Source organism: Amycolatopsis bullii (genome assembly GCF_014654205.1).
GTDB classification, from domain to species: Bacteria; Actinomycetota; Actinomycetes; order Mycobacteriales; family Pseudonocardiaceae; genus Amycolatopsis; species Amycolatopsis plumensis.
Window position 1 is genome coordinate 1 of the sequence record NZ_BNAW01000041.1, and the last position, 55,912, is coordinate 55,912.

58 protein-coding genes (1 of these 58 cut by a window edge) are annotated in these 55,912 nt (G+C 71.0%); 30 read left to right on the forward strand and 28 right to left on the reverse strand.

Annotated elements, in window-relative coordinates; genetic code table 11:
* Positions 1–441 precede the first annotated feature (441 nt).
* Both IE317_RS32730 and phoU read left to right on the forward strand, forming a co-directional pair.
* Positions 442–1,830, forward strand: a complete 1,389-nt coding sequence (locus IE317_RS32730; protein WP_191315234.1) for an LCP family protein — start codon at positions 442–444, stop codon at positions 1,828–1,830.
* Positions 1,831–1,913: 83 nt separating this feature from the next.
* Positions 1,914–2,579, forward strand: coding sequence for a phosphate signaling complex protein PhoU (gene phoU / locus IE317_RS32735; protein WP_191315235.1), 666 nt, complete (start codon positions 1,914–1,916; stop codon positions 2,577–2,579).
* 63 nt (positions 2,580–2,642) lie between these two features.
* Here the strand turns inward: phoU and pstB are convergent, their stop codons facing one another.
* The 6 genes from pstB to IE317_RS32765 form a co-directional block, all read right to left on the reverse strand.
* Positions 2,643–3,419, reverse strand: coding sequence for a phosphate ABC transporter ATP-binding protein PstB (gene pstB / locus IE317_RS32740; protein ID WP_086862623.1), 777 nt, complete (start codon positions 3,417–3,419; stop codon positions 2,643–2,645).
* Between the two features lie 10 nt (positions 3,420–3,429).
* Complete coding sequence (gene pstA / locus IE317_RS32745) at positions 3,430–4,350, reverse strand: phosphate ABC transporter permease PstA (RefSeq protein WP_191315236.1); 921 nt, start codon at positions 4,348–4,350, stop codon at positions 3,430–3,432.
* Positions 4,351–4,352: 2 nt separating this feature from the next.
* Complete coding sequence (pstC, locus tag IE317_RS32750; protein ID WP_191315313.1) at positions 4,353–5,276, reverse strand: phosphate ABC transporter permease subunit PstC; 924 nt, start codon at positions 5,274–5,276, stop codon at positions 4,353–4,355.
* Positions 5,277–5,473: 197 nt separating this feature from the next.
* The gene (gene pstS / locus IE317_RS32755; protein WP_191315237.1) at positions 5,474–6,604 is read right to left on the reverse strand and encodes a phosphate ABC transporter substrate-binding protein PstS; all 1,131 of its coding nucleotides are present in this window, start codon (positions 6,602–6,604) and stop codon (positions 5,474–5,476) included.
* Positions 6,605–6,830: 226 nt separating this feature from the next.
* Positions 6,831–7,730, reverse strand: coding sequence for a mycothiol synthase (gene mshD, locus IE317_RS32760; protein WP_191315238.1), 900 nt, complete (start codon positions 7,728–7,730; stop codon positions 6,831–6,833).
* A gap of 68 nt (positions 7,731–7,798) precedes the next feature.
* The gene (locus IE317_RS32765) at positions 7,799–8,548 is read right to left on the reverse strand and encodes a winged helix-turn-helix transcriptional regulator (protein ID WP_191315239.1); all 750 of its coding nucleotides are present in this window, start codon (positions 8,546–8,548) and stop codon (positions 7,799–7,801) included.
* 152 nt (positions 8,549–8,700) lie between these two features.
* Between IE317_RS32765 and IE317_RS32770 the strand changes: the two genes are divergently transcribed.
* The 9 genes from IE317_RS32770 (at position 8,701) to IE317_RS32810 (ending at position 14,728) form a co-directional block, all read left to right on the forward strand.
* Positions 8,701–9,600, forward strand: a complete 900-nt coding sequence (locus IE317_RS32770) for an LmeA family phospholipid-binding protein (RefSeq protein WP_191315240.1) — start codon at positions 8,701–8,703, stop codon at positions 9,598–9,600.
* A 10-nt stretch (positions 9,601–9,610) separates the two neighbouring features.
* Entirely contained in the window at positions 9,611–10,039 is a 429-nt protein-coding gene (locus IE317_RS32775; protein ID WP_191315241.1) for a TlpA family protein disulfide reductase, read from the forward strand.
* A gap of 265 nt (positions 10,040–10,304) precedes the next feature.
* Complete coding sequence (locus IE317_RS32780; protein ID WP_191315242.1) at positions 10,305–10,736, forward strand: DUF4395 domain-containing protein; 432 nt, start codon at positions 10,305–10,307, stop codon at positions 10,734–10,736.
* Between the two features lie 33 nt (positions 10,737–10,769).
* Entirely contained in the window at positions 10,770–11,606 is an 837-nt protein-coding gene (locus IE317_RS32785) for a sulfurtransferase (RefSeq protein ID WP_191315243.1), read from the forward strand.
* The gene (locus IE317_RS32790) at positions 11,606–11,917 is read left to right on the forward strand and encodes a DUF1416 domain-containing protein (protein WP_191315244.1); all 312 of its coding nucleotides are present in this window, start codon (positions 11,606–11,608) and stop codon (positions 11,915–11,917) included. Before IE317_RS32785 ends, IE317_RS32790 begins: the two co-directional genes overlap by 1 nt.
* 229 nt (positions 11,918–12,146) lie before the next feature.
* On the forward strand, positions 12,147–12,761 hold the full coding sequence (locus IE317_RS32795) for an FABP family protein (protein ID WP_191315245.1): 615 nt from the start codon (positions 12,147–12,149) through the stop codon (positions 12,759–12,761).
* A gap of 4 nt (positions 12,762–12,765) precedes the next feature.
* A complete protein-coding gene (locus IE317_RS32800) occupies positions 12,766–13,362 on the forward strand; it encodes a 5-oxoprolinase subunit B family protein (protein ID WP_191315246.1) in 597 nt (198 codons plus the stop codon).
* Positions 13,359–14,204 carry a biotin-dependent carboxyltransferase family protein gene (locus IE317_RS32805; protein WP_191315247.1) on the forward strand — a complete coding sequence of 282 codons (846 nt, stop codon included), beginning with the start codon at positions 13,359–13,361 and terminating at the stop codon, positions 14,202–14,204. Before IE317_RS32800 ends, IE317_RS32805 begins: the two co-directional genes overlap by 4 nt.
* A gap of 98 nt (positions 14,205–14,302) precedes the next feature.
* Positions 14,303–14,728 carry a hypothetical protein gene (locus IE317_RS32810; RefSeq protein WP_191315314.1) on the forward strand — a complete coding sequence of 142 codons (426 nt, stop codon included), beginning with the start codon at positions 14,303–14,305 and terminating at the stop codon, positions 14,726–14,728.
* Here the strand turns inward: IE317_RS32810 and IE317_RS32815 are convergent.
* Positions 14,707–15,555, reverse strand: a complete 849-nt coding sequence (locus IE317_RS32815) for an aminodeoxychorismate lyase (protein WP_191315248.1) — start codon at positions 15,553–15,555, stop codon at positions 14,707–14,709. The two genes, IE317_RS32810 and IE317_RS32815, sit on opposite strands and share 22 nt — an antisense overlap.
* A gap of 31 nt (positions 15,556–15,586) precedes the next feature.
* Between IE317_RS32815 and ygfZ the strand changes: the two genes are divergently transcribed.
* From ygfZ to IE317_RS32830, 3 genes are read left to right on the forward strand one after another with little or no spacing between them, the layout of a single operon-like run.
* Entirely contained in the window at positions 15,587–16,726 is a 1,140-nt protein-coding gene (gene ygfZ / locus IE317_RS32820; RefSeq protein WP_191315249.1) for a CAF17-like 4Fe-4S cluster assembly/insertion protein YgfZ, read from the forward strand.
* A 49-nt stretch (positions 16,727–16,775) separates the two neighbouring features.
* On the forward strand, positions 16,776–17,339 hold the full coding sequence (locus IE317_RS32825) for an RsiG family protein (RefSeq protein ID WP_191315250.1): 564 nt from the start codon (positions 16,776–16,778) through the stop codon (positions 17,337–17,339).
* Complete coding sequence (locus tag IE317_RS32830) at positions 17,336–18,268, forward strand: asparaginase (RefSeq protein WP_191315251.1); 933 nt, start codon at positions 17,336–17,338, stop codon at positions 18,266–18,268. The genes IE317_RS32825 and IE317_RS32830 overlap by 4 nt, the downstream gene beginning before the upstream one ends.
* Positions 18,269–18,443: 175 nt before the next feature.
* On the opposite strand, the gene IE317_RS32835 is transcribed toward IE317_RS32830, so the two are convergent.
* Positions 18,444–19,340, reverse strand: a complete 897-nt coding sequence (locus IE317_RS32835) for a hypothetical protein (RefSeq protein ID WP_191315252.1) — start codon at positions 19,338–19,340, stop codon at positions 18,444–18,446.
* Positions 19,341–19,547: 207 nt separating this feature from the next.
* Here IE317_RS32835 and IE317_RS32840 point away from each other — a divergent pair, with 207 nt between their 5' ends.
* The gene (locus IE317_RS32840; RefSeq protein ID WP_043775821.1) at positions 19,548–19,742 is read left to right on the forward strand and encodes a DUF3073 domain-containing protein; all 195 of its coding nucleotides are present in this window, start codon (positions 19,548–19,550) and stop codon (positions 19,740–19,742) included.
* Between the two features lie 105 nt (positions 19,743–19,847).
* Positions 19,848–20,702 (forward strand): 3-hydroxybutyryl-CoA dehydrogenase, encoded by an 855-nt coding sequence (locus tag IE317_RS32845; RefSeq protein ID WP_268246926.1) that lies wholly within the window; start codon positions 19,848–19,850, stop codon positions 20,700–20,702.
* Here IE317_RS32845 and IE317_RS32850 read toward each other — a convergent pair.
* The 4 genes from IE317_RS32850 to IE317_RS32865 all read right to left on the reverse strand — a co-directional run bounded on the left by IE317_RS32850 (position 20,693) and on the right by IE317_RS32865 (position 25,301).
* Complete coding sequence (locus IE317_RS32850) at positions 20,693–21,520, reverse strand: ECF transporter S component (protein ID WP_191315253.1); 828 nt, start codon at positions 21,518–21,520, stop codon at positions 20,693–20,695. The genes IE317_RS32845 and IE317_RS32850 overlap by 10 nt on opposite strands.
* 514 nt (positions 21,521–22,034) lie before the next feature.
* The gene (locus IE317_RS32855) at positions 22,035–23,633 is read right to left on the reverse strand and encodes an ABC transporter ATP-binding protein (protein ID WP_191315254.1); all 1,599 of its coding nucleotides are present in this window, start codon (positions 23,631–23,633) and stop codon (positions 22,035–22,037) included.
* Positions 23,630–24,691, reverse strand: a complete 1,062-nt coding sequence (locus IE317_RS32860) for a CbiQ family ECF transporter T component (protein ID WP_191315255.1) — start codon at positions 24,689–24,691, stop codon at positions 23,630–23,632. Before IE317_RS32860 ends, IE317_RS32855 begins: the two co-directional genes overlap by 4 nt.
* Positions 24,681–25,301 (reverse strand): hypothetical protein, encoded by a 621-nt coding sequence (locus IE317_RS32865; RefSeq protein ID WP_191315256.1) that lies wholly within the window; start codon positions 25,299–25,301, stop codon positions 24,681–24,683. The genes IE317_RS32860 and IE317_RS32865 overlap by 11 nt, the downstream gene beginning before the upstream one ends.
* Positions 25,302–25,441: 140 nt before the next feature.
* Here IE317_RS32865 and IE317_RS32870 point away from each other — a divergent pair, with 140 nt between their 5' ends.
* Together IE317_RS32870 and IE317_RS32875 are read left to right on the forward strand one after the other, a co-directional pair.
* Positions 25,442–26,350: a Gfo/Idh/MocA family protein gene (locus tag IE317_RS32870; RefSeq protein ID WP_191315257.1), complete on the forward strand. Its 909-nt coding sequence runs from the start codon at positions 25,442–25,444 to the stop codon at positions 26,348–26,350.
* Between the two features lie 293 nt (positions 26,351–26,643).
* The gene (locus tag IE317_RS32875; RefSeq protein WP_191315258.1) at positions 26,644–27,387 is read left to right on the forward strand and encodes a GNAT family N-acetyltransferase; all 744 of its coding nucleotides are present in this window, start codon (positions 26,644–26,646) and stop codon (positions 27,385–27,387) included.
* On the opposite strand, the gene arfB is transcribed toward IE317_RS32875, so the two are convergent.
* The 6 genes from arfB to IE317_RS32905 all read right to left on the reverse strand — a co-directional run bounded on the left by arfB (position 27,384) and on the right by IE317_RS32905 (position 32,227).
* A complete protein-coding gene (arfB, locus tag IE317_RS32880; protein WP_191315259.1) occupies positions 27,384–27,815 on the reverse strand; it encodes an alternative ribosome rescue aminoacyl-tRNA hydrolase ArfB in 432 nt (143 codons plus the stop codon). The two genes, IE317_RS32875 and arfB, sit on opposite strands and share 4 nt — an antisense overlap.
* A 2-nt stretch (positions 27,816–27,817) precedes the next feature.
* Complete coding sequence (gene purM / locus IE317_RS32885) at positions 27,818–28,888, reverse strand: phosphoribosylformylglycinamidine cyclo-ligase (RefSeq protein ID WP_191315260.1); 1,071 nt, start codon at positions 28,886–28,888, stop codon at positions 27,818–27,820.
* A 29-nt stretch (positions 28,889–28,917) separates the two neighbouring features.
* On the reverse strand, positions 28,918–30,444 hold the full coding sequence (gene purF / locus IE317_RS32890; RefSeq protein ID WP_191315261.1) for an amidophosphoribosyltransferase: 1,527 nt from the start codon (positions 30,442–30,444) through the stop codon (positions 28,918–28,920).
* Positions 30,445–30,562: 118 nt separating this feature from the next.
* A complete protein-coding gene (locus IE317_RS32895) occupies positions 30,563–30,868 on the reverse strand; it encodes a hypothetical protein (protein WP_191315262.1) in 306 nt (101 codons plus the stop codon).
* Positions 30,855–31,094 (reverse strand): DUF397 domain-containing protein, encoded by a 240-nt coding sequence (locus IE317_RS32900; protein WP_191315263.1) that lies wholly within the window; start codon positions 31,092–31,094, stop codon positions 30,855–30,857. Before IE317_RS32900 ends, IE317_RS32895 begins: the two co-directional genes overlap by 14 nt.
* Before the next feature lie 254 nt (positions 31,095–31,348).
* A complete protein-coding gene (locus IE317_RS32905; protein WP_191315264.1) occupies positions 31,349–32,227 on the reverse strand; it encodes a helix-turn-helix domain-containing protein in 879 nt (292 codons plus the stop codon).
* A gap of 200 nt (positions 32,228–32,427) precedes the next feature.
* On the opposite strand from IE317_RS32905, the gene IE317_RS32910 reads away from it, so the two are divergent.
* Positions 32,428–33,225, forward strand: coding sequence for an SAM-dependent methyltransferase (locus tag IE317_RS32910; RefSeq protein WP_191315265.1), 798 nt, complete (start codon positions 32,428–32,430; stop codon positions 33,223–33,225).
* Positions 33,226–33,253: 28 nt separating this feature from the next.
* Here IE317_RS32910 and IE317_RS32915 read toward each other — a convergent pair whose 3' ends face one another.
* Positions 33,254–33,655, reverse strand: a complete 402-nt coding sequence (locus IE317_RS32915) for a sterol carrier family protein (RefSeq protein ID WP_191315266.1) — start codon at positions 33,653–33,655, stop codon at positions 33,254–33,256.
* A 56-nt stretch (positions 33,656–33,711) separates the two neighbouring features.
* On the opposite strand from IE317_RS32915, the gene IE317_RS32920 reads away from it, so the two are divergent.
* The 5 genes from IE317_RS32920 (at position 33,712) to IE317_RS32940 (ending at position 38,558) form a co-directional block, all read left to right on the forward strand.
* Positions 33,712–34,416: a type VII secretion system-associated protein gene (locus tag IE317_RS32920; protein ID WP_191315316.1), complete on the forward strand. Its 705-nt coding sequence runs from the start codon at positions 33,712–33,714 to the stop codon at positions 34,414–34,416.
* A gap of 104 nt (positions 34,417–34,520) precedes the next feature.
* Positions 34,521–35,321: a lysozyme gene (locus IE317_RS32925; protein WP_191315267.1), complete on the forward strand. Its 801-nt coding sequence runs from the start codon at positions 34,521–34,523 to the stop codon at positions 35,319–35,321.
* A 191-nt stretch (positions 35,322–35,512) separates the two neighbouring features.
* A complete protein-coding gene (locus IE317_RS32930) occupies positions 35,513–36,382 on the forward strand; it encodes a lysozyme (RefSeq protein ID WP_191315268.1) in 870 nt (289 codons plus the stop codon).
* A gap of 176 nt (positions 36,383–36,558) precedes the next feature.
* Positions 36,559–37,485, forward strand: coding sequence for a hypothetical protein (locus IE317_RS32935; RefSeq protein ID WP_191315269.1), 927 nt, complete (start codon positions 36,559–36,561; stop codon positions 37,483–37,485).
* 5 nt (positions 37,486–37,490) lie between these two features.
* A complete protein-coding gene (locus IE317_RS32940) occupies positions 37,491–38,558 on the forward strand; it encodes a pentapeptide repeat-containing protein (RefSeq protein ID WP_191315270.1) in 1,068 nt (355 codons plus the stop codon).
* Positions 38,559–38,598: 40 nt separating this feature from the next.
* Here IE317_RS32940 and purL read toward each other — a convergent pair whose 3' ends face one another.
* On the reverse strand, positions 38,599–40,905 hold the full coding sequence (purL, locus tag IE317_RS32945; RefSeq protein WP_373309181.1) for a phosphoribosylformylglycinamidine synthase subunit PurL: 2,307 nt from the start codon (positions 40,903–40,905) through the stop codon (positions 38,599–38,601).
* Positions 40,906–41,473: 568 nt separating this feature from the next.
* On the opposite strand from purL, the gene IE317_RS32950 reads away from it, so the two are divergent.
* The 3 genes from IE317_RS32950 to IE317_RS32960 all read left to right on the forward strand — a co-directional run bounded on the left by IE317_RS32950 (position 41,474) and on the right by IE317_RS32960 (position 45,504).
* Positions 41,474–43,108 carry an ABC transporter ATP-binding protein gene (locus IE317_RS32950; protein WP_191315271.1) on the forward strand — a complete coding sequence of 545 codons (1,635 nt, stop codon included), beginning with the start codon at positions 41,474–41,476 and terminating at the stop codon, positions 43,106–43,108.
* The gene (locus IE317_RS32955) at positions 43,105–44,850 is read left to right on the forward strand and encodes an ABC transporter ATP-binding protein (protein ID WP_191315272.1); all 1,746 of its coding nucleotides are present in this window, start codon (positions 43,105–43,107) and stop codon (positions 44,848–44,850) included. The genes IE317_RS32950 and IE317_RS32955 overlap by 4 nt, the downstream gene beginning before the upstream one ends.
* Positions 44,851–45,078: 228 nt before the next feature.
* Positions 45,079–45,504 (forward strand): pyridoxamine 5'-phosphate oxidase family protein, encoded by a 426-nt coding sequence (locus tag IE317_RS32960; RefSeq protein ID WP_191315273.1) that lies wholly within the window; start codon positions 45,079–45,081, stop codon positions 45,502–45,504.
* A gap of 92 nt (positions 45,505–45,596) precedes the next feature.
* Here IE317_RS32960 and purQ read toward each other — a convergent pair whose 3' ends face one another.
* Positions 45,597–46,274 (reverse strand): phosphoribosylformylglycinamidine synthase subunit PurQ, encoded by a 678-nt coding sequence (gene purQ / locus IE317_RS32965; RefSeq protein WP_191315274.1) that lies wholly within the window; start codon positions 46,272–46,274, stop codon positions 45,597–45,599.
* Positions 46,271–46,510, reverse strand: coding sequence for a phosphoribosylformylglycinamidine synthase subunit PurS (gene purS, locus IE317_RS32970; RefSeq protein ID WP_125308766.1), 240 nt, complete (start codon positions 46,508–46,510; stop codon positions 46,271–46,273). Before purS ends, purQ begins: the two co-directional genes overlap by 4 nt.
* 155 nt (positions 46,511–46,665) lie before the next feature.
* On the opposite strand from purS, the gene IE317_RS32975 reads away from it, so the two are divergent.
* The gene (locus IE317_RS32975; protein ID WP_191315275.1) at positions 46,666–48,240 is read left to right on the forward strand and encodes a GMC family oxidoreductase; all 1,575 of its coding nucleotides are present in this window, start codon (positions 46,666–46,668) and stop codon (positions 48,238–48,240) included.
* Between the two features lie 103 nt (positions 48,241–48,343).
* On the opposite strand, the gene IE317_RS32980 is transcribed toward IE317_RS32975, so the two are convergent.
* Positions 48,344–49,840, reverse strand: coding sequence for an aldehyde dehydrogenase family protein (locus tag IE317_RS32980; RefSeq protein WP_191315276.1), 1,497 nt, complete (start codon positions 49,838–49,840; stop codon positions 48,344–48,346).
* A 33-nt stretch (positions 49,841–49,873) separates the two neighbouring features.
* Positions 49,874–51,013, reverse strand: coding sequence for an MFS transporter (locus tag IE317_RS32985; RefSeq protein ID WP_191315277.1), 1,140 nt, complete (start codon positions 51,011–51,013; stop codon positions 49,874–49,876).
* Positions 51,014–51,074: 61 nt separating this feature from the next.
* Here IE317_RS32985 and IE317_RS32990 point away from each other — a divergent pair, with 61 nt between their 5' ends.
* Complete coding sequence (locus IE317_RS32990) at positions 51,075–52,004, forward strand: ArsR/SmtB family transcription factor (RefSeq protein WP_191315278.1); 930 nt, start codon at positions 51,075–51,077, stop codon at positions 52,002–52,004.
* A 230-nt stretch (positions 52,005–52,234) separates the two neighbouring features.
* Here IE317_RS32990 and IE317_RS32995 read toward each other — a convergent pair whose 3' ends face one another.
* The gene (locus IE317_RS32995) at positions 52,235–53,113 is read right to left on the reverse strand and encodes a hypothetical protein (RefSeq protein ID WP_191315279.1); all 879 of its coding nucleotides are present in this window, start codon (positions 53,111–53,113) and stop codon (positions 52,235–52,237) included.
* Positions 53,114–53,366: 253 nt separating this feature from the next.
* On the opposite strand from IE317_RS32995, the gene IE317_RS33000 reads away from it, so the two are divergent.
* Positions 53,367–54,002, forward strand: coding sequence for an MBL fold metallo-hydrolase (locus IE317_RS33000; RefSeq protein WP_191315280.1), 636 nt, complete (start codon positions 53,367–53,369; stop codon positions 54,000–54,002).
* Here the strand turns inward: IE317_RS33000 and IE317_RS33005 are convergent.
* The 3 genes from IE317_RS33005 to IE317_RS33015 form a co-directional block, all read right to left on the reverse strand.
* Positions 53,999–54,694, reverse strand: a complete 696-nt coding sequence (locus IE317_RS33005) for a DUF2334 domain-containing protein (RefSeq protein ID WP_229903041.1) — start codon at positions 54,692–54,694, stop codon at positions 53,999–54,001. The genes IE317_RS33000 and IE317_RS33005 overlap by 4 nt on opposite strands.
* Positions 54,695–54,768: 74 nt before the next feature.
* The gene (locus IE317_RS33010; protein ID WP_191315281.1) at positions 54,769–55,233 is read right to left on the reverse strand and encodes an NADPH-dependent FMN reductase; all 465 of its coding nucleotides are present in this window, start codon (positions 55,231–55,233) and stop codon (positions 54,769–54,771) included.
* Positions 55,154–55,912, reverse strand: the 3' portion of a protein-coding gene (locus IE317_RS33015) for a phosphoribosylaminoimidazolesuccinocarboxamide synthase (RefSeq protein WP_191315282.1). It continues 246 nt past the right edge of the window; 759 of the gene's 1,005 nt are visible here — the last part of the coding sequence; its start codon lies off the right edge, out of view; it ends in the stop codon at positions 55,154–55,156. The genes IE317_RS33010 and IE317_RS33015 overlap by 80 nt, the downstream gene beginning before the upstream one ends.

Here is a 55,912-nt window from a genome sequence, read left to right on the forward strand (position 1 = left end):
CCCGCGGCCCCGGCCGAGCGCGCCACACCGGACGGTCCGGGACCTCGCCGCACTTCCGAAGCAGCCGCAGCCCAGCGCCCCGGAGGCGACGGGCCCGCTGGCCGCCGCCCCGCGAGCCCGGCCGAGACGGCCGTGCACGCCACACCCGACAGCCCAGCACCCCGCCGCGCCGGCGATAGGCCCGCAGGCCGCCGCCCCGCGGCACCGGCCGAGACGGCCGTGCGGGCCACACCGGACAGCCCAGCACCCCGCCGCACCGCCGAAGCAGCCGCAGCGCGTCGCGCCGCGGGTTCAACCGAGGCAGCCGGGCCTCAGCGCTCCGCAGGCGAGGCTCCCGCTGGCCGCCGAGCCCCGGCTCCGGCCGAACCGGCAACCCAGCGGGCCGCCGCTGGTTCAGATGGTTCAGCCGTCCCTCCGCGGGCTGCTCTTGACCCGCTGACCATGACCGACGAGATGGAAGCGATCGACGAGGCGACCCAGTACCGCCGCAAGATCGATCACACCCTCGCCCGGTTCTCCGCCGCCCACGATGAGATGGAAGCCGAAGAAGCCAAGCGGCGGGAACGCCGTGAACGGCTCTCGCCCGCCTCCCTCATCGAGAGCACCCGGACCGCCCTGCAGCGCGTTGTCACCACCGGTCCATCTGCCGAAGAAGAGGCCGCGCAGCAGGCGGAAGAGAGCCGGCTGCAGGCGAAGAAGCAGCGGACGGCGCTGGCCGGGCGGATCGCCGCCGCCGTGGTGGCCGGGCTCATCTTCCTCGGGATCGGGGGTGCTTGGGGCGCGCAGACCTACTTCGACGCCAAGTTCACCCAGGTCTCCGCGCTCGACGAGAACTCCGCCGACATCCAGGACGCCGAGGCGCAGGCCAACGACGAGAACTTCCTGATGGTCGGGTCCGACACCCGCGACGGCGCCACCGCCGAGGAAGGCGTCGGCACCGCCGACAGCACGCCGGGCGCCCGGAGCGACACCGTGATGGTCGCGCACATCCCGGCCGACCGGAAGCGCGTCGTCGTCACGTCGTTCCCGCGCGACCTCGAGGTCAACCGCCCGGACTGCCAGAAGTGGGACCCGGCGCAGAACAAGACGACCGACGAGATCTACAAGGGCGCGAAGTTCGCCAAGCTCAACACCGCCTACGCGGTCGGCGGCCCCGCGTGCGTCACCAAGGTGATCCAGCAGATCACCGGGCTGCGGATCAACCACTTCGTCGGCATCGACTTCAACGGCTTCAAGGAGATGGTCGACGCGGTGCACGGCGTCACCATCAACAACGAGATCCCGATCGACGACAGCATCCTCGGCAAGGTGCTGCTGCAGACCGGCGAGGTGACGATCTCCGGCGACCAGGCCCTGAACTTCGTCCGCGCCCGGCACGTCAAGGGCGACCCGACGTCCGACTACGGCCGGATCAAGCGGCAGCAGGAGTTCATCGGCGCGCTGCTGAAGAAGGTCATGTCCTCGGACGTCGTGCTCGACCCCGGCAAGCTCAGCGACTTCATCAACGCCTTCGCGAAGGCCACCTTCGGCGACAACCTCGGCGTCAAGCAGATGATGACGCTGGCGCAGTCGATGAAGGGCCTGGACCCGTCGAAGATCACGTTCCTCACCGTCCCCACGGTGGGCATGGCCAACAACCGCGGCAACGAGGTCCTCGTCGTCAGCAAGACGAAGGCCCTGTTCGACGCGCTGCGCAACAACACCCCGCTGCCCGACGCGAACGCGCCGGTCCCGGTGAGCGAGCAGGCCCCGCCGACCAGCACGTCGAAGGCGAAGCCCGGCAGCAGTTCCAAGTCGACGACCACCCGGAAGAGCACCTCCACGGGCTGATCCGCGAGGATCGTTAGTCCGGGTTCACGTGCGGTTCACCCGGCGATGCGGTATTTGGCCACGGTTGGCCGTAGGGTTGGGCCATGCGTGAGGCTTACCATGTCGAACTCGAACAGCTCGCCGACCACCTGGCCGCGATGTCGGTCCAGGTCGCCGAAGCGATGGAGCGCGCCACGCGGGCACTGCTGGAGGCCGATCTGAGCCTCGCCGAGCAGGTCATCAGCGACGACGCCAAGGTCGACGACGCCCGCGCCCAGTGCGAGGAGCAGGCGTACGCCCTGCTGGCCCTGCAGGCCCCGGTGGCGACCGACCTGCGCACGGTGCTCGCCGCGATCCACGCCGCGGAAAGCCTGGAGCGGATGGGCGACCTGGCGCTGCACGTGGCGAAGGCCGCGCGGCGCCGTCACCCCGAGCCGGTGCTGCCGGACGCGGTGCGGCCGTACTTCGCCGAGATGGGCGAGGTCGCGGTCAAGCTGGCCCGCCAGACCGAGCAGGTCATCAAGACGAAGGACGTCGAAGCGGCGAAGACGCTGGAGTCCGACGACGACCAGGTGGACGACATCCACCGCCACCTGTTCACGGTGATCATGGACCGCGAGTGGCCGCACGGCGTGGCCGCGGCGGTCGACGTGACGCTGCTGGGCCGCTTCTACGAGCGCTACGCCGACCACGCCGTCTCGGTCGCGAAGCGGATGATCTTCGTGGTCACCGGCAAGATGCCGGGCTACGGCTCCGGCGAAGACCTCTGAGCCACACCGACGAAGAAAGCCCCCGGCCGCGCGGCCGGGGGCTTTCTTCGTTCCACTGTGGACTCAGCCGAACCGGCCGGAAATGTAGTCCTCCGTGGCTTTTTCGTCCGGGTTGGAGAAGATCTTCTCCGTGTCGTTCAGCTCCACCAGCCGTCCCGGCTGGCCGACGCCGGCGAGGTTGAAGAACGCCGTCTGGTCGGAAACCCGGGCCGCCTGCTGCATGTTGTGCGTGACGATGACGATCGTGTAGTCCTTCTTCAGCTCACCGATCAGGTCCTCGATCGCCAGCGTGGAAATCGGGTCCAGGGCCGAGCACGGCTCGTCCATCAGCAGCACGTCCGGCTGGACCGCGATCGCGCGGGCGATGCACAGCCGCTGCTGCTGACCGCCCGAGAGCCCGCCGCCCGGCTTGTTGAGGCGGTCCTTGACCTCGTTCCACAGGTTCGCGCCGCGCAGGGCGCGCTCGGCGATGTCGTCGAGCGTCTTCTTTCCCTTGGTACCGCCCAGCTTCAGGCCCGCGACGACGTTGTCCTTGATGGACATCGTCGGGAACGGGTTGGGGCGCTGGAACACCATGCCGATCGTGCGGCGCACCTGGACCGGGTCGACCGCCGACGCGTAGATGTCCTCGCCGTCGAGCAGCACCTGGCCGTCCACGCGGGCGCCGGGGATCACTTCGTGCATGCGGTTGAGCGTGCGCAGCACCGTCGACTTGCCACAGCCCGACGGGCCGATGAAGGCGGTGACGTTGCGCGGCGGCACCGACAGGGTGACGCCGTCCACGGCGTGGAACTTGCCGTAGTAGATGTCCACGTCCTTGACGTCGATTCGCTTGGCCATCAGGAACAGCTCACTTCTTCTTCGGGGCGACGAGGCGCGCGAACACGGTGGCGAGGAGGTTGATCAGCGCGATGATGAGCACCAGGGTCAGTGCCGCACCCCAGATCCGGTCGAAGCCGACCGAGCCCGGGTCCATCGGGTTGCTGACGCGCTCGTTGTTCATCAACAGCGGCAGCGCGGCCTGCTCGCCGTGGAAGATGTCCCAGTTCGTGTAGGCCGAATAGCCGACGAGGACCAGCAGCGGCGCGGTTTCGCCCATCACGCGGGCCAGCGCCATCATGACGCCGCCGACGATGCCGGACAGCGCGGTCGGGAGCACGATCTTCATGATCGTCTTCCACTTCGGCACACCCAGCGCGTACGACGCCTCCCGCAGGTCGTCCGGGACGATCCGCAGCATCTCCTCGGACGAGCGGACGACCACCGGGATCATCAGCAGCACCAGGGCGAGCGAGACGGCGAACCCGCTGCGGGGCAGGCCGAGCGTGGTGATCCACAGCGCGTAGATGAACAGTGCGGCCACAATGGACGGAACGCCGGAGAGGATGTCCACCATGAACGTGGTCGCCTTGGCCAGCCTGCCGTTGCGGCCGTACTCGACGAGGTAGATCGCCACCAGCATGCCGATCGGCACGGCGATGACCGCGCACACCAGCCCCTGCAGCAGGGTGCCGACGATGGCGTGCAGCACGCCGCCGCCGACCTCGTCCGACAGGACGTCTCCGAAGTCCTCGGACCACCAGTTGCTGTACGGGATGCGCTTGATGCCGTACGCGATCACCGTGTACAGCACCCACACCAGCGGGACGACGGCGATCAGGAACGACAGCCAGACCAGCGTGGTCGCCAGTCCGTTCTTGACCTTGCGGGCCAGGCTGACCTGCTGGAACGCCGGAGTCGATGCGGGAGCTTCGAGCGTTGAGGTGGACATGCTCAGTCCCCCTTCTTGTCGCCGATGATGGACCGCGCGAAGAAGTTGACGACGAAGGTGAGCACGAACAGCACCAGGCCGGCCGCGATGTACGCGCCGGCCGAGACCTCGTTGTTGAACTCGCTGTAGTTCGCCGCGATCTTCGACGCGAAGGTGGCGCCGCCGTCGAAGAGGCTCCAGTCGAAGTTCTTGCCCTGCGGGATGAGCAGGATGACGGCCAGCGCGATCGTCTCGCCCAGTGCGCGGCCGAGGCCGAGCATGGACGCGCCGACGTAGCCGGCCTTGCCGAACGGCAGCACCGTGGTGCGGATGACCTCCCAGCGCGTGGCGCCGAGGGCGAGCGCGCCTTCGATGTGCGGGGTCGGCGTCCGCTCGAACACCTCGCGGGAGAGCGACGTGATGATCGGCAGGATCATCACGGCCAGCACGATGCCGGCGGTGAAGATGGTGCCGCGCACGCTCGGCGCGACGTTGCCGGGCGCCAGGATCGGGAACCACGAGAACGTCTCGTTGATCCACTGCGCGAACGGCTCGATCGCCGGGGCGAACACCAGGATGCCCCAGAGGCCGAAGATGATCGACGGCACCGCGGCGAGCAGGTCGATGACGTAGGCGAACGGGCGCGCCAGGCGCGGCGGCGCGTACTGGGTCAGGAACAGCGCGATGCCCAGCGAGATCGGCATCGCGATGATCAGGGCCACCACCGACGTCGCCACGGTGACCTCGAGCAGGTCGAGGATGCCGAACGACATGTTCGCCGGGTCGCTGGTCGACCAGCCGTGGTTGGTCAGGAAGTTGACCTTGTCGGCCTTCAGCGCCGGGATCGCCTGGATCAGCAGGAAGAGCCCGATCAGGCCGATCAGGGCGACGACGAAGATCCCGGCCCCGGTGGTCAGGTTCTGGAAGATGCGGTCACCGGGCCGCACCTTCTTCGGTTTGTCGCTCGCGGGCGGCTGCGGCGCCGCCGGGGAGCCTGGCTGTTCCGAAATCGGGACCTCCGGGGGCGTCGTGACGGACGACGAACGCCCACCGGGGTCGCCGGTGGGCGTTCGCGTCGAGGATGACTCGCTCATCAGGGCTTCTGACCAGCCTCTATCACTCGGATGTCAGTCGCAACGCCGGGTCAGGAGATGGCCTTGACGGCGGCCAGCACCTTGGTCTGCAGCGACTGCGGGATCGGCACGTAGCCCTTGGCGGACAGCGGCTTCTGCCCGTCGGTGGCGGCCACCGTCAGGAACGCCTTGACGGCCTTCGCGACGTCCGGGTTCGCGTACTTCGAGCAGACGATCTCGTAGGTGGTCAGCAGCAGCGGGTAGGCACCCGGGGTGTTGCTGGCGTAGATGCCGTTGAGGTCGAGCGCGAGGTCGTTCGAGCCCTCCTTGAGGAACTTGGCCGCGTCCAGGGACTTCGCCACGTTCTCCGAGGTGAGCTCGACGCCGCCGGAGCCGCTGTCGATCAGGGCCGGGGTCAGGCCGTCCTTGGCGAACGCGCCCTCGACGTAGGTGATGCCGCCGTCGGAGGCCTTCACCGCGGTCGCGACGCCGTTGGAGCCCTGCGCACCGTTGCCGACGCCACCGTTGAACTTCTTGCCGGCACCCTTGGTCCAGTCCGCCTTCGCGGCCGCGCCCAGGTACTTCTGGAAGTTGTCTGTGGTGCCGGACTCGTCGGCACGCGACACGACCTGGATGGGCTTGTCCGGCAGGTTCAGGCTCTCGTTGCCCTTGACCGCCTTGATGGCCGGGTCGTTCCACTTGGTGATGGCGCCGCTGAAGATCTTGGCGGTCACCGACGGGGTCAGCACCAGCTTGTCCACCCCGGACAGCTTGTAGGCGACCGCGATCGGGCCGACGACCAGCGGGATGTTCCAGGCGTCGCTGGCGCAGCGGGCCTTGGCGGCCTCGGCGTCGGCGTCCTTGATCGGCGAGTCGGAGCCGCCGAAGTCGATCTGGTTGGCGGTGAACTGCTTGACGCCAGCGCCCGAACCGCTCGGGTTGTAGTTGACCTGCTGGCCCGCGCACTTCTTGCCGTACTGCTGCGTGAAGATGTCGATGGCGTTCTTCTGGGCCGACGAACCTTCCGCGGAGAGCGGGCTCTTGCCGCCGCACTCCACGTCGGCGGTGCCGGTCGCAGCGGGCGCCGAAGCCGAGTTCGAGCTGCTGCTGTTGGTCGCCGCGGGGTCGGAACCACAGGCGGCGAGCACGAGGGCGGCGCTCGCGACGATGCCCACCGCGCTCAGGGGCCGCATGATCTTCACTGCTGTTTCCTCCATCAGGAGCTTGACCGGGTCGTCGCGGCTGTGCTGCCGCGCCGGATCCGGACATTAGGCAGCCCTGGTGGACGGTCGCCCCTCTCCAGATGAACGCAAAGTGAACAAGGTCGCCGATGTGAGCAGTGCTACTACCCTGAGAGGCCGCCGTGTCCGGGCTGTGACCTGCGCGTTTGCCGTCAGTGACAAGACGCTCGCGCCGCGTCGACCGTGGTCACCGACCGTACTGGACGTCGGTTTCGTGACGGCTGAACCCGAGCTTGGTGTAGACCGCCAGCGCCGGTGCGTTGTCGCCCTCGACGTACAGGATGATCTGCCGCAGCCCGCGGCCGGCGAGGTACCGCAGCCCGGCGAGGGTGAGCGCCCGTCCGAGCCCGCCGCCCTGCGCGGCCGGGTCGACACCGACGACGTAGACCTCGCCGACGCGCTCGCCACCGAACCGGCCGGGTGTCGGCTCGTGCACCTTCGTCCAGTGGAACCCGATGACCTCACCGTCCTCTTCCGCGAGGAAGAAGCCATCGGCGTCGAACCACGGCCGCCGCTCGTCGGCGCGGACGTCGTCGGCGGTCAGGGCGCCCTGCTCGGGGTGCCAGTCGAAGGCCCGCGCGTTCACCCGGACGACGGCGTCCTCGTCCTGGCCCGGCACGAAGGTCCGCAGCGAGACGCCGTCGCGCAGGACCGGCTCCGGCCAGTCCGAGCCTTCGACGTCGACGTGCAGGATCAGCAGCTCGCGCTTGCGCTCCAGGCCCGTCTTCACCGCCAGCTTCCGCGCGGCCGGGTGGTCGCCGTGCGCCCAGACGCGGAATCCGACGGCGGCGCGCTCGTCGAGCGCCTGAAGCAGCTTCGCGCCGTAGCCGCGGTTGCGGTGGGCGGGGTGCACGAACAGCTCGGCGACCTGGTGCCCGAACGAGTTACCGGTGGTGTTGAGGTGTGCGTACCCGACGACCTCGCCCTCGACGCAGGCGACGAGGTGCTCCCCGCCGTCGAACTCGCCGGGCAGCGCGCCGTCGGGTTCGACCTCGGGCCGCCCATCCGCCTCGCGCACGGCCAGCAGCAGCCCGCGCACGTCCGCCAGTTGCTTCTCGTCCAGTTCCTGCCGCCACTCTCCGGTCACCCCTGCGACCGTACCCGTGGCAGAGGCAACGCGACGGTTGTCGCCGCGTCCAGGTGAAGGTGGGGACGTCAGTGGGTGAGTTCGGCAGGCTCGGCGGGCGCTTCCGCCTGCGCGGGCACGCCCGGCCGCGGGCCGCCGCTCTTGGCAGGCCGCTCGAACTTGTAGCCGACGTTGCGCACGGTGCCGATCATCTGCTCGTGCTCGGGGCCGAGCTTGGCGCGCAGCCGCCGGACGTGCACGTCGACCGTGCGGGTGCCCCCGAAGAAGTCGTAGCCCCAGACCTCCTGCAGCAGCTGGGCGCGGGTGAACACCCGGCCCGCGTGCTGCGCGAGGTACTTGAGCAGCTCGAACTCCTTGTAGGTGAGCTCGAGGGTGCGCTTGCGCAGGCGCGCGGTGTAGGTCGCCTCGTCGATCACCAGCTCGCCGACCCGCAGCTCGGCGTCGACCTGCGCGGAACCGCCGTCGCGGGTGGTCACCAGCCGCAGCCGGGCGTCGACCTCGGCCGGGCCGGCGGTCGGGAGCAGGATGTCGTCGGTGCGCCACTCGGCGCTCACGGCGACGAGCCCGCCTTCGCCGACGACCGCGATGATCGGGGTGGCCGCCTCGTCCTCGCCGGTGCCCTTGAGCAGGCGGCAGAGGCTCTTCGCCGAGGCCAGGTCGCTGCGGGCGTCGAGGAGGATCACGTCACGGTGACCCGCGTCGAGCAGGGCCGTCACCTCAGGAGCGCGGACGCGTACGGTGTGCGGCAGCAGGTCCAGCGCGGGAAGCACCGAGGTGGCGTCGGCCTCCGCAGTCAGTACCAGAAGGTCCAGGCTCATCAGCCGCACCGCCTTCTCGAGTCGTCGCCGCACAGCGGCGTTGGTCGGTGCTAAGTGAGAATAGCGGCTGAACGGCCGGGCACCTAACCCTTGCTGGATCGATCACACCTGGAGGAATCCGGGTGCCCCCGACGAACAGGAGTACGGACGCGATGGTGAGCAGGCCCGTGACCCGGGACGACCGACCCGCACCGAGGCCCGACGCACGACGCCGCGGCCGCCGTGCCCGGCGCTGGGTGATCGCTGTCGCAGTGTTGATTCTTCTGCTGGTCGGCGCCGATTTCGGAGCCGCCGCGTTCGCCGAGCACATGATTTCGCAGAAGGCCCGGACGCAGCTGCAGCTGAACGACGACCCGTCGGTGACGATCCACGGCTTCCCGTTCCTCACCCAGGCGCTCGGCGGTGACTACCGTCACATCAGCGTGTCCGCCGCCGGCCTCCCGGTCGCCGGCAAGCTGCAGGACGTCGCGGTGAACGCTGAACTCGAGGACGTCACCGCCCCGCTGTCGGACATCACGAACGGCAACACGAAGGCGATCACCATCGGCAAGCTGACCGGTTCGGTCACCATCAAGGCCGCCGACCTGGCGCGGCTGTCCCCGCTGGACAAGATCAAGGACCTGCGGATCGAGCCGTCGACCACCGAATACGTCCAGAACGGCGACAGCGGGCAGAGCGAGCCGGCGCCGACCACGACGAAGACCACCGAGGGCCAGCCCGACCAGGACGAGTCGAGCACCGGTGTCCGCATTTCGGGACACCTTCCGTTCGCGGGCAAGGATCTGGAAATCTTCTGCTTCGCGATGATCGAGGCCGACGCCGCGAAGGGCACGATCAACTTCCTCCCCAAGCGGCTGCAGTTCGGGAATGACCAGGAGACCACGGTCGTTCCCCAGGCGGTGCAGAAGGCGCTGCTGCCGAACTTCAACGCGTCGATCGGCACGAAGGACCTGCCCCTGTCGGTCACCCCGACCGGCGTGCGGGTGCAGAGCGGATCGATCACCATCAAGGGCAAGGCGGCGAACGTGTCCTTCGCGGACCTGAGCAAGTAGGGACGGTGCGGTGACGGGGCTGTGGGTGCTCGTGGCGACGCTGGTGGCCGCCGCGGCCGTCGGTGCGCTGCTCAAGGCCCGGAACGGCCGGGTGCGGGCCGCCAAGCCCGCCGCCCGTGAGCTGCCCGCCCCCGTCACCGACGTGCTGGACCCGGCGTCCGCCGTGACGCTGGTCCAGATCTCCACCACCTTCTGCGCGCCCTGCCGGCACGCGAAGGCGGTGCTCGCGCCGCTGGCCGAGCGCACCGACGGCCTGCACCACGTCGAGCTCGACGTGACGAACCAGCCGGAGGTCGCGCAGTCGCTGTCCGTGCTGCGGACGCCGACCACGATCGCGCTGACCCCGGACGGCCGGGAGCTGCTGCGCGTCGGCGGCGTCCCGAAGGGCCCGGAACTGCTGGACGCCCTGCGGCCGCATCTCACGACTCGGACGTCTTGACCCGGAATTCTCCCGGATTCCGAGAATCGTCCCAAGGTATGAACGTGGTTCCCACCTTCAGAGAGCGCTGGGTACCCTCGCACCCGTGACCGGGCTGACCAGCTTCTTCTTGACGCAGCGGCGCGCAGTGGACCTCTGCCGCGTCCGCAGCAGCCTGTGTCGCGTTCAGTCCGACCGGCACTGAACTCCCGATCCGGTCCCCGCCAGCCCTGATGCCGCTGACGCGTGCCGTTCGCACGCACCCCTTGCTCCAGCTGGAGGCACCATGTCCGCCGGACCGGCCGTCGACCCGCGAGGCCCGCGGTTCGCCGCCATCCTGACCACGATCGTGCTCGCGGTCGTCCTGGTCACCGAGTGGTGGCCACTGCTGGCGATCCAGACCGTCGTCTTCGCCATCGGCGCGTTCATCGGGCTCAAACCGGCGCCGTACTCGCTGGTGTACCGCTATTTGATCGCCCCGCGCCTCGGTCCCACGACCGAGCGGGAGGACGCGGCGCCGCTGCGGTTCGCCCAGGCCGTCGGGTTCGTGTTCGCCCTGGTCGGCACGGTCGGCTTCGCCGCCGGGATCACCCCGCTCGGCATCGTCGCGACGGCGTTCGCGCTGTTCGCGGCCTTCCTCAACGCGGCCTTCAACTTCTGCCTGGGCTGCGAAATGTACTTGCTCATCAAACGCTTCAGCCCCGCCCGCGCGTCCTGATTGAAGTTCCAACCAGAAAGAGAGTCCAAGTCCATGAGCCGTGAAGACGTCCTGGTCACCACCCAGTGGGCCGAGGAGAACCTGGACACCCCCGGCGTCGTGTTCGCCGAGGTCGACGAGGACACCACCGCCTACGACGCCGGCCACATCCGGGGCGCGGTGAAGTTCGACTGGCGGAACGACCTGCAGGACGGGGTGCGCCGCGACTTCGTCTCCAAGGAGGGCTTCGAGAAGCTCCTCTCGGAGAAGGGCATCTCCAACGACGACCTCGTGATCCTCTACGGCGGCAACAACAACTGGTTCGCCGCGTACGCGTACTGGTACTTCAAGCTGTACGGCCACGAGAAGGTCAAGCTGCTCGACGGCGGCCGCAAGAAGTGGGAGCTCGACGGCCGTGAGCTGAACTCCGACGAGGTCAAGCGCGACCGCACCGAGTACAAGGCCCAGGACCAGGACCTGTCGCTGCGCGCGTTCCGCGACGAGGTCGTCCAGTCGATCGGCTCGAAGAACTTCATCGACGTCCGCTCGCCCGACGAGTTCTCCGGCAAGCTGCTCGCCCCGGCGCACCTGCCGCAGGAGCAGTCCCAGGTTCCCGGCCACATCCCCGGCGCGCTGAACGTGCCGTGGGCGAAGGTCGCCAACGAGGACGGCACCTTCAAGACCGAGGAAGAGATCAAGGAGCTGTACAAGGACGAGGGCATCGACGAGGGCAAGGGCACCATCGCCTACTGCCGCATCGGTGAGCGCTCCTCGATCGCGTGGTTCGCGCTCCACGAGCTGCTGGGCTACCAGGACGTGAAGAACTACGACGGTTCATGGACGGAATACGGCTCGCTCGTCGGCGTGCCGGTCGAGTTGGGAGCCAAGTGATGGCGGTTGACGACAGCTGCGGCGCACCGGTCCAGGAGGCCACGCCGGCGGACTTCGACACGCGCGGGCAGGTCGTGCTCGCCGGCAAGGTGACCGGAGCGGACGGGCCGGTCGGCGGCGCGTTCGTCCGGCTCCTGGACGGCGGCGGCGACTTCACCGGCGAGGTGGTCTCCTCGGCCGACGGCGACTTCCGCTTCTACGCGGCGCCGGGCGAGTGGACCGTCCGCGCCCTGCACCGCTCCGGCAACGGCGAAGCCTCGGTCACCGCCGAGGGCCCCGGCCTGCACCAGCTGGCCATCTCCGTCGGCTGAGTCGGTTTCCCGCGAAGGCCTTCCTGCTCCGGCAGGGAGGCCTTCGCCGCGTTCCGGCCGGGTGACTGTGCTCACCGCGGCGACCCTGCGCAGGGCCGTCCGGAGCCGGGCGGACTATTCTGCGCGTGTGGAAGCCTTCTTTACGACTCTGCTGGTCCTCGCCGGCATCGCGATCACCTGGTTCGCCGTGTACGTCGTCTACCGGCTGTACGCGGACCAGCGCTGACCCATGACCGCCAGCGGCGACGAAGCCATCGTGGCAGCGGAGAAGCGCGCGGAAAGCACCCGCGACCGCAACCTCCCACTGTGGGACGACCTGCCCATCCCGAACGACACCGCGAACCTGCGTGAGGGACCGAACCTCAACGACGCCTGCCTCGCGCTGCTGCCGCTCGTCGGCGTCTGGCGTGGTGAGGGCGAGGTCGACTACCCGACCATCGACGGCCCGCGCAAGTTCGCGCAGCAGCTGACGATCTCCCACGACGGCCGCCCGTTCCTGATCCACGAGTCCCGGGCGTGGCTGCTGGACGACGAAGGCAACGTCATCCGTCCCGCCGCCCGCGAGTCCGGGTTCTGGCGGCCGCATGCGGACGACACGATCGAGCTGCTGCTCACCCACAACACCGGCATCGTCGAGCTGTACTACGGCAAGCCGCGCAACCAGACGTCCTGGGAGCTCGGCACCGACGCGGTGATCCGCACGGCCACGGCCAAGGACGTCACCGCGGCCCAGCGCCTGTACGGCCTGATCGAAGGCTCCCTCGGCTACGTCGAGGAGCGGGCCATGGTGGGCCAGGAGATGCAGCCCCACACCTCGGCGCTGCTGCACCGCGTCGTCGGCTGACGCCGTGCGCTGGCGGCGGTGTGGCGAGGACGCCGCCCTGCTCGACTGCGACTCGCTCGACCAGGCACGGGCCGCTCACGCCACCGTGCTCGCCGCCCGGCCGCCCGGGGTCGTCGACCTGGTGCCGGGCGCGCGCAGCCTGCTCGTCGTCGGCGGCGTCGCGGCCGTGCGGGCCCTGCTCGAAGACGCCGATCTCGCGCACCCGCCCGCGGGCGAGCCCCGCGAAGTGACCCTCGACGTCCGCTACGACGGCGAGGACCTGGCCCTGATCGCTGCCGACGGCGGGATCTCGCCCGAGGCCGTCGTCGCGATGCACACCGAAGCCGTCTACACGGTCGCGTTCACCGGGTTCGCCCCCGGCTTCGGCTACCTGACCGGCCTTCCCCCGCAGCTCCGGCAGCCTCGCCTGGAGTCGCCGCGCACCCGCGTCCCGGCCGGGTCGGTCGGGCTGGCCGGCGAGTTCACCGGCGTCTACCCGCGGGAGTCGCCCGGCGGCTGGCGGCTGCTCGGGCACACGTCGGCGACGCTGTTCGACCCCCACGCGGACCCGCCCGCGTTGTTCGCGCCGGGGGACCGCGTCCGCTTCCGGAACGTCCGATGAGGCGCCTGGAGGTGCTCGACCCCGGGCGGTACGCGCTGGTCGAGGACCTGGGCCGGCCCGGATACGCCCACCTGGGGGTCGCCCCTTCGGGGGCCCTCGACACGGCGTCGCTGCGGCTCGCGAACCGGCTGGTGGGCAACGCCGAGGCCGCCGCCGGGATCGAGGCACTGCTCGGCGGGCTCTCCGTGCGCTTCACGGCCGCGGTGACCGCGGCGGTGACGGGCCCGCCGGTCGACGTCCGGATCGACGGCCGGTCCACCGGCTCCCATGCGCCGCTGGCGGTGCGCGCGGGGCAGACCCTCACGCTGGGTACGCCTTCCGCGGGCCTGCGCTGCTACCTGGCGGTGTCCGGGGGCATCGCGGTGGAGCCGGTGCTGGGCAGCCGCTCCCGGGACGTCCTGTCCGGCATCGGCCCGCCGCCGTTGCGCGCCGGCGACGTCTTCCCCCTGGGCGAGCCCGGGATTCCCGTCGGTGCGGACGTCGTCGTGCCCGTGCGGGCACCGGGCGAACTCGTGGTGCCGGTGACGCTCGGCCCGCGCGACGACTGGTTCGACGACCCGGCCGGCGGGCTCTCGGCGGGCTGGACGGTCACGGCCGAGTCGAACCGCGTCGGCCTGCGCCTGGACGGGACGCCACTGCGCCGGGCCATCGATGGCGAGCTGCCCAGCGAGGGTGTCGTCACCGGCGCGATCCAGGTGCCGCCGAACGGGCTGCCGGTGGTGTTCCTCGCCGACCACCCGACCACCGGCGGCTATCCGGTCGCCGCCGTGGTCGGAACGGCCGCGTTGAGCGCTCTCGCGCAGGCTCGGCCGGGTACCCGAATCCGCTTCCGGCCTTCCTGAGCAAGGCGTACCGCCGCGCGGGTGAGACCCGGGTCACCCCGTGCACCCGTCCGGGTAGGGGCCGGAACCTTGTCGCGCCGCCGCCCGTCCTCATGAGTGTGGAACAGGTGACGATCAGCGGTGGCACGGGTTTCCTCGACGTGAACGCGCGGGCGCGGGCGGAGCTGCCCCAGTCGCTGCGGATCGCGCTGGCCACCGGGCAGCTGCGCCGTCCGCTGGCCACCACGCTCGGACCGGTCCTCGACCTGCTCGTCGACGGCGACTACCGGGTGAGCGGCCCGGAGCGGCTGCCGGCCGACCGGCTGCTCACGCCGACCGACGCCTGGCCGCCGCCGGACGAGTCCCGCGTCGGCTACTACCGCGCCGCCATCCGCACCGGACACCGGCCGGTCGCGGTGGTGCTGGCCGACGGCGAACGCGAGCTGATCCTCGACGGCCACCACAAGATCGCCGCCTACCGCGCCGAAGAGGTCGCCCCCGCCGTCGTCCGGATCACCCAGGGTCAGGCGTATTCGCCTTCGTAGGCCGCGACGAGCTCGGCGTACACCGCCGCGGAATCGGGCAGCCGCTCGCCGTCGAGCGTGTGCACCCGGGTCAGCTTGCGGACGCTGGAGGCCATGAACACGCCGTCGCCCTCGACGAGGTCGCGCACGGTCAGCGGCTCCACCTTGACCGCCCAGCCCGCCTTCTCGGCGCCGCGGAACACCGCGGCCTGGGTGGTGCCCGGCAGGATCCCGATGCTCGACGGCGGCGTGTAGAGCGTCCGCCCCTTCGCGAGCACGACGGTCGAGGTCGGCCCTTCGAACACCGAACCGTCGGCCGCGGTGAAAATCACATCTTCGGCCCCGCGGCGCCCGGCCTCCCGCACGGCGGCCATGTTCATCGCGTACGACAACGGCTTCGCGCCGAGCAGCAGCCAGGGCGCGCGCTCGGCGAGATCCGGCGGGAAACCGCGTTCGAGGGTGATCGCGGCGACGCCGTCGGCACGCGCTTTCAGCGTCGACGGCGCGACCTCCGAACCGAGCGCGAAACCGGTCGGCACCGCGGCCGGGTCGCCATCGGATCCCCGCGTGTACACCAGTTTCAGCACCATTTCGGGTCCGCCGGCCCACCTTTCGAGCACCAGCGAAACGACCCGGTCCCAAGCCGCGAGGTCCGGCTCGGGCAGGTCGAGCATGGCCGCCGAACGGGCCAGCCGCTCGAGGTGCGGCCGCAGTTCCCGGGGCTTGCCGTCGACGACGAGGATCGTCTCGAAGACGCCGTCGCCGCGCAGCAGCCCGAGGTCGTCGACCTTGATCTGGGCCGCGTCGGGGTCGGCCGGGGTTCCGTCGAGGAAGACGAGGACGCGCATGGGCACACGGTACTCACCTAGGCTGGGTGGTATGCCGTACCGCTCGCCGCTGCTGGACGTGCCCGGATCGATCCCTCCCCCCGAGTCAGACACTGTGCACCCCGAGGCCGGAGTGCCCTGGCACTGGGGAGACCCCTTCGCGGAGCAGCGCACGGCCTCGCGCAGCGTGGTCGTGATCGACCGCTCGCACCGCGAGTTCCTCGCCGTGACCGGCGAAGAACGGCTCTCGTGGCTGCACCTGGTGATCTCCCAGCACGTGACCGGCCTGGCCGAGGGCTCGGGCACCGAGGCGCTGGTGCTCGACAGCCAGGGCCGCGTCGAGACGCACATGGTGGTCGCGCACCTCGACGGCACGGTGTACCTCGACTCGGACCCGGGCTCGAAGGTCACCAGTGCGCTGCCCAAGGGCGGCCCGCAGACGCTGCACGAGTACCTCGAGGCGATGAAGTTCTGGTCCAAGGTGGACATCCGGGACGCGACCGGCGAGCTCGCGCTGCTCACCGTGCTCGGCCCGGACGCCGAACGCGTGCTGAGCGCGGTCGGCGCCGAAGTCGGCCCGGAGCCGTACGCGGTGGCGGCGTTGCCGGGTGGCGGGTTCGCGCGGCGGATGCCCTGGCCGGGCCGGTGGAGCGTCGACCTGGCGGTGCCCCGCGCCGCGCTGGTGGACTGGTGGAAGCGGCTGACCGACGCCGGCGCCCGCGCGGCGGGCAGCTGGGTGTTCGACGCGCTGCGTGTCGAGTCGGTGCGCCCGCGGCTCGGTGTCGACACCGACGACCGCACGATCCCGCACGAGGTGGGCTGGGTCGGCTCGGCCGCGCACGTCGCGAAGGGCTGCTACCGCGGCCAGGAAACGGTGTCGAAGGTCCACAACGTGGGACGTCCGCCGCGGAACCTGCTCCTGCTGCACCTCGACGGCTCGCCCGAGGTGACCCCGGAGACCGGCGACCCGGTGCTGCTCGACGGCCGGACGGTCGGCCGGATCGGCACGGTGATCCAGCACCACGAGCTCGGCCCGATCGCGTTGGCGCTGGTCAAGCGCTCGACGCCGGTGGGAGCGGAGCTGCTGGCGGGGTCGGAGGACAACCTCGTCCAGGCGGCGATCGACCCCGATTCGGTGCCCGCGGAACAGCCCGCGCCGGGGCGCGCGGCAGCGGCGCAACTCCGTGGCTGAACGAAAGCCCCTGACAGCGAGATCACGCTCAACCGGGATAAACTGCGCTGTGATCGAAGTGCGGCCCGGTGGCAGGCGGCGGATCGACCGCGTGCTCGGCCCGGGGTACCTCAGCGGCCTGGGTGAACTGCCGCTGAACGTGCTGCGCGAGCGGCGCGACGAAGCCGCGCAGGAAGAGACCGACCTGTCCTACCTGCGCCGTCTGCTGCACGCCCGGATCGACATCGTGCGCGCGGAGCAGGCCCGGCGCAGCTCGGGCGGCGAAGCGAGCATCGTCGACCAGCTGGCGACGATCCTGGCCGACAACGCGCTGGGGCCGGCGGCGGGCTCGGGTCGTCACCAGCAGCTGGAGCCCTCCCGTGCGGGCGAGCACCGGCGGCACGCGGAGGCCCTGATCGGCGACACGGACCTGACCGACGTCGGGTCCCTGTCGGACGAGAAGCTCGCCTCCGCTTTGGACACGTACGCCCGCGAAGAGCTGTCGGTGTCGTCGTTCCGCCGAGAGGTTCAGGGCGTGATGGACACGCTGAACGCGGAGATCGCGAAGCGCTACCAGCAGGGATCGGCCACAGTGGACGAGCTGCTGGAGAACGAAGGCGGCCGCGGCGAGTGACCAACCCCGTGCTCGCCGAAGTCGTGCGGTCGGGTTTCGTCGAAAGCGTCCACCGGGGCGCGCTTGTGATCACCGGCCCGGAAGGCGCCGCGCGGCTGGCTTTGGGAGACGTCGTCTCGCCGGTGTACCCGCGGTCGTCGAACAAGCCGCTGCAGGCGGTCGGCATGCTCCGGGCGGGCTTGGACTTCACAGGCGAGGACCTGGCGCTGGCGTGCGCGTCGCATTCGGGCGAGCCCGGGCACGTGAAGCGGGTGCTGGAGCTGCTCTCGGCCGCCGGCCTGGATGAGCGCGACCTGGCCTGCCCGCCCGACTTCCCACTGCACGTCCCGAGCATGCGCGACGCGGCCGAGCCGCGGCGGGTGATGATGAACTGTTCGGGCAAGCACACGGCGATGCTGACGACGTGCGTCCGGGCGGGCTGGCCGGTGGCCGGGTACTCCGCGCCGGACCATCCGCTGCAGCAGGCGCTCGCCGCTGCCGTGTCCTCGCTGACGGGCGAGCCGATCGCCCACACGGGTGTCGACGGGTGCGGCGCGCCGTTGTTCGCGTTTTCCCTGACGGGGCTGGCTCGCGCGTTCGGCCGGATTGCGAGCGCGGTGGACGGGCCGTCGGCGGAGGTGGCTTCGGCGATGCGGGCGCACCCGTGGCTGGTGGCGGGGACGGGCCGCGAGGACACGGCATTGATGTCCGGTGTGGAGGGACTGATCGCGAAGGCGGGCGCGGAGGGGGTCCAGGCGTTCGCCCTGCCGGACGGGTTCGCGGTGGCGATCAAGATGGACGACGGCGCGAAGCGGGCTTGCGCGCCACTGGCGGTTTCGGCGCTGCGGTACCTCGGGGTGGACGTGTCCGGGCTCGAGGAGCTGGCGCAGCCGCCGGTTTCGGGTGGCGGGCAGCCGGTGGGCGAGATCCGGGTGCCGGAGCTGCGCTGACCGCTGGTTGGGTGCCGCTGCGCGGGGCGCTCGGCCTGCCGTCCGCCTGCCGCGCCGCCGGATGCCGCTGGCTCCCGCCGGCTGCGGATCGCGACTGAGCAGCCCCCGTTTCCACGCTACCGCCGGGCACCGACAGTTTCGGGCCGGAGGAGTCGCCGGGGCGCCCGGTTGTCCACTAGTTGGCGCGCTCGCGGGCGGCCACGTCACCCCAGAACTCGCGCAGGTCGGAGAACAGCTCGGCCAGCTCCTCGACGTTGCCCGAGCGCAGGGCGTCCAGGATGTCGTGGACCTCGTCGGCCGTGTTGTCGGCTTCCAGGACCGGGTCCGTGAACAACTGCACCAGGCCGCCGTAGTCGAGCTCGACCACCGAATCCGCGTGGAAGTTGTCCAGCCAGCGGCGCGTCTCGAATAGCACGCGGCCCGGCCCGGAGTCGCCGAACGTCTGCTCCAGGAGCTCCCCGGCCTCGCGGGCGCGGTGCTGCGCGTCGGCCAGCGTCGCCCGCCAGGACAGTTCGCGCTGCGGGTCGGCGCGGCCGTTGCCGAGCACCAAGCGCCGCTCCTCCGGCTCGATCAGCACGAACCACGGCAGCGGGACGGTCCAGGTGGTCGACAACGTGTGCGCCGCCGACGTGCTCAGGTCCACCATCGCCGACTTCGTGCGGGCGCGGATCGTCTCCTGGGTGAAGCCGCCTTCGTCGAGAACGACGTTCTTCAGCGCCGGGTGCGCGTCGCCGAGGAAGGTGACCAGCGCGGCCGCCGAGCGGGCACGCAGTTCCAGCGGGCAGACGAGCGGACCGTGTTCGGCCTTGCCGCCCGGCACGTCCTCGGGGTCGAGCACCAGGACGTCGGTCAGCAGGCTCGGCGCCGGACGGCCGTCGGCGAGCTCGGCGGGCAGCAGCCGCCGCGGGGCGGCCACCTGTGACTTGAGCCACATGGCCTGCTCGCGCGCCCCCGCGTCCGTCCGCCTCAGCTTCGCCGCCGCGACGGCCGCACGCAGCCGCTCGTCCGGCGGATCGCCCAGGGCGAGCAGGGGTTCGTACACCCGCAGGTAAGCCACGAAGGGACGGAGCACGGGTAGATCGTGGCACGTCTACCTGCGCCGATCGCCACCGACCGGCCGGTAACCGGTGTCCGGGGAACACTGTCGTGACCGGCACACCGTGCCACGTCGCATCGAACCCCCCGGACACGGTACGGTGTGAGCAGGAAAGAATTGTCGAGACGATGCGGGGCCGCCGATTCCCCCGGCCGCCCCGCCCCTGTGCGAGGGGGTCGAGCCATGGGGCGCGGCCGGGCTAAGGCCAAGCAGACGAAGGTGGCGCGTGAGCTCAAATACAGCTCGCACGAGACCGACTTCGATGCTTTGCAGCGCGAGCTGTCGAGTAACTCCTCCAGTGACAACCACCACGAGGAACCTGTCGACAGCCGGTATGAAGACCCGTACGACGACGGGTACGACGAGTACCGTCGTTGAGCACGCGTAACCGCGCGAGGGTGGTGCCCATCCGGCATCCGCCCTCGCGCGCTGCGTGCTGCCTGCAAAACATGCGGGTCGCGAAGCGGACGAAGGAGTGAGCCGGTGGTAAGTCGGGTTGGAGTCGTCGGGGCGGGCCTCATGGGGTCCGGCATCGCCGAGGTGCACGCGCGGTCCGGATTGGACGTCGTGATCACCGAGGTGAACCAGCCGGCGCTCGACGCGGGCCGGGCGCGCATCGAGAAGTCGCTGCAACGCGGCGTCAAGAGCGGCAAGCTGACCACCGAGGACGCCGACGCGGCGCTCGCGCGGGTCCGGTTCACCACGGACATCGCCGAGTTCGCCGACCGTGAACTGGTCATCGAGGCGATCCTCGAGCAGGAGCAGGCGAAGGTCGACGTCTTCCGCCAGCTGGACAAGATCGTCGAGGCCGAGGACGCGCTGTTCGCGTCCAACACGTCGTCGATCCCGATCATGAAGCTGGGCATGGCGACGAGCCGGCCGCAGCAGGTGGTCGGCATCCACTTCTTCAACCCGGTGCCGGTGCTGCCGCTGGTGGAGCTGGTGCCCTCGCTGCTGACCAGCGACGAGACCGCCCGCCGCGCGGAAGAGCATGCGACGACGGCGCTGGGCAAGACCGTCATCCGTTCGCAGGACCGCGCCGGGTTCATCGTGAACTCGCTGCTGGTGCCGTACCTGCTTTCGGCGATCCGCATGATCGAGTCGGGCTTCGCCTCGGCCGAGGACATCGACCGCGGCATGGAGCTGGGCACGGCCCACCCGATGGGTCCGCTGCGGCTGTCCGACCTGATCGGGCTGGACACGATCAAGGCCATCGCGGACTCGATGTACGCGGAGTTCAAGGAGCCGCTGTACTCGTCGCCGCCGCTGCTGCTGCGCATGGTGGACGCGGGCCTGCTCGGCAAGAAGACGGGCCGCGGCTTCTACTCCTACAGCTGACCTCGGTCGAAGGTCGCGGGCGCCTCGAAGGCGGCCCGCCTGGCGGCGCGCCTCAGCACCGCCAGGACGGCGGGCCCCAGCAGGACGATGGCGACCGCGTTGGTGATCGCGCGACCGGTGTCCCAGCCGAGCGTCGAGGTCAGGACGGTGTACGCCGCGAACCGGCGAAGGTTGTCAAGGAGCGGCGCACCGGGCACGAAGCCGAGCTGTGTGGAGTCTCCGGCGAGGAACGGCCACGACCACAGGCTCATCAGCATCCCGAAGAAGTAGGCCGCGAAGACGCCGTAGCCGACGAGCAGGGCGATCTCGCCTTTCCCGCGCGGTTTCCGCGGGAGCAGCCCGGCCCCGAGCCCGATCAGCGACGACGCCAGCATCTGGAACGGTAGCCACGGCCCGACCCCGGCGGTGAGCAGCGCGCTGGTGAACAGCGACGTCGAGCCGAGCACGAAGCCGAAGCCCGGCCCGAAGACGCGCCCGGCGAGGACGAGCAGGAAGAAGACCAGCTCGATCCCGCCGGTGCCCGCGCCGAGCGGCCGCAGCCCGGCGTTGACAGCCGAGAGCACGCCGAGCAGCGCGAGCGCCTTGGCATCGATGCCCCCGCGGGACAGCTCGGCGAGCACGACGAGGATCAGCACCGGCAGGCTCGCCATGAAGACGAAGGGCGCATCGGCGCTGTGCGCGGCCGCGGTCGGCTGGGGATGGGTGAGCAGGGGCCAGCAGAACATGGCCAGCCCGAGGAGGCTCGCGACGGTGAGGACCAGCGCGGGCCGCGGAGTCAGGCGGATCGTGCGAGGCGGCGGGGTGAGGAAGTCGGTCATGCCGGGGTCACCGCCGCCGGTTCGCGGGTGATGGCGGTGACTGGCGGAGTTTCGCCTCGGCGCTGAGCGGTGGCCGAATGCGCGCCGGAGCGGCTGGGCGCGCGGGGGACATCAGCGGCCATGACCCGCGGGTCAGCCCAGGCGCGGCTCGGCACCCTCGGGTCATTGGCAACCTCGACCCGCAGGCCTGGCAAAGCCCGGGCTCGGCACACGGCGGGCGCACCGGCCCGCGCCGCAACTGCAGCACAGCCGCAGCCACGCACCAGCCAGTCACCACCGACCCCTGCCCGCAAGCCAGCACAGGCGCGGCGAGACACCGGTCGGACGACACCCGTGATCAACGGGCCAGGCCAGGCGCGGCTCGGCACACTCCAGCCACCGCCAGCCGCGATCCGCAAGCCAGCACGGCCACGGACCCGCCGAGCAGCATCGGCGGCGGCGGCGCGCGCTCGTTTCCCTGGGCCCCCCGCCCGCCCCCGCCCCCTCCCCTCCTCCCTCTCCCTCTCCCTCGCCCTCATGCCAGTGCCTCGGCTACCTCGTCCACCGTCAGCCACCGCTCCGGGGCCAGGATCTTGGCCACCTGCGGGGCGAACGCCGGTGAGGCGACGACCACCTGCTTCGTCGGGCCGTCCGCTACCACCTCGCCGTCGGCCAGGACCACCACGCGGTCGGCCACCGTGGCCACGAACTCGACGTCGTGGGTGGCCAGCACTACCGCGTGGCCCTGCGAGGCCAGCTCTCGCAGGGCTGCCGCGAAGCGCCGTTTTGCGTGGTAGTCGAGGCCGCGGGTCGGCTCGTCGAGCAGCACCACCGGCGGGGCCGACGCCAGCTGGATCGCCAGCACCAACGCCAGTCGCTGCCCTTCCGAAAGGTCGCCGGGGTGCGCTTCACCGGCGATTCCGGGGGCGAGCCGGTCCAGCAGGGCCCGGGCCGTTCCCGCCGGTACCTCCGACTCGGTGTCCGCCTGTGCGCACTCGGCGTCCACCGAATCGAGGTACAGCAGGTCGGCCGGGGTCTGCGGGACCAGGGCGACGCGCTGACGGGCCACTCGTGGCTTGAGCGACGCCGGGTCCACGCCACCGACGTCGACCTTCCCCGCCGACCTCGGGCCGCTGCCCTGCACCGCCCAGAGAAGCGACGACTTGCCGGAGCCGTTGCGTCCCATCAGCGCGACCACCTCTCCCGGTCCGACACGCAGGTCGACCCCGCGCACCGCCAGGACATCTCCGTATCGGACCACCACCCCTCTCACATCCAGTGCCGAACCGGTCACCGAGAGACTACGACCCACCACCGACAATTCCGCGAGTCGCGCGCGCAGCGGCCCGGCCACCCGCCGCGCGTCCCGGACCGACAGCGGCAGCGGCGACCAGCCCGCCAGCCGCCCGAGCTCGGCGATCGGGGGTGCGATCGGCGACGTCGCCAGGATCTCGGCCGGCGGCCCGGACCGCACCGAGCCGTCGCCCGGCAGGTACAGGAGCCGGTCCGCGTACTGGGCCACGCGCTCCATCCGGTGCTCCGCGACGATCACCGTCGTCCCCAGGTCGTGCACCAACCGGGTGATCGCCGCGAGCACGTCCTCGGCCGCCGTCGGGTCCAGCGCCGACGTCGGCTCGTCCAGGACCACGACCGACGGGTGCGCCGTGAGCACCGAACCGATCGCGACGCGCTGCTGCTGCCCGCCCGACAACGTCCGGAGTGGACGGTTGCGCAGCTCCGCGATGCCCAGCAGGTCGAGGGTTTCCTCGACGCGCTTGCGCATGACGTCCGGCGGCACCGCCAGCTGCTCCATCGCGTAGGCGAGTTCCTCCTCGACGGTGTCGGTCACGAACCCCGCGAGGGGGTCCTGCCCGACGACGCCGACGACCGACGCCAGCTCCCGCGGCGGGTGAGCAGCCGTATCGAAACCACCCACGACCACCCGGCCGGACAGCCGCCCGCCGGTGAAGTGCGGGACGAGCCCGTTGACGGCGCCGAGAAAGGTCGACTTGCCCGCTCCTGTCGGCCCCGCGACCAGGCACAACTCGCCCTCGTCGATCTGCAGCGACACGTCCGACAGCACCGGCCGCGAGGCGTCCGGGTAGGTCACCGTGACCTGCGAGAACTCGATCACCGCACGACCTCCGGAACCGGGGGCGCCACGAACGCCGGCAGCACCGCGACCAGCACGGACACCGCGTGCACCCAGGACACCTCCGGCCAGCGCAGCGGGCTCAGCGACGGGAACAACCGGCCCGCGTCGATCCGCGCGGTCGCGAACAGCAGCGCGCACGCCCCGACGCCGGCCGCGACGACCAGCGTCTCCGGCCACCGCCACGGGTCGGGCCGGTACGCCGTCCGCCGCACCCGGCGCCCGCCGAGGACGAAGCCCGCGACCGCCACGACCAGCCCGGCCGCCAGCAGCGGCACCCCGAGCCAGGACGACGTCCCGTCGAGCACGCCGTAGACGCCGACGCACACGCCGACCAGCCCGGCCAGGACGCAGGCCGCGATCAGCACCCGCAGGCGCGTCCCGAGGTACTCCCGGCGGCCGTAGCCCCGGGAGTCCATCGCCGCCGCCAGCCGCAGGGACCGGTCCATCGCGTCTTCCAGCACCGGCACCACGATGCCCTTCACCGCCCGCAGCCCGCGACTCCGCCCCGCTCGCAGCCGGCGGGCCCGCCGCACCCGCTGCACGCTCTCGACGAGCTGCGGGGCCACCGTCAACGCCACCGTCACCGCCGTCCCCACCTCGTACAACGCTCCCGGCACCGCCTTGAGCAGGCGTTTCGGGTTGGCCAGGGCGTTCGCCGCGCCGACGCAGACGACCATCGTCGCCAGCCGCAGGCCGTCGTAGAAGCCGCCGAGCAGCTCCTCCGCCGACGTCGGCCCGAACAGGGACAACCCCGCGGCGAGCGGGATGCGCGGCAGCGCGAACAGCACGTGCCCACCGTCGTCCCCGCCGATCAGGATCCGGAACAACACGCGCGAGGCGACGATCAGCGCGCCGACGTAGACGTACAGCCGGAACGCCAGCGCCCAGGGCGCGTCACTGCGCCGGTTCGCCACGACGAACCCGGCGACGGCGATGATCAGGCCGAGCAGCAGCGGGTTCGTCGTCCGGCTGGCCGCGACGGCCAGCGCGAGCGCCCACGCCCACCAGGCGCCGGGGTGCAGCGCCCTACTGGGCACGCCGACGCCGGGCGACGACGATCCCGGCGCCGCCGACCAGCACGATCACGACGGCCCCGGCGACCAGGCCCCAGGGGAACGAACTGCCCTGGTCAGAGGCGGCGGGCGCGGGCGAGGAGACCTGGCGGACCGGCGGCACGCGCGGCGGCGTCGGCAGGTCGTTCGCCGACTTCGGCCGCGCGAACGCCCACCCTTCGAACCCGCCCGGAGCCGGTTTCGCCGTCTGCGCGCCCTCCTGGCTCGACGTCCAGCTGCCCCCGGCGGAGGCGTGCCAGTAGCTCCAGTACGCCGTCGCCGACGGCATCCCCGCGCAGGACTCGACGTCGGGGCCGGGCTTGCCGTTGATCCGGCACGCCACCGCGAGGCCGTACTTCTGCGAGCCGGCCACCTCGATCCCGGCCTCCTGCAGGGCGGCGATGCCGTTCGCCGGCGTCCCGGTGGCGCAGCGGACCAGCGGCTGCGGGCCGAGGTCGCCGAAGTCGACGACCACCGTCACGCCGCCGCCCTCGGGGCAGGCTCCGTCGGTGCCAGCCGCCGAAGCGGGTGCGGCACCCACGAACGCGGCACCGAACAGGAGGGCGCAGACAACGGCGAACCGGGAGGCGATCATGCAGGCACTTTAACCAGGCGGACGCTCGCTGCAGGTGCGGTTCCGGCGCGACACGGAGATCCCTCGGGGGTTCCGGGTGGCGGAGCCCCCGGCCCGGGGCGAAGCTCCGGCTGGTCACCGACACACCTAGACTGCGGGCCGTGGGACAGCTCATCGCGGACGGACAGCTGCGCGTCGGCCTGATCGGCGCCGGCCCGTGGGCGACGACGATCCACGCGCCCGGACTGGCGGATCACCCCGGCACGGCGCTGACCGCGGTCTGGGCCCGGCGGCCGGAGGCGGCGCAAACGCTTGCGGAGACGCACTGCGCGGCCACCGCCGGCAGCGTCGAGGAGCTGTTCGAGCAGGTGGACGCGGTCGCGTTCGCCGTTCCCCCGGCGATCCAGGCCGAGCTGGGCGTGCGGGCGGCCGAGGCCGGGAAACACCTGATCCTGGAGAAGCCGATCGCCGCCGACCTCGACGGCGCGCGGCGGCTGGCCGACGCGGTCGCGGCGGCCGACGTGGCCGCGCTCGTCGTGCTGACCTTGCGTTACTCCGCCCAGACGCAGGAGTGGCTCGCCGGCCTCGCCCAGGCGGGCGGCTGGGCGGGCGGCGGCGCGCGCTGGCTGTCCGGCGCCCTGCTCGGCGGCCAGTTCGCCGCCTCCGAGTGGCGGCAGGAGGACGGCGGCGCGCTGTTCGACATCGGCCCGCACGCGCTCGACATGCTCGACGCCGCACTCGGGCCGATCACCGGGGTGGTGGCGGCCCGGCAGAGCCCCGGCGACCTCTGGCACCTGATGCTGGCCCACGAGGGTGGCGTGATCAGCACCGCCACGCTCTCGCTGCGGCTGCCGGTGCAACCGACCGTCGTCGAGGTCGCGGTCTGGGGCGAGCACGGCTACCGGACGCTCGGGCGCAAACCGGGCTCGGCGCAGGAGTCCTACACCGCCCTGCTGGACGATTTCGCGGCGATGATCGCGAGCGGCACGACGACGCACCCCTGCGACGTCCGGCGCGGCCTGCACCTCCAGGAACTGCTCGAGCAGGCGCGCGAACTCGCCGCGGAGTAGTACACAGGGCGGTTTCCCGCTTTTCGTTGCCCCACAACGTTTTCCCACTTGTCCCCAGAATTCATCCACAGGGTTGTCCACAGCATCCATTGTGGACAGTGCGGTCCGTTCGGAACAAACCGGTTGCCGGCCGTGCGACCATGGCCGTGAAGAGCCCGCTCGACTCAAGGAATGACCGCCTATGCCTGGCGCCGTCCCCGGCGTCGGCCCCCGCTAGGCCCGACGCCCGGCGAACCGCCCGCATGCCCCGATCCGGGGCTGCGATTCCTTGACGTGCCCTTCGAAAGGCTCACATGTCCGCCATACAGGCCTATGTCCGCGCGACGGCACCGCGCGGCCGGGAGACCGAGCAGGTCGGCCCGTTCCTCGCCACCTACTCGCCGAACCCGCACCCGATGCTCAACTACGCGATCCCGGACGACGGCGCCCAGCCGACGCCGGCCGAGATCGACGCCTTGACCGCGGCCTACCGGCGGCGGGACCTGCTCCCGCGGCTGGAGTACTTCACCGACGTCGCTCCCGGACTGGAGAAACTGCTGGTCGAAGCGGGGTACGCGCTCGAACGGCGGGTGCCGTTGATGACGTGCGCGCCGTCCGAGCGGGTCAGCAGGCCGGCTCCGGCCGGGATCCGGCTGCGCGCACCGGAGTCCGACGAGGACGTCCGGCGCATGCGGGAAGCGCAGAACACCGCGTTCGGCGAACCCGCGGAAGTCGGCGACGACGAGGTCGAGCACCTGAAAGCCGAGACCAGCGTGCGGCATCTGCTCGCGGAGGATCTCGGGACGAAAGCCGTGGTCGGCGGCGGGCTCGCGCTCGAAATCGTCGACGGCACCACCGAGATCGCCGGGATCGCCGTGCTCGAGCCGTACCGCGGCCGCGGGATCGCCGCGGCGCTCACCGCGCACCTCACCCGCGAAGTGCACGAGGCCGGTGCGCACACGGCGTTCCTCACCCCCGGTGACCTGGGGATCGGCACCGTCTACGCCCGCGTCGGCTACCGGCCCGCCGGGGAGTGCGTGCACTTGTCCCTGAGTTAGTCGTCGAAGCGGCCGGAGCGGCCCTTCTTCACGTCGCTCCGGCGCTTCTTCGACGCCAGGCGGCGCTCCTTCGAACCCCGCGAGGGCTTCGTGGGGCGCCGCTTGGCAGGTGGCGGGGCCGACGCGTCGAGCAGCAGGTTGGCCAACCGCCCCCGCGCGGCCTCGCGGTTCTGCAGCTGGGACCGGTGTTCGCTGGCCGCGATCGTCAAGACGCCGTCGACGAGCCGGGACGCCAGCGCGGCCAGCACGCGCTCACGCAGGTGCTCGGGGATCGACGGCGACCCGGCGACGTCGAACGACAGCTCGACCCGCGAGTCCGTCGTGTTGACGCCTTGACCGCCGGGACCGGACGACCGCGAGAAGCGTTCGCTCAACTCGGCTTCCGGGATGACGAACCGGGAGCCGACGACGACGTCCCCGGCGGCCACCGTCAGAACCGCGGGTGGTCGCCCGAGAGGACCGCGCGCGGGCCGTCGACGTCTTCGGCGGGCTGGACGTCGCCCAGCACCCACGCCGGGACGTGCCGCGCGGTCAGCATGGCCAGCGCCCGGTCGACGTCCTCGGCGCCGACGATCGCGACCATGCCGACGCCCATGTTGAACGTCTTCTCCAGCTCGGCGCGCTCGACCTTGCCGCGCTGGCCGATCAGCGCGAACACCGGCGCCGGCGTCCAGGTGCCGCGGTCGAGCCGGGCGACCAGGCCACGCGGCATGACCCGGGCGAGGTTGGCCTCCAGGCCACCGCCGGTGATGTGCGCGAACGTCCGGACCTCGGTCTCGGCGGCGAGCGCCAGGCAGTCCTTCGCGTAGATCCGCGTCGGCTCCAGCATCTCCTCGCCGAGGGTGCGGCTGAACTCCTCGACGTACCCGTCGAGCGGCATCCGCGCGATGTCGAGCAGCACGTGCCGGGCCAGCGAGTAGCCGTTCGAGTGCAGGCCGGACGACCCGAGCGCCAGCACGACGTCGCCCGGGCGGACCTTCTCCGGCGAGAGCAGCTGCGACGCCTCGACCACGCCGACGCCGGTGGCCGACATGTCGTAGTCGTGCTCGCCCATCAGGCCCGGGTGCTCGGCGGTCTCGCCGCCGAGCAGCGCGCAGCCGGCCTGGACGCAGCCCTCGGCGATGCCGCCGACCAGCGCGGCGATCTTCTCCGGGTGCACCTTGCCGACGGCGATGTAGTCCTGCAGGAACAGCGGCTCGGCCCCGGTCACGACCAGGTCGTCGACCACCATGGCGACCAGGTCGATGCCGACCGTGTCGTGCTTGTCGAGGGCCTGCGCGACGGCGATCTTCGTGCCGACGCCGTCGGTCGACGACGCGAGCACCGGCTCCTTCCACTTGTCGAGCTTCAGGGAGAACAGCCCGGCGAAACCGCCGACACCACCCATGACCTCGGGCCGCGTCGCCCGCTCGGCGTGCGGCTTGAGCAGCTCGACGGCTTCATCGCCGGCGTCGATGCTGACGCCGGCGGCGGCGTACGTGGCGCTCGTGGACTCGCTCACGGTGGAAGGACTCCCTACTGGAAGGACTGTCAGGGACGCCGGACGGCGTCTTCGGCACCGTACCCGGCGGGACTGACGGGGGTTGCCGCGCCATTGACCGCGTCGAGGCTTTCGAGCAGGTGTTTCCCGATCAGCGCGTCCTCCGGCAGCGGGATCGGGTACTCACCCGAGAAGCACGCCGTGCACAGCCGCGACTTCGGCTGCTCGGCCGCCGCGACCAGGCCGTCCAGGGAAATGTAGCCCAGCGAGTCGGCCCCGATCGAGCGGCGGATGCCGTCGAGGTCGACGCCGTTCGCGACCAGCTCGGCCCGCGACGCGAAGTCGATGCCGTAGAAGCACGGCCAGCGCACCGGCGGCGAGGCGATCCGGACGTGCACCTCGAGCGCGCCGGCCTCCCGCAGCATCCGGACGAGCGCGCGCTGGGTGTTGCCGCGGACGATCGAGTCGTCCACGACGACCAGGCGCTTGCCGCGGATGACGTCCCGCAGCGGGTTCAGCTTGAGCCTGATGCCCAGCTGGCGGATGGTCTGCGACGGCTGGATGAAGGTGCGCCCGACGTAGGCGTTCTTCACCAGGCCGGTGCCGTAGGGGATGCCCGAGCCCTGCGCGTAGCCGATCGCGGCCGGGGTGCCCGATTCCGGCACCGGCATCACCAGGTCGGCCTCGACCGGCTGCTCCTTGGCGAGCCGGCGGCCGATCTCGACGCGGGTGGCGTGCACGCCGCGGCCGGCGATCGTGGTGTCCGGGCGGGCGAGGTAGACGTACTCGAAGACGCAGCCCTTGGGGTCCGGGTTCGCGAACCGGGACGAGCGCAGGCCCGCGGCGTCGATGGCGATCAGCTCGCCCGGCTCGACCTCGCGGACGAAGGACGCGCCGACGATGTCGAGGCCCGCCGTCTCGCTCGAGACGACCCAGCCGCGTTCGAGCCGGCCGAGCACCAGCGGGTGCACGCCGTGCGGGTCACGCGCCGCGTACAGCGTGTTCTCGTCGGAGAACACCAGGCAGAAGGCGCCCTTGAGGGTGGGCAGCAGCTCCATGGCGGCGGCCTCGATGCCCTTGTCGGCGGCGTTCGCCGCGAGCAGGCCGCAGATCAGGTCGGAGTCGCTGGACGAGCCGGTCAGGCCCGCGTGCGGCTTGAGCCCCGCTTCGATGGTGCGTTCGCGCAGCTCGGCCGTGTTGACGAGGTTGCCGTTGTGGGCGAAGGAGAGGCCGCTGCCGGTCTCGGTGGTGCGGAAGATCGGCTGGGCGTTTTCCCAGATGGTCGCGCCGGTGGTCGAGTACCGGCAGTGCCCGACGGCGATGTGCCCCTGCAGCGACTGCAGGATCTGCTCGTCGAACACCTGGCTGACCAGGCCGAGGTCCTTGAAGACCACGATCTGCGAGCCGTCGGAGACGGAGATGCCTGCCGCCTCCTGGCCCCGGTGCTGCAGGGCGTAGAGGCCGTAGTAGGTCAGCTTCGCGACTTCTTCCCCGGGAGCCCAGACGCCGAAGACGCCACACTCCTCACGGGGTTCCGGTTCGGGCTGGTCGGACACGAGCTGCGGGTCGGAAACCACCGAGGAGCTCCTGGGAAGACGTGGTCAGGCCAGTGTCAGTGTAGACGGTCCGGACATGAGCCAGGCCCCGCCGGGCGTGGTTCTGACCACTTCGGACGGGGCCTGGAAGCCTGTACGTCTAGCACGCATCCGGCAGTGAAAGGATCTCCGTCAGCACCTGCGCACCTTCCCCGCGGCGGCGCCACAGCCACCGCTCCGGCTCGAAGATGTTCTCTTCGGAGCCGGGCATCCTGGTCGCCACGACGTCGTCCTCGGCGTTGAGCCGGACCACGTCCACCACGTCGTCGTGCACCCGCACGCCGACGACCGCGAGGACTTCACCGCGTTCGTCGGCGGGGTGGACGAACTGGTAGCCGCGGGCCACCAGTTCCTGCAGTCCGGTTTCGATGTCGAAGACGGGGGCGACGGCCTCAGCAGAGGACATCGTCGAATTCACCGTCCTTCGCGCCCGCCAGGAACGCCGCCATCTCGGCGCGCGTGTACACGAGCGCCGGGCCGGTCGGGAACCGCGAGTTGCGCATCGCGATCTCGCCGTTGGACAGCGGCGCGACCTCCACGCAGTTGCCGTAGGCACCGCTGTAGCTCGCCTTGCGCCACTCGGCACCGGACAGCCGATCGGCCGGGATGCCGTTCTCGAATCGCTCAGCCATGTTCCCACCTCTCGATGCGGAAAACCTTGAGGCAATGCATATGCATGTGCATTTGCCCGCGTGTTCGAGGCTAGCACGTGTGACTGCAATGGTAAATGCACGTGCAGAATTTCTTGCAAAGTTCGCGGACGGTAAGAATTACGAGGTCGCCGTTAACCTATCGGGTGACAGGCGGGTGCGCGAACGGAGTAATAACTACTGTTCGTTACCACTCATCGGAGCCGATTCGCCTGCGGAGGCAGGCAAAGCGGCAGCTAGATCTCTTGGCGGCGCTTCCCGAGCATCGACCGGCTGCGCTCGGGCGTCTCCGCGTCGACCGCCAGCATGTCCAGCGCGCGACTGTACTTCTCGATCTCTTCGCGCTTCTCGATGTAGTGCGCACCGGTCATGTACTCGACGTAGGCGATGTTCGGCAGTTCCGGTTCGCCGAAGCGCAACAGCGAAAAGGCGTGTTCCGCGGACAGGCCGCTGCGCGAGTACGGCAGGATCTGGATCGACACGTGCGGCAGCGCGCTCATCTCGAGCAGGTATTCGATCTGCTGCTTGAGCACCTTGACCCCGCCGATCGGGCGGTAGAGCACCGACTCGTCGAGCACCATCCAGACGCGCGGCGCGTCCGGCCTGCTGAACATCTTCTGCCGCCGCATCCGCAGCGCGACCAGCTGGTCGACCCGTTCGTCGGCCATCTCGGACCGGCCGTGGCTGAAGATCGCCCGCGCGTACGGCTCGATCTGGAGCAGGCCCGACACGTAGAGCGGCTCCCAGATCTGGATCCGGGCGGCGGCTTCTTCGAGGCCGACGAGGTCGGTGAACCAGTTCGGCATGGTGTCGCCGAAGCGCCGCCACCAGCCCGGCTCGTTCGACTGCTTGACCATGTCGAGGAACGCCCGGCGCTCCGTCGGGTCGTCGACGCCGTACATCGTCAGCAGGTCGGTGACGTCGCGTTCCTTGAACCCGACCCGGCCCAGCTCGAGCCGGCTGATCTTCGACTCGGACCCACGGATGTTGTAACCGGCCTGCTGACGGGTGATGCCGGCCTCTTCACGGAGCCGCCGCAGCTGCGAGCCCAGGATCATGCGGCGCGCCGTGGGGCCGATGTTCTGTTCACCTGCGGACGCGTTCACCGCGTTCATTCCCGGCCCTTCCGCGCTCACGTCACCAGGGGGTCCTAGCCCGACTACCGAAAGTACACGTTGGGCCGTCCTGCGCAAAGAGGTGACCCGGTTTACCGCATGCGTGTGGAGTCCTACTCTACGTAGAGTACGAGACTTTCAACACAGAACTTGCGAGGTTCAACATGCCCGACGCCGCGACCCGGACCGAACGAGTTCCCGTGGGGGTCGACCCGACCCGAGCGAGCATCGCGCGCGTGTACGACGCCTTCCTGCTCGGGAAGGACAACTACGAGATCGACCGGGAGGTCCTGCACAAGGTCCAGAAGGCGGCCCCGGAAGCGCAGGACCTCGCGTTCGAGAACCGGGGCTTCCTGATCCGCGCCTGCCGGTTCCTCGCCAGCCAGACCGGCATCACGCAGTTCCTCGACTGCGGCTCCGGCCTGCCGACCGCCGAGAACACCCACCAGGTCGTCCAGCGGATCAACCCGGAGATCAAGGTCGTCTACGTCGACAACGACCCGGTCGTGCTCGCCCACGGCCGCGCGCTGCTCGAGGAGAACGAGAACACGCACTTCGTCGCCGAGGACATCTTCGAGCCGCAGCGGATCCTCGAGCACGAGGTCGTCCGGCAGCACATCGACTTCTCGCAGCCGGTCGCCCTGCTCCAGATGGGCACGCTGCACCACTTCAACGGCCCGGACGAGCGGCCGGCCGAGATCATGAAGGAGTACATCGACGCGCTGCCGTCGGGCTCGTTCGTGGCGATCTCGCACTTCTTCGACCCGGAGGACGAGGACTCCGCGACCGCCCGCAGGATGGAGGACTTCTTCCTGCACAGCCCGATGGGCTCGGGCACCTTCCGGACGCAGAAGCAGATCGAAGACCTGTTCCCGGGGCTCGAGATGGTGCCCCCGGGTGTGGTCCGGTGCGCCGACTGGTGGCCGGACGGCCCGCGGCTCAAGGACCTCAACGTGGCCCAGCGGACCATCGCCGGCGGCATCGGCCGCAAGCCGTAGGGCAGTCCCGGTCCCCACCGGCCCTGCGTCAGTCCTCGAAACCCGTGCGTGAAATCCGCATCAGCGGAAGCCAGTGCGACAGGTCGGCCCGGGAGCCCGAAGCCGATACCCGGCCGTCGCCCACGGCCGTGGTCCAGTCCAGTTGCCCGGTGGCCAGTTCGAGCCACGTGCGCGGGTCGGTCTCGATCACGTTCGGCGGCGTGCCGCGCGTGTGCCGCGGGCCCTCGACGCACTGCACCGCGGCGAAGGGCGGCACCCGCACCTCGACCGACCGGCCCGGCGCGTCCGCCGCCAGGGCACGCAGCGACAGGCGGACCGCGGCGGCCAGCTCCGGGCGCGCCGGATCGGGCGCGTCGCCCTGCAGCCACGGGGAAATCGCCAGCACCGCCGCACGTAACTGTCCGGGGTCGACCGAACGCGAAGAGGCCATGGGCAAACAGTAGAGTGGCGCACCAAGACTTGGCAGGCACACCCGAGAACATGGGGATGACGATGGCGCAGCGGGACGAGGCGGATCGGATGGTTTCGCAGCAGCCCACCGGAAACGAAGCCGATCGCCCCGGGGGGCACGGCAAGCACAACCGCGCCGCGCGGCGCGAAGGCAGGCAGGCGCGGCGCAGCGGCAAGCACGGCACGCCCGAAATCACCGCGGAGATGCGCGCGAACGCCCGCGCCAATCCCGACAGCTGGCTCTACGTCATCGACGAGGCCTTCGACCCGAACGGCCCGGTGCCGTCGTGGGCGGTCGTCGGCGCGTACCCGGTGAACGGCGCCGGCGACGTCATCGCCGACTTCCACCCCAACGACCGCTACCGGCCCTCGCCCAAGGCGCTCGGCTTCCCGGACCCGGCGAACGACCTCGAGCACCTGCTGCAGCTCGTGCGCACCGAGCACCGCCCGCCGTCGGACCTGCCGAAGGCCGTCCTCGACGCGACGCTGTTCGTCTACGCGATGTCGCCGGTGCAGCGGACCGTCATCGGCTTCCACAACACCGACGGCCGGGTCATGGTGCCCGCCTACACCCGCAAGTCGCTGGTGCCGCGCGAGTGGCCGCACGCGCGGGCGGTGGTCGGCCGCGACATCGTCGACCTGCTCGGCGGGCACCCGGTCGCGATCAACCCGCACGACCTCATCACCGCGGTCGTGCCGGCCGAGCACCTGCTGAAGGCCATCGCCGACGAGCGGCGCTGACCTGCGGGTTCAACCCCATCGAGTGATCATCGAGTCGCCGATCCGGCGGCGCCGGTGCATCGTGAGACTGAAGAAGTCTCACGAGATCGGTGGGGAGCAAGAGGGTGAAACGACGTTCGCTGCCCTTCGCCGCCGTCCTCGCGTCCGTCCTGCTCGTGGCCGGGCAGGCGCCGGCGAAGGCCGACGACCCCTACGCCGGCGCGGAGGACCACTACGCGGGTTCGCAGATCGCCGAGGTCGAGGGCGTCGGCGAGGGCCCCGACGTGCTGTACGGCGGTGACGACCAGCTGCTCGGCCACGACGTCAGCGGGCACCAGGGCCCGGTCGACTGGCCCGGCGCGGCGGGGGCGGGCGCCAAGTTCGTCTACGTCAAGGCGACCGAGGGCACCGGGTTCGTGAACCCGCAGTTCGCGCAGCAGTACAACGGCTCCTACAACGTGGGCCTGATCCGCGGCGCCTACCACTTCGCGCGGCCGGACATCTCCGACGGCGCGTCGCAGGCGCGGTACTTCCTCGCCCACGGCGGCGGCTGGTCGGCCGACGGCAAGACCCTCCCCGGCGCGCTCGACGCGGAGTACAACCCGTACGGCGAAACGTGTTACGGCAAGGACGCCGCCGGCATGGTCGCCTGGATCCGCGCCTTCTCCGACACCTACCGCGCGGCGACCGGCCGGTTCCCGACGATCTACACGTCGACGAGCTGGTGGAAGCGGTGCACGGCGAACAACGGCGAGTTCGGCGCCAACCCGCTCTGGATCGCGCGCTACAACAGCTTCATCGGGGAACTGCCGTCGAGCTGGAGCATCCACACGATCTGGCAGTTCGCCGACCGCGGCACCCTGCCCGGCGACCAGAACTGGTTCAACGGCTCGGCGGACCGGCTGCTCGCCCTGGCGCTGGGCTGAACGGCCCAACCGTCCAATAATAGGTGTTAACTCGTCACTGATTAACGATCTTCTTCCCGGGAAAATCACCCACACGTATACCCAATTTCACGGAACTGAGTGACAAACGCCACTTCGTCCTCAACAATCGTGCTCGGGCGGCTACCTGCAGTTAGCCGCTCATCGCGAGGGTATCTGTGAAGGGAACCAAGATGTCCACTTCCCGAAGAGGGCGGTTGTTCGCTGCCCTGGTCGTCCCGGCCACGCTGCTCCTGCTCGGCAGCACGGCGCAGGCGACGACCTTCTCCCCCGAAGTCGACCCCGTGGCCGCGATCAACGCGGACATCGCACAGCACAACCACGAGCTGGGGTCGCAGATCCGGCGCGTCGAAGGCGACACGTCGACTCCGGACAGCCAGAAGTCGGCGCAGCAGCCGCAGCCGGGACAGGCCATGCCCGGCCAGGTGCTGGCCACGGTGGCCGGCATGGACGTCGCCAGCTACCAAGGCAACGTCGACTGGGCGAACTGGTGGAACCAAGGCAAGCGGTTCGTCTGGACCAAGGCCACGGAGAGCACCAACTACACCAACCCGTACTTCGCCCAGCAGTACAACGGCTCCTACAACCAGGGCTTCATCCGCGGCGCCTACCACTTCGCCACGCCGAACACCTCGAGCGGCGCGGCGCAGGCCCGGTACTTCGTCGCCCACGGCGGCGGCTGGTCCAAGGACGGGAAAACGCTCCCCGGCGCGCTGGACATGGAGTACAACCCGTACGGCGCGACCTGCTACGGGCTGAGCAAGGCGGGGATGACGTCGTGGATCCTCGACTTCCACGACACCTACCACTCGCTGACCGGCCGGTACCCGGTGATCTACACGTCGACGAGCTGGTGGGGCAGCTGCGTGAGCGGTGACTTCTCCAGCACGGCCCCGCTGTGGGTCGCGCGGTACGCGTCGTCGGTCGGCACCCTGCCCTACAACTGGGGCTACTACACCGTCTGGCAGTACACCTCGAGCCCGCTCGACCAGGACACCTTCAACGGTGCCTACGACCGGCTCCAGGCACTCGCCAACGGCTGATCCACCCCACAACCGGCTCCCGGATCGTGACGGCTTCGCGTCGCCACGACCGGGAGCCGGTTTCATGCCGTACCGTCCGAGCTTGCAGAACGCCGCAGCCACGTCCTGGGGGAACCGCACGCCGCCACCGGACGTCGGAAGCGCACGAACACCCAGCGCCCGGAAGGCATGGACCAATGACCTACCCGCCTCAGCCGGGCCAGCCCGGCCAGCCCGACCCGTACGGCCAGCCGCCTTCCGGCGGCTTCCAGCAGCAGGGCGGGTGGGACCCCAACCAGCAGCAACAGCCGTACCCGACGCAGCAGTACCCGCAGGGCTGGGACCCGAACCAGCAGCAGGGCTACCCGCCGGCCTCGGGCGGCTTCCCGGCGAACCCGCAGCCGGCGTGGGGCGACCCGTACGCCCAGCAGGCCTGGGCGGACCCGAACGCGCAGCAGCAGTCGGCGTGGGCGGACCCGAACGCGCAGCAGTACGGCCAGCAGGCCTGGGACCCGAACGCGGCCGGCCAGGTGTCCGGCTGGGACCCGGCGACCGGGGGCTACACGCAGGGCTTCGGCGGGCCGCCCGCACCGCCGAAGAAGAGCAAGACCGGGATGTGGATCGCCATCGGCGCCGCCGTCGTCGTCCTGCTCGCCCTGGTGGGCATCACGGGCTTCGTCGCACCCGGGTTCTTCCTCTCGAAGGACGACACCAACACGGCCGCGGCCCCGACGTCGAGCACGTCGGCCAAGCCGTCGGCGCCGACGTCGAAGCCGACGGCCAAGAAGCCGACGGTCACGAAGCCGACGGCACCCAGCGACCAGGGCGGCGGCGGCTCGGACGCCAAGGCCGTGCTGCAGGGCTTCATCGACAAGCTGAACGCGGGCGACAACAACGGGGCGGTCGCGCTGGGCTGCGCCGACTCGAAGGAACTGCTCAGCTCGTGGCTCGAGACGTTCCTCAAGCCGCCGCTGCAGCTGCAGCTCGGTGACGTGCCCACCGACAAGTACCTGGTCGAGGGCGAGGTCACCGGGACGTCCGCCGGCAAGCCGGTGAAGGGCACGCTGAGCGCGACGAACTTCGACAAAAAGGGCTTCTGCGTCAGCACCATGCTGGTGTCCTGAGCACCGTGAAGCTGTGGCGATCGCCGCTGGCGTGGACGTTCCTCGCGTCGGTGGTGCTGCTGCTCGGGGTCGGCGGCTGGCTGCTGACCGACCCCGCCACCAGCCGCAGTGACGCGCTGAAGACCGGCGGACTGGCCGGCGGCGCGATCGTGGCGCTGTACGCGCTGTGGCTGAACGACCGCCGTCGCCGGGTCGAGGAGCGCCGCCAGGACATCGAGCGGCAGCGGCACGAACTCGAGGCGCAGCGCGCGGAACAGGACCGCGAGCGGGTCGCGGACGAGCGGTTCGCGAAGGCGGTCGAGCTGCTCGGGCACGCGGCCGACCAGGTGCGGGTGGGGGCGCTGCACGCGCTGGCGGGGTTGGCGCGGAGCCGGCCGGACTACACGCAGACGGTGCTGGACGTGCTGTGCTCCTACCTGCGGCGGCCGTTCACCAGGTCTTCGCTCCCGGACCCGGATCCCGAGGAGGAGCGAGAGCTCACGGTCCGGTTGACGGCGCAGCGGCTGGTCACCGACCTGCTACCCGGCCGCGACGACTCCGGCCCGGCGTACGACCTCGACCTGACCGGCGCGCGGCTGGAGTACCTCGACCTTTCGGGCAGGTTGATCGGCGGCCTGCTGCTCCGGTACGCGTCGCTGCACAGCACCACGAACCTCAGCGGCTGCCGCTTCAAGGGCCGGGTGTACTTCACCGCCGCGGGCACGGAGTCCGGTCGCCAGGTGGGCTACTTCCGTTGCCGCGGCGCGGTTTTCGAGAGCCGCGCGTGGTTCAGCGGGACGAAGTTCGCCGAAGCCGCGGACTTCACGGAGACCACCTTCGCCGGGCCGGCGAGCTTCAAGGATGCCGGGTTCGCCGCCGATGCGATCTTCACCGGCGTCGACTTCGGCGATTCGCTCGACCTGCGGCGGGCTTCGTTCGAGGGGCAGACCGACCTGCGGTTCGCTTCGCTGCCGGAGTCGGTTTCGCTGTACAACACCTTGGTGCGCAACGAAAAAGACGTGCGCATACCCGCGGAGTGGGACCTGGAGGAACTGCGGGACGGGACGGCCCGGATCGTCGCCAAGGCGGGCTGACCGGGTTGGGGCCTCCGGCCGCGCCGAAGGCCCCGACCGGTCAGTCGAACAGGGCGGGAAGGGTGCGCTCCCAGGCCTCACGCAGCTCGTCGAGCGTGAACTCCGTGATGCCCTGCAGCTCCAGCGTCCCCGAATCCGGGTCGACCACGCCGGTCTTGCGCCACGGGAGGCCGCGCGCGGTGCACATCTCCGTGAAGCGGAGTTCTTCCGTGCGCGGGACCGCCACCAGCACGCGGCCCGCGGACTCGGAGAACAGCTGCACGAACGGGTCCTGGTCGGCGTCCAGGAACACCCGGGCGCCGCACTGTCCGATGAGGACGGTCTCGACCAGGGTCTGGATCAGGCCGCCGTCGGACAGGTCGTGGGCCGCCGAGATCATGCCGTCGCGGGACCCCGCCACCAGGATCTCGCCCAGCAGCTTCTCGCGGGCCAGGTCCACCTTGGGCGGAACGCCGCCGAGGTGGCCGTGGAGCTCGCGGGCCCAGGCCGAGCCGTCCAGCTCGTCGTGCGTCTCGCCCAGCAGCAGCAGGGTTTCGCCCGCCTCCGCGCCGATGCCCGTCGGGATGCGGCGGGTCACGTCGTCGATCACGCCGAGGACGCCGATCACCGGCGTCGGGAGGATGGCCGTCGACCCCGTCTGGTTGAAGAAGCTGACGTTGCCGCCGGTGACCGGGATGCCCAGCTCGACGCAGCCGTCCGCCAGGCCGTGCACCGCCTGCTCGAACTGCCACATCACGCCCGGGTCGGTGGGGGCGCCGAAGTTCAGGCAGTCCGACACCGCGACCGGCGTCGCGCCGCCGGTGGCGACGTTGCGGTACGCCTCCGCCAGCGCCAGCTGCGCGCCGCGGTACGGGTCCAGGTAGACGAACTTGCTGTTGCAGTCCGTCGCGACCGAGACGCCGCGGCCGGTCGACTCGTCGATCCGGATCATGCCCGAGTCCGACGGCTGGGCCAGCACGGAGTTGCCGCGCACGTACCGGTCGTACTGCGACGTCACCCATTCCTTCGACGCCTGGTTGGGCGCGGAGATGAGCTTGAGGACGTCCGCGCGCAGTTCGTCCGGAGTGGACGGACGCGGCAGCTTCGCCGAGGTGTCGGCGATCAGGGTGTCCTGAAAGGACGGACGCTCGATCGGGCGGTCGTACACCGGGCCCTGGTGGGCCACCGTGTGCGCGGGGACGTCGACGACGACCTCGTCGTGCCAGGTGATGACCAGGTGCTCGCCGTCGGTGACCTCGCCGATGTCGGTGGCGATGACGTCCCACTTGCGGCAGACGGCCATGAACGCCTCGACGTTCTCCGGCGAGACGACCGCGCACATGCGCTCCTGCGACTCGCTGGAGAGCACCTCGGCGGGCGTCATCCCGGTGGCGCGCAACGGAACGCGGTCGAGGTAGATGTGCATGCCGCCGTCACCGGCCGCGGCGAGCTCCGACGTCGCGCAGGACAGCCCGGCGCCGCCGAGGTCCTGGATGCCGACGACGAGCTTCTGGGCGAACAGCTCGAGGCAGCACTCGATGAGCACCTTCTCGGTGAACGGGTCGCCGACCTGGACGCTCGGCAGCTTCTTGCGGCCCGACGCCGACTCGTCACCCGAAAAGGTGTCACTCGCCAGGACGGAAACGCCGCCGATGCCGTCGAGGCCGGTGCGGGCGCCGAACAGGATGATCTTGTTGCCGGTGCCGGACGCGAAGGCGAGGTGCAGGTCCTCGACGCGCATCGCGCCGACGCACAGCGCGTTGACCAGCGGGTTGCCCGAGTAGGACGGGTCGAAGACGAGCTCGCCGCCGATGTTCGGCAGGCCGAGGCAGTTGCCGTAGCCACCGACGCCGGCGACCACGCCGGGCAGCACGCGCTTGGTGTCCGGGGCGTCGGCCGGGCCGAAGCGCAGCGCGTCGGCGACCGCGAGGGGCCGCGCGCCCATCGCCATGATGTCGCGGACGATGCCGCCGACGCCGGTCGCCGCGCCCTGGTACGGCTCCACATAGGACGGGTGGTTGTGGCTCTCCACCTTGAAGGTGACCGCCCAGCCCTCGCCGATGTCGACGACACCGGCGTTCTCGCCGATGCCGGCCAGCATCTTGGCCTTCATCTCGTCGGTGGCGGTCTCCCCGAAGTAGCGCAGGTGCTTCTTGGAGGACTTGTACGAGCAGTGCTCGCTCCACATGACCGAGTACATCGCCAGCTCCGCGTCGGTGGGCCGGCGGCCGAGGATCTCCCGGATGCGGGCGTACTCGTCGTCGGCGAGGCCCAGTTCGCGGTAGGGCTGGGTGTGGTCCGGGGTCGCCCCGGCGCGGTCGGTGGTGTCAACGGTGCTGGTCACGGTGTCCGTGTCAGGGTTCGCCACGGCCGTCAGGATACGTGCCGGGCCCGGCCGCCCCGGACGGTGGTCCACCGAAGCCGAGCGGCCCGCGAGCGGTGTGACCGAGCCGACATCCAGCGCGGCCGGGCGGCTTGGGGCGGGTGCCGCGCATTGTGGACAACTCGGGTGCGGGCTGGGCGCGCGGCCCGGAATTGTCGGTGGCGGCGAGTAACGTTGAATTCGGGGGTCCCCCGAGCGCGGGGGTGCTGCTGGGGACAACTTGGGCGCCTGCGCACCGTTGGGGACAACTCGGGGCGCGGCTCGGGCGGCGGCCCGGAAATGTCGGTGGCCGCGAGTAACGTCGAAACCGGGGGTCCCCCGAGCGCCGGGGGTGCTGCTGGGGACAACTCGGGCGCCTGCGCACCGATGGGGACAACTCGAGGCGCGGCTCGGGCGACGGCCCGGAAATGTCGGTGGCCGCGAGTAACGTCGAAACCGGGGGTCCCCCGAGCGGCCGGGGCGTTCGGCTGCCCGGAAGGGCACCCGGCGGTGGCGGCCGGAGCGCGCGAAAATCGGTCGCCTTCTGCTGGTCGGCGGCTTACCGTCGGGAATCGTGCTTTCCGCCACGTATCCCTTTCCGCCGCTGCGGCTGCCCGCGCGGCCGACCGCGAGCCGCTTCCTGCTCGCCGTGTTCCGGGCTCGGCTCGGCACGGTGCTCGGGGCCGCCGCGATCGGTGTCGTCTGGGCGCTGCCCGGTGCGCTGCTGCCGCTGGTCGTCGGGCAGGGCATCGGCGCCATCGGCGCGCACGACGGTGCCGCCGTCGCGCGGTGGGCGCTGGTCGCGGCCGCGCTCGGGCTGGTGCAAACGCTCTTCGGGACCTGGCTGCACTTCCTCAACTACGGCCTGTGGCTGCACGGCGCGGGCTCGACCCAGCGGCTCGTGTCGGCGCACACCACGCGCGTCGGCGCCGGGCTGCGCGAGCAGACCACCACCGGCAACCTCGTCGCGATCTCCACCACCGACATCAACCACATCGGCAACACCGTCGAGATGACCGGCCGCGCGTTCGGCTCGCTGCTGGCGTTCGTCGTGGTCGCGGTGTGGCTGGTCTCGACGTCGCCGCTGCTCGGCGTGGTCGCGCTGGTCGGCGTGCCCGTCGCGGTGCTCGGCATCGGGCCGCTGCTCGCCCCACTGCAGAAGCGCAAGGCCAAGCAGCGCGAGAAGCGCGGGGACGTCAACGCCCTCGGCGCGGACATCGTGTCCGGCCTGCGGATCCTGCGCGGCATCGGCGGCGAGCGGCGGTTCTTCGCCCGCTTCCGCGAGACGAGCCAGCGGGTGCGGCGGGCCGGCGTCGAGGTCGGCAAGGCCGAGGCGTGGCTGGCCGCGGCGGAGATCGCGCTGCCCGGCCTGGTCACCGTGGTGATCACCTGGCTCGGCGCGCGGCTGGCCGTGGCCGGCTCGATCGACGTCGGCCAGCTGGTGGCGTTCTACGGCGTCTCGGCCTTCCTGATCTGGCCGGTCAACGCCGCGACGGAGGCCGTCGGGTCGATCACGTCGGGCCTGGTCGCGTCGCGGAAGGTGGTGGCGCTGCTGGCGATCCGCCCGAAGCTGGCGGACCCGGAGACGCCGGTGCCGCTGCCCGGCGGCCCGCTGGAACTGGTGGACACCGAGTCCGGGGTCCGGGTGGCGCCCGGCCGCCTGACGGTCGTCGACTTCGGGGCAGGCGGCGAAGCGGTGGCCGACCGGCTGGCGCGGTTCGCCGATCCGGCCGAGGGCGAAGAGGTGCTGGTCGGCGGCGTCCGGGCGGACCACGTCGCGCTCGCGGAGCTGCGGCGGCGGATCGTCTACGCGCACAACCAGGACATCTGGTTCTCGGGCGTGCTGCGCGAGCAGCTGGCGCCGGCGCGGCCGGGCGGCGTCAGCCTCACCGAAGCGCTGTACGCGGCCGACGCCGACGACATCGTCGAGGCGCTGCCCGACGGCATCGACGAGGTGATCGGCGAGCGCGGCCGCGAGGTGTCCGGCGGCCAGCGACAACGGCTGAACCTGGCCCGCGCGCTGGCGACCGACGCCGACGTCCTGGTGCTCGACGAGCCGACGTCGGCCGTCGACGCGCACACGGAGGCCCGCATCACCGAACGCGTCGCCGAGCTGCGGCGCGGCCGGACGACGGTGGTGTTCAGCCAGAGTCCCTTGTGGACGCATGTAGCGGACGAAGTCTTCACGGCAAAGGCAGTGACGGTATGAAACGGCTTCCCACGGCGGCCCGGCGGGACGTCCGCCGCTGGGCCTGGCAGACGACCACGGCCCACAAACGCGAGTTCGGCCTGCTGCTCGGCTCACTGGCCGTGGCGACTCTGATCGGCCTGGCCGGGCCGCAGCTGCTCGGCTCGCTCGTCGACGACGTCGCGGCCGGCACCACGACCGCGCACGTCGACGTGCTGGCGGTGGTGTTCGTCGCCATCCTGCTGCTGCAGGCGGTGGCGCGGAAGATCGCGCGGATGCGTGGCGCGGTGTTCGGCGAGCTGGTGCTGGCCGAGACGCGCGAGGAGTTCGTCGGGACGGCGCTGCAGCTGCCGCTGGGCACGGTCGAGGCGGCCGGCACCGGCGACCTGCTCAGCCGCGCCACCACCGACCTCGGCCGGATCGACCACGCGGCGCGGTTCGCGGCGCCGGAGATCCTGGTCGCGACGGTGACCGTGGTGTTCACGATCGTCGCGATGGTGGTGACGTCGCCGCTGCTGTCGCTGGGCCTGCTGGTCGCGCTGCCGCTGCTGGTGCCGGTGACCGTCTGGTACCAGCGGCGGATCCCGTCGGTCATGCAGTGGATGCTCGACCGCTGGGCCGACCTGACCACCAGCGTCCACGAGACCGCGGAGGGCGCGCGCACGACCGAGGCGCTCGGGCTGACCGAGCGGCGGATCGGCGCCGCGCACGACGCGCTGGAGCAGAGCATCTACGGCGAACGCCGGATGCGCGCGCTGCAGCTGCGGTGGCTGCCGTCACTGGAGATCAGCTACGTGCTGCCGCTGGCGGTCATGCTGGTGCTGGGCCTGCTCGCGTACGCGCAGGGCTGGGCCGGGCTCGGCGAGATCACCACGATGCTGCTGTACGTGCAGGGCATGGCGGCGCCGCTGAACGAGGCGCTGTTCTGGCTGGAGGACCTGCAGGTCGCGGCGGCCGCGGCGCGCCGGATCCTCGGCGTCCGGGCGGTCGCGGTGGAGGACGGGGCGAAGGTGGCCGAGGTGCCGCGCGGGCGGGACATCGACGTCCACGACGTCCGGTTCGGCTACACCGCCGACCGCGAGGTGCTGCACGGCATCGACCTGCGGGTCCCGCGCGGCGAGCGGCTCGCGATCGTCGGGCCGTCGGGCGCGGGCAAGTCGACGCTCGGCCGGCTGCTGGCCGGCATCGCGGCGCCGTCGGCGGGCTCGGTGCGCATCGGCGGCAAGGACGTCTCGGCGCTGGCCGACGACGTGCTGCGCGGCGAGGTGCTCCTGCTGACCCAGGAGCACCACGTGTTCTCCGGGACCCTGCGGCAGAACCTGGCCCTGCCGGCCCGCCGCGCGGGCGGCGACTGGACGGACGAGGAGCTGACCGCGGCCTTGGCGTCGGCGGGTGCGGCGGACTGGGTGGCGACGCTGCCGGCCGGGCTGGACACGAAGCTGGGGCCGGGCGAGCACCCGGTGCCGGCGGCGATCGCGCAGCAGCTGGCGCTGGCCCGGGTGGTGCTGGCGGACCCGCACACGCTGGTGCTCGACGAGGCGACGTCGCTGCTGGACACGGGCTCGGCGCGGGACCTGGAGCGGTCGCTGAACAGCGTGCTGGCGGGCCGGACGGTGATCGCGATCGCCCACCGCCTGCACACGGCCGCGGCGGCGGACCGGGTCGCGGTGGTCGAGGGCGGCCGCATCACGGAGCTGGGCCCGCACGAGGAGCTGTTGTCGGCGGGCGGCTCGTACGCGCGGCTGGTGGCGGCGGCGACCTGAACCCGGACCGAGGCGAACATCCGCCTCCTCGGTCCGACTCGGCCGCCGCGGGGGCGAGCCGGACCGTGGCGGCCGAGCTGTGCCGCATGAGGAGCCGCTGCCGGCGGCTCGTACGCGCGGCTGGTCGCGGCGGCGCGCTGAACCCGGGCCGGGGCGGATTGGTCCGGAATGTCCGGAGCGGCGGACGTGTTGCTCCCCAGGGAGACGATCTTCTACCTGGGGAGTGCCATGTCTTTCGTGATGACCGCGGCCGAACGCGAGCAGTTCCTGAGCGGCGTGCACGTCGGGGTGCTGGCGGTGGAGCGCGCCGGCCGGGCGCCGCTGGCCGTGCCGGTTTGGTACGACTACGAACCCGGCGGTGAGCTGCTGATCTGGATGGAGCGCGACACGGTCAAGGACCGCTCGATCCGCGCGGCGGGCCGGCTGAGCCTGGTGGCCCAGGACGAGAACCCGCCGTACAAGTACGTGACGGCCGAGGGCCCGGTGATCGCGAACGACGAGCCTCCGACGCGCGAGCAGGCGTTGCGGATCGCGAAGCGGTACTGGCCGGAGGACCAGGCGACCGCTTACGTCGACTCCGCGCTCGGGGAGCGGTCGGTGCTGGTCCGGGTCCGGCCCGAGAAGTGGCTGTCGAACGACCAGAGCAAGAGCTGACCTCGATCCGGGGCTGTGGACAACTCGAGTCCGCAGCCCCGGAACCGTCGGTGCCCCCCGCTAGCATGGATACCGGGGGGCGCGGCCCGCCCTCAGGCCTTGACCAGCGCGTCCACCGCGCTGAAGAACATGCCGAGCCCGTCGTCCGAAGGCCCGGTCAGCGCGTCGATCGCGTGCTCCGGGTGCGGCATCAGCCCGACGACCCGGCCGTTCTCGCTGCGGATCCCGGCGATGTCGTTGCGCGACCCGTTCGGGTTGCCGCCGACGTACCGGAACACCACGCGGCCCTCGCCCTCCAGCTCGTCCAAAGTGGACTGCTCGGCCACGTAGCAGCCGTCGATGTTCTTCATCGGGATGAGGATTTCCGCGCCTTCGTCGTAGCGCGTGGTCCATGCGGTGGACGTGTTCTCCACGCGCAGCCACTGGTCGCGGCAGATGAAGTGCAGGCCCTGGTTGCGGATCATCGCGCCCGGCAGCAGGCCGGCCTCGCACAGGATCTGGAACCCGTTGCAGATGCCGAGCACCGGCATGCCCGCGCGCGCCGCCTCGATCACCGGCGTCATGACCGGCGCGAACCGGGCGATCACGCCCGCGCGCAGGTAGTCGCCGTAGGAGAAGCCGCCCGGGACGACCACCGCGTCGACGTCACGCAGGTCCTCGTCGGCGTGCCACAGCGGCACGGCCTCGCCGCCGGCGTAGCGGACCGCGCGGGCCGCGTCGCCGTCGTCCAGCGTGCCCGGGAAGGTGATGACACCGATGCGCGCGCTCACGCGTCCACCCGCTTGATCGTCCACTGCTCGATGACGGGGTTGGCGAGGAATCCCTCGGCGATCTTCTCGAGCGTCGCGTCGTCGACCGTGTCGTCGACCTCGATCTCGAAGTGCTTGCCCTGGCGGATCTCCTTGATCCCGGTGAACCCCAGGCGGCCGGCGGCGCCGAGCGCGGCCTGTCCCTGCGGGTCGAGGATTTCGGGCTTCGGCATGACGTCGACGACGACTCGGGCCACGGCAGGCTGCTCCTTATTCACGCAGGTCGTGGGTACCTCCCGAGCATAGTTCACCCTCTCGACCCCCTGGCGGGGCCCACCGGGAAACCTAAACTGGCCGACGGCGCGGAGCTGCGCCATGATGAGTCGTTGACATCTCGCCAACAGGAGGCACCGTGGCCGTCCAGGAGTCCTACGACTACGTCATCGTCGGCGCCGGCAGCGCGGGGTGCGTCCTCGCCCACCGCCTCACCGAAGATCCTTCGGCCCAGGTCCTGCTCCTCGAAGCGGGCGCGGAGGACACCGCGGACGAGATCCACATCCCCGCCGCGTTCGCGTCGCTGTTCAAGACCAAGTGGGACTGGAACTACGAGACCGTCGAGCAGAAGCACACGGGCAAGACGTCGTACTGGCCGCGCGGGAAGATGCTCGGCGGCTGCTCGTCGATCAACGCGATGATCTACATCCGCGGCAACCGCGCCGACTACGACGGCTGGCGCGATTCTCACGGCGCTACCGGATGGGGCTGGGACGACGTCCTGCCGTACTTCAAGCGGGCCGAGGGCAACCAGCGGCTCGGCGGGCCGCTGCACGGCACCGACGGCCCGCTGCACGTCGAAGACCGCCGGTTCACCCACGAGCTGTCGCACGCCTGGGTCGACTCGGCCGTCGCGTGGGGCCTCAAGCGCACCGACGACTTCAACGGCGAGAGCCAGGAAGGCGCCGGCGTCTACCAGGTGACGTGCAAGAAGGGCCGCCGGTGGTCCACGGCGGACGCCTACCTGCGCCCGGCGCTTTCGCGGCCGAACCTGACGGTGAAGACGCTGGCGCCCGCCACCCGGGTCGTCTTCGAGGGCACACGCGCGGTCGGTGTGTCCTATTTGGACAGCGGCGTGGAACGGACGGTGCACGCTTCGGCCGAGGTCATCCTTTCGGGCGGCGCCGTCAACTCACCGCAGCTACTGATGGTGTCGGGCGTCGGCCCCGCCGAGCACCTGCGCGAGCACGGCATCGACGTCGTCGCCGCGCTGCCCGGGGTCGGGGAGAACCTGCACGACCACCCGGCGTGCGGGATCATCTGGTCCACCCGTGACACGACCGACCTGGTCGACGCGGCTTCGCTCTTCGGCCTGGCGCGGTACCAGCTGACCCGGCGGGGCCCCTTGACGTCGAACATCGGTGAAGCGGGCGCGTTCTACCCGACCACGGACGGCCTGCCGGCGCCGGACATGCAGATCCACGTGGCGCCGACGATGTTCTACGACAACGGGTTGCGCGAACCGACGGTTCCCGGGTTCACGTCGGCGGCGACGCTGGTGGACGTCGCGAGCCGCGGACGGCTGCGGCTGAAGTCGGCGAACCCGTTGTGGAAGCCGGAAATCGACCCGGCGTACTACGCCGAGCCGCGAGACATGGAGACGATGATCGCCGGGCTGCGGGCGTTGATCGAGATCGGGCAGGCGGGGCCGCTGCGGCGGTTCCTGGACAAGCCGTTCCTGCCGCTGCGGCACGATTTGAGCGATTCCGAGCTGGCCGAGCACATCCGGGAGAACACGCAGACGCTCTATCACCCGGTCGGGACTTGCTCGATCGGGTCGGTGGTGGACCCGGAGCTGCGGGTTCAGGGCGTGGAGGGGCTGCGGGTGGTGGATGCTTCCGTGATGCCGGTGGTGCCGCGGGGGAACACCAACGCGCCGACGATCATGGTGGCGGAGAAGGCGGCGGACCTGATCCGGGGGCGGTCGATTTAGCGCGGCCCTCGGCCCCCCGGTTGTCCAGTTTACCGGCGGGCACCGACAGTTTCGGCGCTGTTCCGGGGTTGTGGACCCGAGTTGTCCACAACCCCGGGGTGGCTCAGCGCTTGCCGTGGAGGATGGTCACCAGCTTGGCAACCAGCGCGTCCGTCGATTCCTTGCGGCTGAACGAAGTCAACGTGAGCGGGGCCGTGAAGCGCTGGCGGGCGATGGCCTTCGTGCGGGCGAACTCGCGCAGCCCCTCCGGGCCGTGGATGCGGCCGAAGCCCGAATCGCCGACGCCACCGAAGGGCAGCGACGCGATTCCCGCGAAGGACAGGGGCGCGTTGATCGCCGTCATGCCCGTGCGCAGCTTCTCCGCCAGCTCCACGCCGCGGGACTTCGAGAACACCGTCGAGCCCAGGCCGTACTTCGTGTTGTTCGCACGCTCGACCGCTTCGTCCATGTCGCGGACCTTGGCGATCGTCACCGTCGGGCCGAACGTCTCCTCCGTCACCGCCTCGGAATCCTCCGGGACGTCGACCAGGACCGTCGGCTGCGCGTAGCGGTCGCCGACCGCCTCCTCGCCGCCCAGCACCGCCTTGCCGCCGCGGGACAGGGCGTCGTGGATGTGGCGCTTGATCACGCCCAGCTGGGACGGCATCGTCACCGGGCCGTACTGGGCCGCCTCGTCCGAGCCGGCGCGGACGTCCTTCGACTTCTCGACCACCTTCGCCACGAACTCGTCGTGGACCTTCTCGTGCACGTACACCCGCTCGACGCCGATGCACGTCTGGCCGGAGTTGGAGAACGCGCCCCACACCGTGGCGTCCGCCGCCGCGTCCAGATCCGCGTCCGCGTCGACGAGCACCGGGTCCTTGCCGCCGGCCTCGATGACCACCGGCGTCAGCGTCTCGGCCGCTGCGGCCATGATGCGCTTGCCCGTCGCCGTCGAGCCGGTGAACGCGATCTTGTCGACCCCGGCTCGCACCAGTGCCGCGCCCGTCTCGCCGAAGCCGGTGATCAGCTGCAGCACCGGCTGCTCCGGGACGATCTCGGCGAACGCGTCGACCAGCCACTTCCCGACGCCCGGGGTGTACTCGCTCGGCTTGAACACCACCGCGTTGCCCGCCGCGAGCGCGTACGCGACGGAGCCGAGCGGCGTGAACACCGGGTAGTTCCACGGGCCGATCACGCCGACCACACCCAGCGGCTGGTACTCCACCGTCGCCGCCTGGTTCGACATCAGCAGCCCCGCGGACCGCTTCTGCTTGCCGAGGATCTTCTTGGCGTGCTTGCCCGCCCACGCGATGTGCTCGATGGCCAGGACGCTCTCCAGCTGCGCGTCGGCGATCGGCTTGCCGGTCTCGTCGCGGACCACCTGGCACAGTTGAGGCAGCCGCCGCGTCAGCACGCCCTTCCAGCCTTTGAGCCGCTCGGCGCGCCCGGCGAAGCCGAGGCCCGCCCACCACTCCGCCGCGACGCGCGCCCGTTCGACGGCCGCCTTGACGTCCTCCGCGGTGTGGATCGGGTAGGTTCCGACCACCTCGTCGGTCGCCGGGCTGAGCGAGTCGAAGGTCTCGCCGACCGTCGTCGGCTTCGGCTGGACGGCAGTCATCGGCGTCTCCCGTGGGTCGAGGGTCAGCCCAGGTTACGACGTTACTGACACTGTGCCAATAGATCGTCCGGGCTTCCGCACCAGCATTGCACCGGCGATCGCCGCGGCAAAGACACCGAACAACGGGGTCACCCACAGCGGCAGGACGCCCACGGCCAGCGAGCCGAGGCCGAAGCCGGCCGCCTGCACGGTGAACGACAGCGAGAACCCGGCTGACCTGCGGTTCTTCGGCAGCACGCGCTGCAGGTTGACCGACGTCGTGGCCACCAGCGGCCCGGTGCAGCCACCGATCACCGCGACCGACGCGACCAGCCCGGGCCAGCCCAGGTCGGCGGCGAGGGCGAGCCCGCCGGCCATGAACCCGGCGAGGAACAGCCGCGGGTCGCCGGTCCGGCCCCGCCACGCGTAGAGCGCGCTGCCGGCGATGCTCGCGCCGCTCAGCACGGCGATCACCACCGGCGCGGCGGCCGCCGGTGCCCCGAGGCGCTGGACCAGGGGCAGCGGCGCCACCTCGATGGTCGACAGCAGCAGCCCGACGGTGAACGCGCAGCAGAGCCACGGCAAGTAGGTGCGGAGGCGGACCGCCGGGACGTCATCACCGGATTCCACTTGATCGGGCTCGCCCCGGCGGCGCGGGACGAGCACCGCGGCCGCCACGCAGACCGCCGCCATCATGGCGAGCGGGACGAACGTGCCGGCCAGGTCCAGCAACGCGACCAGCGCGGGGCCGCCGACCAGCACGCCTTCCATGATCATCGCGTCGACGGAGATCGCCCTGGGCAGCAGCGCGTCGTCGACCGTGTCGGCCAGGAGCGTCCGGAAGCCGCCCGACAGCGCGCCGCCCGCGATGCCCGGCAGCAGGACGAGCGCGACCAGGACCGGGGCCGGCGCGTCGGCGGCCAGCGCCAGCACGGCGTACCCGGCGGCGGTCAGGAGCAGCAGCGCGGGTAAGCCCCGCGAAGGGCCGACGCGGTCGAGCAGCCGCCCGACCGGCACCGCGCACACCATCTCGGTGGCGACGTAGACCGACATCAGCACGCCGCCGAGCCGGTAAGAGCCGGTCGTGGCCGTGGTGAGCAGGGTGAACGCGAGCGGCGCCATGGTCGCCGGCAGCCGGGCGAACTGGACACCCGCCGACCAGCGCCAGTACGCGCGATGAGTCAACAACGACATGCCGTCACGCTCTCCTGGCGCGCTGCCGCGGCATACTGATTCGGGTGAGAGCGAATCAGCCGTGATCGAGCTGGCCCTGACCGCGGCCGGGAGCCAGCGCGTCCGCTTCGCGATCTCGCCGTTGGAGGAGGTGCTGGGCGCGGTCCAGACGCTGCTCGGCCTCCGGCGGCACCCCGCGCCCCTGCCGTGGCTCTCCGGCGTGCCGGATGTGCCCGAGCTGACGGCGGTGCTGAGCGGGCGGCACTACATCACCGAGTTCCTGAGCCCGCCGCCCGACGGTCCCGAGACGACCGCCGAAGCGCAGCTCGAGGTGGTCCGCGCGACGCCGCCGGAGCAGGTGGCGCTGGAGCTGGGCATGGTCGACGCGGACCTGTCCGGGCTGCCGGCCGACCCGGCGGCCGCGCGCGACCTGCTGGCCGGCCAGCTGGAGACGGTGTGGCGGTCGGTGCTGGCGCCGCAGTGGCCCCGCCTGCGCGAGCTGCTCGCGGCGGACATCGCGCACCGGACGCGGCAGCTCGGCTCGGGTGGGATCGCGGCAATGCTGGCGGAGCTCCACCCGCGCGTCCGGCTGTCGGGGACGTCGGTGCTGGTCGACGTCCGGGCCCGCGAGCGGCTTTCGATCGACTCGCGCGGGCTGCTGCTGATCCCGGCGGTGTTCGCGTGGCCGAACGTCGGGGTGGTGACGGTGCCGCCGTGGCAGGTTTCGCTGCTGTACCCGGCGCGCGGGGTGGCTTCGCTGTGGAGCACTTCCGCGCCGTCCGAACCGCTGGTCGAGGTGCTCGGCCGGACGCGGGCGCTGCTGCTGACGACCCTCGACCGCCCGGCGGCGACGACCGAACTGGCCCGGCGGCACGGACTGGCGGCGGCAACGGTTTCGGCGCACCTGACGGCGTTGCGTGGCGCGGGGTTGCTGGCTTCGGAGCGGCGGGGGCATCGGGTGCTGTACCGGCGGACGGAGCTGGGGGATGCGTTGCTGACCGGGAAGCTTTGACCCGGAGTTGTCGACAAATTCTCCAGCAAGCGACAAGGGAATTGTGGTTGAGTCAGCCTTTCGTGGGTTTCGGCGGACACGGAGTCGTCGAGGCGCTAGAGTCGCGGTCTTCGGCCGGAACCTCGGCCGGACTGGTGTGATGACTAAGTCGAGGATGGTCAATGATTCACCAAGGTGGCGAAGGCGGAGACACGTAGTTTCGCCTGCAGCAGCCCCGTCCCTCGGACGGGTTACCTCGGCTTTTTGAGGTCGAGGCGCATCCCGACGCGAAGGCGTGGCGGGATGTTCCTCGCCACCAGGCACACCTCGGTGGGCCCGGCACCGTTGCGCCGGACCGCCAGCGAGTAGTCGTGTTGCCCCTTCAGCAGGCCGATCGCATCACAAGCCACGTCGCTGCCTTCGGGCAGTTGAATCGCGTACTCCAAGTAGTCGGTGACGCACGCGAACCTCAACGCGAATTCGTCCGGGCGCCGATCCCGCATCAGGGGAGCACATTTACCGGGCCACGCCTTTTCGATCACCATGACGATTTCGTCGCCCCGCCTCGCCGGACTGCCGAAATGTGCGATGATTTCCAGTCTTCCATCGTTCAGCCAAGTCGACGTCGCATCTCGCCGAGTACCGCCGATACCATCGACTTCGAGCGACTTGACATCCACCTTCACTTTGCGGCGCGCGCGTTCGGGCTGCTTCCACCCCGCACCAGTGCGAATGGCGAAGAAGTCGAGCAAATCGCATTCGACGATCGCCTTGACGGTGATCACCTCGCTGGCGTCGCCGTTCGGCCGCACCACGGCGGACTCCACCCAGCTGGCGATCCGCCACGAGTGACCGTGGCGCTCCTTGAGGACCGTGCAGTAGTACTGGAGCAACCGGCGGTCGAGTTCCGTTCGTGACCGCCATTCCACCCGGTTCGCGATCAGGAGGATGTACAACCCGATCACCCCGAGCAGCACCGCCACGATTGCGCCCGCCTTTATCGCCGAGTTGCCCAGCAACGCACTGAGCAAGCCGCCGAACGCAAGGATTCCCAGCACGCCTTCCACCAGACCGACAATGCCGGTGTAGATGACATATTCTCGGAGCCAGCCGAGGAAGCTCTTCAGCATTGGGCGCCCCACTCCCTGCCGCAACGGGTGCCGGACGCTCAAGAATAAGTCATTTGCGCACCTTCCGGCCAAGTTGCTCCGTCCGAGTGGACAAATTGGTGACATTCTCGAAAAACGGAAACCGAGCGTCACCACCGCCGCGGATTTCGGTGCGGCAGCGGAGGAGGGGCCGCCGGTCGGCCACCGAGCGTGTTGGCGGGCCGCCGACAACCTGCCTAGGCTGGGATCGACCACCCGTGAAGGAGTACCAACGATGCGTATCGTCCATTTCGGACACGCCTGCCTGTTGCTGGAGACCGGTTCCGAGCGGATCCTGATCGATCCCGGCGTCTTCTCCACCGGCTTCGAGGGTGAGCGGGAGCTGTCCGCCGTGCTGGTGACGCACCAGCACTTCGACCACCTCGACGTCGAGCGGCTGCCCCGGGTCCTCGAAGCCAACCCCGGTGCGAAGCTGATCGTCGATCCCGGCTCCGCTCCCGAGGTCGAAAAGCTGGGCCTGCAGTTCGACATCGCCAACGTCGGAGATGCCTTCGCCGTCGGGGACACCTCGATCAAGGCCGTCGGCGGGGAGCACGCCGTCATCCACTCCGACATCCCCGTGATCCCGAACATCGGGTACGTCTTCGACGACGGTGCCTTCTTCCACCCCGGCGACTCGTTCTTCGTGCCGGAGCAGAAGATCGACGTGCTCGGGCTGCCCACCGGCGCTCCGTGGCTGAAGGCCGGGGAGGCCGTCGACTACCTGCGGGCCGTCGCGCCGCGGGTCGCCGTTCCCATCCACGAAGCCGTGCTCGCCAATCCGGCCATGCACTACGGCCTGTTCGGCAACCTCGCGCCCGAAGGGTCCGAGATCAAGGTGCTCGACCGGGGTGAACCGGCGAAGTTCTAGGCCGCGACCGCGCGCAGCGAACCGTAGGTCGCGCCGAACGCGCGGTTCTCCAGGGCGACGTCCACCGCGTCGAGCACGGCCTGGCGGAGGCCGGGTCGGGTCAGGTCCGTGGCTGCCACCCCCAGCCGGACCAGCCCGCCCCGGCGGGCCGAGCGCGCCGCCGCCAGCACCAGCGCGAAGCAGCGCACCGTCTCCGTGCGGTGCGACTGGCTCGTGAACTCGCTCACCCGCGCGCGGCGCACCTCGCCGGTGACGAGGTCCCGCACCGCGCCGAGGTCCGCGCACAGCCGGAAACCGTGCTCGGCCAGCGCCTGCAGCGTGCCGGGGGAGGCGATCCAGCGCGGCGGCGCGAAGCCGTCCACCGACAGCCCCGCGTTGTCCAGCGCGGCCTTCGCGGCGATCAGGCGCAGGCGTGCCTCGTGCGCCGGCAGCGCCGCGAACTCCGCCTTCTTGCCCAGGTGCACCGTGCGGTGCGTGGGCGTGACGGTGTGGTCGTAGCCGTGCAGGAGCACGGAATCACCGCCGCGGGCGCGGGCGCGCACCCACTCCGTCACCGGGCCTTCGCCGGTGCGGGCGGCGTACAGCACCGACAGCGGCACCTTCCGGCGGTCGAGCTCGGCCGCGAGGTCGGCGCACCGGTGCAGCGTGCGCGGGGTGATTCCCGACAGCGAAACCAGCAAGCGAGCGTCCACGCCTTCATTGGGACGCACGCGGCTGACGTCGCCGTGAACTGCACAGAACGGGCGAGCGTCCGTTGCCGGAAGGGTCAGGCGCCCTGGCGCAGCCGCGACACCGCCACGGCGATCCGGCCGCGCAGGTCGGGATCGGCGACCTGGCCGTCGGCGACGTCCGCGCGGGACACCGGGATCCGCGCGCACGCCTCCTCGACGATCTTCGCACCCGTGTACGTCAGGACCTTGCGCAGCGAGTCGTGGGCGTCCCGGCCACCGGTCGGGGCCGCGACCGAGGACGCGTTGATCCACGCCACCGGCTTGCCGTACATCTCGCCGCCGCCGACCGTCCAGTCGAGGAGGTTCTTGAACGAGCCCGGCAGGCCGCCCGCGTACTCGGGCGTGCAGATCAGGACCGCGTCGGCCTCCTTCAGGGCGGCACGCAGCGCCGCGACCTCGGGGTGCAGCGGGTCGCGGTCGTCATCGGGGTTGAAGTGCGGCAGGTCGCCTAGGCCGGTGTACGTCTTGCTCGCGGTGAGGGTCGCGACGGTCCCCAGCACCGCCGCATTGCCCGAGCCGGCTCGCAGGCTGCCGCAGATCAGCAGGATCACGCGGCCAGTCTGCCAGCGAAAGCCCGGTGATGCGGTGGTACGCCTCGATGTACCGGTCGCGCGTGGCCGTCACCACTTCGGGTGGCAACGGCGGCAGCGCGGACACGCAGTCCCAGCCGGACGCCGGGTCGACCAGCCAGTCGCGCACGTGCTGCTTATCGAACGACGGCTGCGGGACGCCGGGCTGGTGACCGTCGGCGAGCCAGTAGCGTGCCGAATCCGGCGTCAGCAGCTCGTCGGCGAGCACCAGGCCGCCGTCGCGGCCGATGCCGAATTCGAACTTCGTGTCGGCCAGCAGCAGGCCCTGCTCGGCCGCGCGCGCCGCGCCCCGGCGGTACAGCTCCAGGGACGCCTCCCGGACCTCTTCGGCGAGCGCGCGGCCGAGCACCGACACGCAGGTGTCGAAGTCGATGTTCTCGTCCTTCTCCCCCGGCAGCGCCTTGGTGGACGGCGTGAAGATCGGCTCGGGCAGCCGCGCCGACTCGGCCAGGCCGGGCGGCAGCGCCAGCCCGCACACCTGCCCGGACCGGCGGTAGTCGGCGTACCCGCGGCCGGTGAGGTAGCCGCGCACGACCGCCTCCACCGGCAGCATGTCGAGCCGCTCGACCAGCAGCGCGCGGCCGCGGAC

Excerpts from the sequence above, each read along its gene's own strand:
- IE317_RS32920 (WP_191315316.1), top strand. The coding sequence starts at position 33,712 with ATGACGATGGCGCAGCGGGACGAGGCGGATCGGATGGTTTCGCAGCAG.
- IE317_RS33000 (WP_191315280.1), top strand. The coding sequence starts at position 53,367 with ATGCGTATCGTCCATTTCGGACACGCCTGCCTGTTGCTGGAGACCGGT.
- ygfZ (WP_191315249.1), top strand. The coding sequence starts at position 15,587 with ATGCCGTACCGCTCGCCGCTGCTGGACGTGCCCGGATCGATCCCTCCC.
- IE317_RS32930 (WP_191315268.1), top strand. The coding sequence starts at position 35,513 with ATGTCCACTTCCCGAAGAGGGCGGTTGTTCGCTGCCCTGGTCGTCCCG.
- IE317_RS32955 (WP_191315272.1), top strand. The coding sequence starts at position 43,105 with ATGAAACGGCTTCCCACGGCGGCCCGGCGGGACGTCCGCCGCTGGGCC.
- IE317_RS32875 (WP_191315258.1), top strand. The coding sequence starts at position 26,644 with ATGTCCGCCATACAGGCCTATGTCCGCGCGACGGCACCGCGCGGCCGG.
- IE317_RS32815 (WP_191315248.1), bottom strand. The coding sequence starts at position 15,555 with ATGCGCGTCCTCGTCTTCCTCGACGGAACCCCGGCCGACCCCGACGCG.
- IE317_RS32900 (WP_191315263.1), bottom strand. The coding sequence starts at position 31,094 with ATGGCTGAGCGATTCGAGAACGGCATCCCGGCCGATCGGCTGTCCGGT.
- IE317_RS32865 (WP_191315256.1), bottom strand. The coding sequence starts at position 25,301 with ATGATCGCCTCCCGGTTCGCCGTTGTCTGCGCCCTCCTGTTCGGTGCC.
- IE317_RS32915 (WP_191315266.1), bottom strand. The coding sequence starts at position 33,655 with ATGGCCTCTTCGCGTTCGGTCGACCCCGGACAGTTACGTGCGGCGGTG.
- IE317_RS32985 (WP_191315277.1), bottom strand. The coding sequence starts at position 51,013 with ATGTCGTTGTTGACTCATCGCGCGTACTGGCGCTGGTCGGCGGGTGTC.
- phoU (WP_191315235.1), top strand. The coding sequence starts at position 1,914 with ATGCGTGAGGCTTACCATGTCGAACTCGAACAGCTCGCCGACCACCTG.
- IE317_RS32790 (WP_191315244.1), top strand. The coding sequence starts at position 11,606 with ATGGCGGTTGACGACAGCTGCGGCGCACCGGTCCAGGAGGCCACGCCG.
- IE317_RS32840 (WP_043775821.1), top strand. The coding sequence starts at position 19,548 with ATGGGGCGCGGCCGGGCTAAGGCCAAGCAGACGAAGGTGGCGCGTGAG.
- IE317_RS32995 (WP_191315279.1), bottom strand. The coding sequence starts at position 53,113 with ATGCTGAAGAGCTTCCTCGGCTGGCTCCGAGAATATGTCATCTACACC.
- IE317_RS32780 (WP_191315242.1), top strand. The coding sequence starts at position 10,305 with ATGTCCGCCGGACCGGCCGTCGACCCGCGAGGCCCGCGGTTCGCCGCC.
- IE317_RS32805 (WP_191315247.1), top strand. The coding sequence starts at position 13,359 with ATGAGGCGCCTGGAGGTGCTCGACCCCGGGCGGTACGCGCTGGTCGAG.
- IE317_RS32960 (WP_191315273.1), top strand. The coding sequence starts at position 45,079 with ATGTCTTTCGTGATGACCGCGGCCGAACGCGAGCAGTTCCTGAGCGGC.
- IE317_RS32980 (WP_191315276.1), bottom strand. The coding sequence starts at position 49,840 with ATGACTGCCGTCCAGCCGAAGCCGACGACGGTCGGCGAGACCTTCGAC.
- IE317_RS32770 (WP_191315240.1), top strand. The coding sequence starts at position 8,701 with ATGGTGAGCAGGCCCGTGACCCGGGACGACCGACCCGCACCGAGGCCC.
- pstB (WP_086862623.1), bottom strand. The coding sequence starts at position 3,419 with ATGGCCAAGCGAATCGACGTCAAGGACGTGGACATCTACTACGGCAAG.
- pstA (WP_191315236.1), bottom strand. The coding sequence starts at position 4,350 with ATGTCCACCTCAACGCTCGAAGCTCCCGCATCGACTCCGGCGTTCCAG.
- IE317_RS32935 (WP_191315269.1), top strand. The coding sequence starts at position 36,559 with ATGACCTACCCGCCTCAGCCGGGCCAGCCCGGCCAGCCCGACCCGTAC.
- IE317_RS32730 (WP_191315234.1), top strand. The coding sequence starts at position 442 with ATGACCGACGAGATGGAAGCGATCGACGAGGCGACCCAGTACCGCCGC.
- IE317_RS32785 (WP_191315243.1), top strand. The coding sequence starts at position 10,770 with ATGAGCCGTGAAGACGTCCTGGTCACCACCCAGTGGGCCGAGGAGAAC.
- IE317_RS32765 (WP_191315239.1), bottom strand. The coding sequence starts at position 8,548 with ATGAGCCTGGACCTTCTGGTACTGACTGCGGAGGCCGACGCCACCTCG.
- IE317_RS32850 (WP_191315253.1), bottom strand. The coding sequence starts at position 21,520 with ATGACCGACTTCCTCACCCCGCCGCCTCGCACGATCCGCCTGACTCCG.
- IE317_RS32795 (WP_191315245.1), top strand. The coding sequence starts at position 12,147 with ATGACCGCCAGCGGCGACGAAGCCATCGTGGCAGCGGAGAAGCGCGCG.
- IE317_RS32895 (WP_191315262.1), bottom strand. The coding sequence starts at position 30,868 with ATGTCCTCTGCTGAGGCCGTCGCCCCCGTCTTCGACATCGAAACCGGA.
- IE317_RS32905 (WP_191315264.1), bottom strand. The coding sequence starts at position 32,227 with ATGAACGCGGTGAACGCGTCCGCAGGTGAACAGAACATCGGCCCCACG.